Annotated in this window: 46 protein-coding genes, 1 tRNA gene and 1 pseudogene (2 of these 48 cut by a window edge); 28 read left to right on the top strand and 20 right to left on the bottom strand. The window is 54.9% G+C overall.

The genetic code is table 11. The annotated features are described in order from the left end of the window. Positions 1-612 carry the 3' portion of a transglycosylase SLT domain-containing protein gene (locus ACEPPP_RS03020; protein ID WP_374089580.1) on the top strand. Its footprint begins 1,176 nt before the window's first position, so only the last 612 of its 1,788 coding nucleotides appear in the window; the start codon falls outside the window, past its left edge; it ends in the stop codon at positions 610-612. 107 nt (positions 613-719) lie between these two features. Here the strand turns inward: ACEPPP_RS03020 and ACEPPP_RS03015 are convergent, their stop codons facing one another. Continuing rightward, positions 720-1,307 (bottom strand): bacteriohemerythrin, encoded by a 588-nt coding sequence (locus ACEPPP_RS03015; protein WP_374089579.1) that lies wholly within the window; start codon positions 1,305-1,307, stop codon positions 720-722. Positions 1,308-1,517: 210 nt separating this feature from the next. Further along, positions 1,518-1,937, bottom strand: a pseudogene (locus tag ACEPPP_RS03010) (IS1595 family transposase); the annotation flags it as partial. A 149-nt stretch (positions 1,938-2,086) separates the two neighbouring features. On the opposite strand from ACEPPP_RS03010, the gene ACEPPP_RS03005 reads away from it, so the two are divergent. After that, positions 2,087-2,299: a hypothetical protein gene (locus ACEPPP_RS03005; protein WP_374089578.1), complete on the top strand. Its 213-nt coding sequence runs from the start codon at positions 2,087-2,089 to the stop codon at positions 2,297-2,299. Between the two features lie 511 nt (positions 2,300-2,810). Here the strand turns inward: ACEPPP_RS03005 and ACEPPP_RS03000 are convergent. From ACEPPP_RS03000 to rep, 8 genes are all read right to left on the bottom strand, one after another. Further along, the gene (locus ACEPPP_RS03000; protein WP_374089577.1) at positions 2,811-2,981 is read right to left on the bottom strand and encodes an ArsR family transcriptional regulator; all 171 of its coding nucleotides are present in this window, start codon (positions 2,979-2,981) and stop codon (positions 2,811-2,813) included. A 254-nt stretch (positions 2,982-3,235) separates the two neighbouring features. Further along, positions 3,236-5,455, bottom strand: coding sequence for a Piwi domain-containing protein (locus ACEPPP_RS02995; protein WP_374089576.1), 2,220 nt, complete (start codon positions 5,453-5,455; stop codon positions 3,236-3,238). Positions 5,456-5,463: 8 nt separating this feature from the next. Next, positions 5,464-5,931, bottom strand: a complete 468-nt coding sequence (locus tag ACEPPP_RS02990) for a hypothetical protein (protein WP_374089575.1) — start codon at positions 5,929-5,931, stop codon at positions 5,464-5,466. Between the two features lie 488 nt (positions 5,932-6,419). Next, a complete protein-coding gene (locus ACEPPP_RS02985) occupies positions 6,420-6,551 on the bottom strand; it encodes a hypothetical protein (protein ID WP_374089574.1) in 132 nt (43 codons plus the stop codon). 12 nt (positions 6,552-6,563) lie between these two features. Further along, positions 6,564-9,950, bottom strand: a complete 3,387-nt coding sequence (locus tag ACEPPP_RS02980; protein ID WP_374089573.1) for a DEAD/DEAH box helicase family protein — start codon at positions 9,948-9,950, stop codon at positions 6,564-6,566. Between the two features lie 30 nt (positions 9,951-9,980). Then, complete coding sequence (locus ACEPPP_RS02975; RefSeq protein ID WP_374090873.1) at positions 9,981-11,495, bottom strand: sigma-54 interaction domain-containing protein; 1,515 nt, start codon at positions 11,493-11,495, stop codon at positions 9,981-9,983. A gap of 217 nt (positions 11,496-11,712) precedes the next feature. After that, positions 11,713-11,789: transfer RNA gene (locus ACEPPP_RS02970), tRNA-Arg, on the bottom strand. Positions 11,790-11,856: 67 nt separating this feature from the next. Further along, positions 11,857-13,860, bottom strand: a complete 2,004-nt coding sequence (gene rep, locus ACEPPP_RS02965) for a DNA helicase Rep (RefSeq protein WP_374089572.1) — start codon at positions 13,858-13,860, stop codon at positions 11,857-11,859. A gap of 311 nt (positions 13,861-14,171) precedes the next feature. Between rep and ACEPPP_RS02960 the strand changes: the two genes are divergently transcribed. From ACEPPP_RS02960 to ACEPPP_RS02925, 8 genes are all read left to right on the top strand, one after another. Beyond that, a complete protein-coding gene (locus tag ACEPPP_RS02960) occupies positions 14,172-14,741 on the top strand; it encodes an ANTAR domain-containing response regulator (RefSeq protein ID WP_374089571.1) in 570 nt (189 codons plus the stop codon). Positions 14,742-14,769: 28 nt separating this feature from the next. After that, positions 14,770-15,693, top strand: coding sequence for a GAF domain-containing protein (locus tag ACEPPP_RS02955; protein ID WP_374089570.1), 924 nt, complete (start codon positions 14,770-14,772; stop codon positions 15,691-15,693). 472 nt (positions 15,694-16,165) lie between these two features. Continuing rightward, positions 16,166-17,569, top strand: a complete 1,404-nt coding sequence (locus ACEPPP_RS02950) for a CmpA/NrtA family ABC transporter substrate-binding protein (RefSeq protein ID WP_374089569.1) — start codon at positions 16,166-16,168, stop codon at positions 17,567-17,569. A 162-nt stretch (positions 17,570-17,731) separates the two neighbouring features. Further along, entirely contained in the window at positions 17,732-18,745 is a 1,014-nt protein-coding gene (locus tag ACEPPP_RS02945) for an ABC transporter permease (protein ID WP_374089568.1), read from the top strand. 117 nt (positions 18,746-18,862) lie between these two features. Beyond that, complete coding sequence (locus tag ACEPPP_RS02940; protein WP_374090871.1) at positions 18,863-20,557, top strand: ABC transporter ATP-binding protein; 1,695 nt, start codon at positions 18,863-18,865, stop codon at positions 20,555-20,557. Positions 20,558-20,589: 32 nt separating this feature from the next. Then, positions 20,590-21,873, top strand: a complete 1,284-nt coding sequence (locus tag ACEPPP_RS02935; RefSeq protein WP_374089567.1) for an alginate export family protein — start codon at positions 20,590-20,592, stop codon at positions 21,871-21,873. A gap of 129 nt (positions 21,874-22,002) precedes the next feature. Then, a complete protein-coding gene (gene mutM, locus ACEPPP_RS02930; RefSeq protein WP_374089566.1) occupies positions 22,003-22,818 on the top strand; it encodes a bifunctional DNA-formamidopyrimidine glycosylase/DNA-(apurinic or apyrimidinic site) lyase in 816 nt (271 codons plus the stop codon). 196 nt (positions 22,819-23,014) lie between these two features. After that, the gene (locus ACEPPP_RS02925; RefSeq protein ID WP_374089565.1) at positions 23,015-24,049 is read left to right on the top strand and encodes a L,D-transpeptidase family protein; all 1,035 of its coding nucleotides are present in this window, start codon (positions 23,015-23,017) and stop codon (positions 24,047-24,049) included. 52 nt (positions 24,050-24,101) lie between these two features. On the opposite strand, the gene ACEPPP_RS02920 is transcribed toward ACEPPP_RS02925, so the two are convergent. From ACEPPP_RS02920 to ACEPPP_RS02905, 4 genes are all read right to left on the bottom strand, one after another. Further along, entirely contained in the window at positions 24,102-25,112 is a 1,011-nt protein-coding gene (locus ACEPPP_RS02920) for an NAD(P)H-dependent glycerol-3-phosphate dehydrogenase (RefSeq protein ID WP_374089564.1), read from the bottom strand. Between the two features lie 3 nt (positions 25,113-25,115). Beyond that, positions 25,116-25,586, bottom strand: a complete 471-nt coding sequence (secB, locus tag ACEPPP_RS02915) for a protein-export chaperone SecB (RefSeq protein ID WP_374089563.1) — start codon at positions 25,584-25,586, stop codon at positions 25,116-25,118. A 160-nt stretch (positions 25,587-25,746) separates the two neighbouring features. Beyond that, on the bottom strand, positions 25,747-26,196 hold the full coding sequence (locus tag ACEPPP_RS02910) for a rhodanese-like domain-containing protein (protein ID WP_374089562.1): 450 nt from the start codon (positions 26,194-26,196) through the stop codon (positions 25,747-25,749). Between the two features lie 43 nt (positions 26,197-26,239). Beyond that, a complete protein-coding gene (locus ACEPPP_RS02905; RefSeq protein ID WP_374089561.1) occupies positions 26,240-26,554 on the bottom strand; it encodes an ArsR/SmtB family transcription factor in 315 nt (104 codons plus the stop codon). A 424-nt stretch (positions 26,555-26,978) separates the two neighbouring features. Here ACEPPP_RS02905 and ACEPPP_RS02900 point away from each other — a divergent pair, with 424 nt between their 5' ends. Both ACEPPP_RS02900 and ACEPPP_RS02895 read left to right on the top strand, forming a co-directional pair. Further along, positions 26,979-28,148 (top strand): murein hydrolase activator EnvC, encoded by a 1,170-nt coding sequence (locus ACEPPP_RS02900; RefSeq protein WP_374089560.1) that lies wholly within the window; start codon positions 26,979-26,981, stop codon positions 28,146-28,148. A gap of 68 nt (positions 28,149-28,216) precedes the next feature. After that, positions 28,217-29,548 (top strand): S41 family peptidase, encoded by a 1,332-nt coding sequence (locus ACEPPP_RS02895; protein WP_374089559.1) that lies wholly within the window; start codon positions 28,217-28,219, stop codon positions 29,546-29,548. Positions 29,549-29,710: 162 nt separating this feature from the next. Here the strand turns inward: ACEPPP_RS02895 and ACEPPP_RS02890 are convergent, their stop codons facing one another. Further along, positions 29,711-30,163, bottom strand: coding sequence for a DUF934 domain-containing protein (locus tag ACEPPP_RS02890; RefSeq protein ID WP_374089558.1), 453 nt, complete (start codon positions 30,161-30,163; stop codon positions 29,711-29,713). After that, on the bottom strand, positions 30,150-31,802 hold the full coding sequence (locus ACEPPP_RS02885) for a nitrite/sulfite reductase (protein WP_374089557.1): 1,653 nt from the start codon (positions 31,800-31,802) through the stop codon (positions 30,150-30,152). The genes ACEPPP_RS02890 and ACEPPP_RS02885 overlap by 14 nt, the downstream gene beginning before the upstream one ends. Before the next feature lie 215 nt (positions 31,803-32,017). On the opposite strand from ACEPPP_RS02885, the gene nhaD reads away from it, so the two are divergent. From nhaD to ACEPPP_RS02810, 15 genes are all read left to right on the top strand, one after another. Next, positions 32,018-33,325: a sodium:proton antiporter NhaD gene (nhaD, locus tag ACEPPP_RS02880; RefSeq protein ID WP_374090870.1), complete on the top strand. Its 1,308-nt coding sequence runs from the start codon at positions 32,018-32,020 to the stop codon at positions 33,323-33,325. A 52-nt stretch (positions 33,326-33,377) separates the two neighbouring features. Continuing rightward, positions 33,378-34,730, top strand: a complete 1,353-nt coding sequence (locus tag ACEPPP_RS02875; RefSeq protein WP_374089556.1) for an MFS transporter — start codon at positions 33,378-33,380, stop codon at positions 34,728-34,730. A gap of 93 nt (positions 34,731-34,823) precedes the next feature. Further along, positions 34,824-35,024 (top strand): 50S ribosomal protein L31, encoded by a 201-nt coding sequence (rpmE, locus tag ACEPPP_RS02870; RefSeq protein ID WP_374089555.1) that lies wholly within the window; start codon positions 34,824-34,826, stop codon positions 35,022-35,024. An 880-nt stretch (positions 35,025-35,904) separates the two neighbouring features. Further along, on the top strand, positions 35,905-36,966 hold the full coding sequence (locus tag ACEPPP_RS02865; RefSeq protein WP_374089554.1) for a pilus assembly protein PilM: 1,062 nt from the start codon (positions 35,905-35,907) through the stop codon (positions 36,964-36,966). Further along, entirely contained in the window at positions 36,966-37,529 is a 564-nt protein-coding gene (locus tag ACEPPP_RS02860; RefSeq protein ID WP_374089553.1) for a PilN domain-containing protein, read from the top strand. The genes ACEPPP_RS02865 and ACEPPP_RS02860 overlap by 1 nt, the downstream gene beginning before the upstream one ends. Continuing rightward, entirely contained in the window at positions 37,526-38,155 is a 630-nt protein-coding gene (locus tag ACEPPP_RS02855) for a type 4a pilus biogenesis protein PilO (RefSeq protein WP_374089552.1), read from the top strand. The genes ACEPPP_RS02860 and ACEPPP_RS02855 overlap by 4 nt, the downstream gene beginning before the upstream one ends. Positions 38,156-38,199: 44 nt before the next feature. After that, positions 38,200-38,715 carry a pilus assembly protein PilP gene (locus ACEPPP_RS02850; RefSeq protein ID WP_374090869.1) on the top strand — a complete coding sequence of 172 codons (516 nt, stop codon included), beginning with the start codon at positions 38,200-38,202 and terminating at the stop codon, positions 38,713-38,715. A 16-nt stretch (positions 38,716-38,731) separates the two neighbouring features. Beyond that, positions 38,732-41,014, top strand: coding sequence for a type IV pilus secretin PilQ (gene pilQ, locus ACEPPP_RS02845; RefSeq protein WP_374089551.1), 2,283 nt, complete (start codon positions 38,732-38,734; stop codon positions 41,012-41,014). Positions 41,015-41,228: 214 nt separating this feature from the next. Then, positions 41,229-41,759 (top strand): shikimate kinase AroK, encoded by a 531-nt coding sequence (gene aroK, locus ACEPPP_RS02840; RefSeq protein WP_374089550.1) that lies wholly within the window; start codon positions 41,229-41,231, stop codon positions 41,757-41,759. After that, complete coding sequence (gene aroB, locus ACEPPP_RS02835) at positions 41,756-42,838, top strand: 3-dehydroquinate synthase (protein ID WP_374089549.1); 1,083 nt, start codon at positions 41,756-41,758, stop codon at positions 42,836-42,838. The genes aroK and aroB overlap by 4 nt, the downstream gene beginning before the upstream one ends. Next, positions 42,825-43,913 carry an AAA family ATPase gene (locus ACEPPP_RS02830; protein ID WP_374089548.1) on the top strand — a complete coding sequence of 363 codons (1,089 nt, stop codon included), beginning with the start codon at positions 42,825-42,827 and terminating at the stop codon, positions 43,911-43,913. The genes aroB and ACEPPP_RS02830 overlap by 14 nt, the downstream gene beginning before the upstream one ends. A gap of 45 nt (positions 43,914-43,958) precedes the next feature. Next, the gene (hemE, locus tag ACEPPP_RS02825; protein WP_374089547.1) at positions 43,959-45,026 is read left to right on the top strand and encodes a uroporphyrinogen decarboxylase; all 1,068 of its coding nucleotides are present in this window, start codon (positions 43,959-43,961) and stop codon (positions 45,024-45,026) included. A gap of 33 nt (positions 45,027-45,059) precedes the next feature. Then, complete coding sequence (locus ACEPPP_RS02820; RefSeq protein ID WP_374089546.1) at positions 45,060-45,509, top strand: DUF411 domain-containing protein; 450 nt, start codon at positions 45,060-45,062, stop codon at positions 45,507-45,509. Between the two features lie 2 nt (positions 45,510-45,511). Continuing rightward, positions 45,512-46,495 (top strand): glucokinase, encoded by a 984-nt coding sequence (glk, locus tag ACEPPP_RS02815; protein WP_374089545.1) that lies wholly within the window; start codon positions 45,512-45,514, stop codon positions 46,493-46,495. A gap of 434 nt (positions 46,496-46,929) precedes the next feature. Beyond that, entirely contained in the window at positions 46,930-48,756 is a 1,827-nt protein-coding gene (locus ACEPPP_RS02810) for an LTA synthase family protein (protein WP_374089544.1), read from the top strand. 7 nt (positions 48,757-48,763) lie between these two features. Here ACEPPP_RS02810 and ACEPPP_RS02805 read toward each other — a convergent pair whose 3' ends face one another. From ACEPPP_RS02805 to ACEPPP_RS02790, 4 genes are read right to left on the bottom strand one after another with little or no spacing between them, the layout of a single operon-like run. After that, a complete protein-coding gene (locus ACEPPP_RS02805) occupies positions 48,764-50,890 on the bottom strand; it encodes an ATP-binding cassette domain-containing protein (RefSeq protein ID WP_374089543.1) in 2,127 nt (708 codons plus the stop codon). Then, on the bottom strand, positions 50,887-53,553 hold the full coding sequence (locus ACEPPP_RS02800) for an ATP-binding cassette domain-containing protein (RefSeq protein WP_374089542.1): 2,667 nt from the start codon (positions 53,551-53,553) through the stop codon (positions 50,887-50,889). Before ACEPPP_RS02800 ends, ACEPPP_RS02805 begins: the two co-directional genes overlap by 4 nt. Beyond that, positions 53,550-54,740 carry an HlyD family secretion protein gene (locus ACEPPP_RS02795; RefSeq protein WP_374089541.1) on the bottom strand — a complete coding sequence of 397 codons (1,191 nt, stop codon included), beginning with the start codon at positions 54,738-54,740 and terminating at the stop codon, positions 53,550-53,552. The genes ACEPPP_RS02800 and ACEPPP_RS02795 overlap by 4 nt, the downstream gene beginning before the upstream one ends. A gap of 60 nt (positions 54,741-54,800) precedes the next feature. Further along, complete coding sequence (locus ACEPPP_RS02790; protein WP_374089540.1) at positions 54,801-55,997, bottom strand: tetratricopeptide repeat protein; 1,197 nt, start codon at positions 55,995-55,997, stop codon at positions 54,801-54,803. Positions 55,998-57,206: 1,209 nt separating this feature from the next. Between ACEPPP_RS02790 and aceE the strand changes: the two genes are divergently transcribed. Continuing rightward, a protein-coding gene (aceE, locus tag ACEPPP_RS02785; RefSeq protein ID WP_374089539.1) for a pyruvate dehydrogenase (acetyl-transferring), homodimeric type crosses the window boundary here: on the top strand, positions 57,207-57,671 show its beginning. 2,214 nt of this gene lie beyond the right edge of the window; the window shows 465 of its 2,679 coding nt (coding positions 1-465); the start codon lies at positions 57,207-57,209; the stop codon falls past the right edge of the window.

Raw genomic sequence — 57,671 nt, 5'->3', positions numbered from 1 at the left:
GCCACGGTAGATGATGCGATCAGCCGTAATCGGGCCGAAGGTCTATCGGCCGATTTCTGGTCGTTAAATTTACCCGCAGAAACGCAGGATTATGTTCCGCGCTTGCTGGCGCTGTCCAAAATCTTCGCCCGTCCCGCCGGCTATGGAATCAAATTGCCCGCCATTAAAAACGAGCCATATTTCGTCAAAGTTAAAATTGACCATGAATTCGACGTGAACTATCTGGCAGAAAAAGAAATCGCCACGATCGCCAAGCTGGCCGATTTACGGCATGATCAATTCGCGAGGCTTAATCCCAGTTATCTAGGCTCTACCTTATCGCGTAAGCGTTCCTACGATTTTCTGATGCCGCTGGGTAATGCGAATCAACTTCGCCAGCGTTTGGCGAGCATCGCCCGATTCATGTCGGAACCCGCTTCACCTTTGCAAAGCGTTGTCCTGAAAGAAAAACCGGAAGCCTATATCGATTTATACGATCCTGCACTGTCTTGGGTCAGCGAATGGGTGATCAGACAACCTTCTGAGACGCCGAAATTTGCAACGCCCTTTTTATCTCTGAGCGTGGACGGCGAGCAAAGTCCATTGGCGCCTATGGGGCAGCCTTTGGCCTAACCTTTAGACTGAAACTAGCCTCAATTCTTTGGAGGTTCCGTCAGGTAAACCGGCCTATAGCAAATTTGTGTTCCGGTGTTTTGAAAACGTCAACCCAATGATGTCATTTAGGCTTGACGGGCGGTATCCGTGTGGTTTTTTGTCTTTTCCAATTGCCCTTCCAGGGCATGCACCCGTTCCATGGCCTCGTCCCATAAATGCAGTACCGCATCAAGGACCAGTTTCGATACGTCCGGGGAGCATCCGCCCTGTTTGACCATTGCAAACGCTTCGGCGGGCGTTTTGCCGCGCCTTATCAATGCAATTTGCTTGGGAATCATCAAATCGACCCGAAGCGTGTGGTAAACCAGCCAGGACGCGGCAAAACGCGCCAATTTGTCAAACTGTACCGACAGGCCTTCGGCGTCGGTAACACGATTGCGCATTTGCGTAATGTCATAAATGAACGATTTGTGCTCCATGTGTTGCAGCCTCATATATTGCTCGTCCAATTTGTAATGCGTCATGAGAACTTCTTCGTCGACGAAATGCTCTTGCGCATAATCGAACAAGGCATCAAGGATTTGATCGAGGCGTTGTTCGGTGCGTTCGGCGGGCGCGACATCGGTCAACGCGCTGACCATTTCGAATAAGGTTTTGTGCTGGTTATCAATGAGTTCGAGTTTGGTTTCGAAAACGGTGGACCATGTCAACATCTCGGCTCCTAGGTGATTTTAGCTTTATTGATGGATTCCGCCGGGGGATTGGCCTAAATCCTTGTTCGCTCTGCAAATTGATAATTGTAACCTCCTTCACCTGTCAGAAGCGAGAAAGCGCAATTGACCTGAGAAGAATATGCTCTGTACACGAAAAAAATTCTAAGTCATTCATTTATATGAATATAAAATAAGGAGCTTGAAAGTCCATCAAAAGCTCAAATAGAGCGGCAATTTGGTTTGAGAAATACCGCGATGCGGACGCAGCCACGAGCGCAGTAGCGACCAGAAGCCCTCGATGGTGTTCGAATGGACCTCGCAAAAGCCGTCGCCATCCTCGTCGCGGGCGTATTCCCCGGCCGAATGATTGACCGTCTTGTGTCGGTAGCCCCAGGTTTCTAGGCGATCATAAATGCTGTATTTATCGGTGTATATCAACGTCCCCGGTGCCACGATATGTAAGATCAAGGGTTTGATCGTGGCCTGCCGGACATTGTCGAGCAACCGGATAGCGACCTCGCCGCTGCGTTGGAGGATGCCTAATACGGGCGGCTTCTCCGTGGCGAGCGTGCCGCGCCCACGGGCGCCTTTCAGCCGGCGACGGCGCGGTTTGCGCCTCGCTTCGGCAACCTTGTCGGGTTGGCCTTTATGCCCGGCGACGAGGTAGACTTCGTCGCATTCGACCTTACCCTACAGGGTTATCGGGGCTTTTTTTTATCGATCCCCGTGCGCAGATGTTCGGTCGTGAACTGTAAATCATCCTTGTTCAGATCCAATTCTTGGGCAATCTGGGCGTTGGACAGGTTCAAACCCATGAAGTACAGACACAACACCCAAACGGACAACGGCTGGTGATGACCTGCCAGCACGGTGCCGGTCAGGTCGTCAAAGCGCTTGTTGCGCGCCTTGCACTGATAGCGTTGGCCGAAGCGTTGCGGCCCAGCAAAGCCGCGTCGGATCGTTTGATCGTCGCCGCAATGGGGGGCAAGTGACGCCTTCTTGCCAGCGTAGTTGGCGGATAGCCGCGTAGCATTGGGCTTCGCTGACCAAGTGTTTGATTGTTATGATTGCAGTTTCCATCGGGGCATCTTATCAAAAGACCCGGAAATCCATAAAGAGCCTTCCTTACTATGGGAGTCCAGCAATCTCCTGCGTTTCACGGGGATAGGCCACTATGAACATCTGGCGGCTATAGGTGAGGCGAAATTGAGCCACTTTCACAACCTGTTCAACACAGCCCATCATGACCGTTTCATGACTCCAGTCGAACTGGCAGGTTTCTCCCGGCGGAAAATACAACGGAACAAAAACCTGAGTTACCGCCGGCACCGAAGTCTTGCCTCGCTTTCAGGCTTTTACGTAAGGCCGCACCGCACAATAACCACTCACATAGCCTTCGACTTGCAGGCACTCGAATAATCGTTTCGCCGTGCGGCGGCGTTTGGCTGGTAATGTAGCATCGACTTCCAACCAATCATTGAGCCGATCCAGATAATTACCCAGCTACGGATAGGGTTGATAGTTGCGCACCGGATAAACGGGCTCTTCGACCGTTTTGAGATGCTTACGGATGGTGGGGCGGGATAACTTGAACCGTTTGGCCAACTCACTGACGGTGGCATTCTCGACAAAATGCAACCGTCGAATTTCGGTGAAGTCTTCCACTTTTATCACTCCAGGATTCTCCGACTAAAAGCCGGTCATTGAACAACCTGGGGTGGAAACTTTTCAACGCCCTTTTCCCCAGAACCCTGGAAAGTTTTGCACGCCGTTTTGCGTAGAAGTGTCTGCTTTTTATCACACCGAAAGAATCCATGCCTCCTATGGTTTTCGATATGCGCTCTATATGATGGCCATTTTCATGTTAGTAGCCGGGGAGATTGCGATTTGAATGAGTGGACTTCCTTGTCATAAAATTGAAGAGGGACCTAAAGATAAACTGGACACAGCCTGTCCATTTTAGAAAGCGCGTCGATACAGGTTTCCTGTCTCAGTGTCGCAAACCGATCTGCATGATGCGTCGTAACTGGGAGGCGCGGATGGCGATATAACGAGGCGCCATGAATTCGACTCAATATCAACACCTGTTGGGCAAGAACTTCTAAGGATGTCTCTCCGTAGCGCTTTCGTAAACGCAACGGCCTGACGCTGACTTTATCACCCCAGGATTGGCCTAATTCAGCACCACTATAAGTAGATAGAATCAGTTCCCGGTCCGTTAAAAATAAGGCATCCCCAACATTGGGGTTGCTGAATTTTTTTGTGCAATCGGCTAACTGTTCCCGACGATAAAGTACCGGAGCGCCCGATTTCAAAACTTCGAGCACATCAAGTTTTACATTATTCTTGCGTTCAAACTGTTCAATCACATCGATTGATTCGTAAAACTTGCCGTCCCTATGCAATGTGATTCGTCTGGGCAATACACCATCGGATGAACGTAAATAGGTTTTCAAACTTTTCTCAAGCAGGTTCGTTAGAGCGTCATCCTGCATACGCTCGCCCTGCTGTTTATCGGCCAATTGCCAGCCCAACTGAGCGCCGGAACTTAGAAACAGAAATGCAAAACCAGGAGCGCGAACATTAATGCCCCCCATATCCAGCCCGATAAATAAATCGGTTTCTCCCTGCATGTCATCGATTGCGCACAACTGTCCACCGCCTTTGCTGAATACCCCGGCAGCGACATTATTGAAATAGGAAGGACTATAAACATTGCTCCTGTGATCGAGCCGCATAAACTGGGTCGCCAAGCCATAACTGAACGCGGTATCGCGTATTGCCACCTTGTCGGACTTGTCGGTTAAACCGATCAACAAAATAGCGTTCTTGGGATTTTTTTTATTCAGTCTGGCATCTAATTCATTGGCGTTTTCAACGGGGTCAGGAAATTTTGTAAGGGGTGGCAATTCCGTTTTAGTCAGCTGCCCCAAGGCCTTATAAGCATTGCATAGCAATCGCTGATTCCGTTCAGTATTGTTCTGTTTGCCGATAATGAGCGGAATAACTTGGGTTCGGGTCATGTCGCCAAAGGCCTTATATCTTAAAACATCTTGTTCCCGGCTGGATTTGGCACCATTGGCAAATCTGATCATTTGTTCATACCGTAAACAGGATTTTTTCAGATTTTGATAATCCACCGGTATTAATCGGCAGTTGAAATTCGGCAGATAAAGCCCCTTTACCATTTTAGCGCTGACCTTGATTCTGTCGTCTAATGACCATTTCAAATCTTTGGCCAGATTATTCAAAAAGACTGAATCGATTTTGCTCAACGTGTCAAAATCAAACATCGGCTCAACTAAACTGGCGACGTGGTCTGCTTCGTTTTGCCCGTATTTGACTTTTATCAGAGAAGACGATGCCGCTTCTGTCAGCTGTTCATCGGACAGCAACCCTTTCTCACGATGATACTCGACCAGCGACTTACCCAAGTGAGGTAATGGGCTATCGCCCTTGAGGGACTCTTCAACTCTCAGGAATTCAGCGACTAAAGGCGCTTTGCCGGACTCAAAGTAACGGTGGCGCACCTTGTTAATGGATGAAATCCAGTCAGGTCTTTTGTCGATGACCCATTGCAGCGAAATATCCGGCTTGGCCAACAAACTGTGCTTGAGATGCAAACCAATCAAAACTGTGCCATCCGCTAAAACTTCTGGACTAAGTTGTACCGAACAAAAAGCTTCCAGATAGGTGCTGCGTGCTTTAATACGGGCAGAGTGTGAGGGTTCGAAAATTTCCGTATTGCCACTCGCTGCTTTTTTAAAAGCTAACTTGCCTTGACTATCTTGTGCCAGCTTCCAGGCGGCTTTGTTGATATCCTGGTTGACCAGTCTTTGCAAAGCCTGTTGTTGCTGTTCTTCACCACAATCAAGTTCCAGCTTACCGTCATCTTCTAGGCTAGCTTGCATCTGAGGCAAATCGATGACGAGTTGTGAAATCGGTTTTAAGGAAATAATGCTGCGATTACCCAGGTTGGTAAGCACCGCAAAACCATTGACTCTTTGTAATTCATAAGCCACCTTTCGGGCCAACTGCTCACCAGATGCGGTTTCATCAAACTTTTGATAAACGATCTGATATCGGTAAACCGAATAGTGAACGAGATTGACATCCAATTGCAGGGCGCTCAACGCTAAATTTTCCATAAATACTCTTACCTACCCGATACCATCGGAACCAGAATGCCGTCGTCATATTCCATAACCACGGTGGTGACACATAACGGGGCTTGGGGTAAATTTAAACGGAACTGCTCATAGCCACCGTCATGGCTGCGTAGCTGATCGGGCAATGAATTGGCCAGCTCTTCCAATAAAGTGCTGAAAAGATGGCTATGAGAAATGGGGTCTGATAGCATCGAAGCCGTTGCAACACCAGTCATCCTTTGGCCATTGGGTTCTAAAATCTTGAAGTTGGCCGGCACTTTGCACCATGCCGCCGACAAGAAATCAGTTCTTGATAATGCGTGCAATAAAGCCAACTTTTCATCGTCATCTCCCTCCATAACGTAGGATTTTCCAGCTAAACGGAGAATGTAGCCGGCTTCATCGACATATGCCCATAAATTCAGGACTACCTCGGGGGCTTCGACGGCACTGGCCTTGGCGGTAGCGTATTTCATTTTTATTCTCCAAATTTGTCTAGGAAAAATGGGGGAAGACGATATTTTTTAAATAATCGTGTCCGTCACCGTTTTTGATTTTAATTAGCGGTTTGCATAACCTATGGATTGCTCATGGTTAAAAGTATCTCCCAATCAATAACTTTGATGCGCTGGGTAGCGACTTTGAGTAAGGATTTGGCAAAAAATAACGTCCCTTTATGGTTCCCACGCTCTGCGCATGCCCTTATACACAAATGCCGTCATACCCGCCGGGAAACGGGCATCCAGGGCCAGGGATGGCAAGCCCGATACGTCCCTGTAGCCTGGATTCCGGCAATCCCTGCCGGAACGACGTGTTTTTCTTAACTTAATGGCAGCGAGTGAACAGGGAGGTACTTTGTGTTCCATGTAATCTAATTGTACAAAATTTCATCGGGGCTGCGTTCATCTAAGGTGGGTAGCGCGGCGCAGTCATGGGCAATTTTGAGCAAGGCGGCTTGTCGGTCTTACCTGGATTTTTTTGCCAATACGCTGGATAAAAAACCGGCTTCGTCACGCAAACTTTGTTCCAATTCTTTGATGCGCTGGGTGGCTATGATCATCGGTAAATTGTCGGGTACATTAACCATGATTTGCACGGCTGTTTCCTCTTAATTCGGTGGTGTCGGTTGTTTACCAAAGCTTCGTACAATTGACAGCAATTCGTCGATTTGGGTTTCGTTATTGAATAGGCTGTCCAGTTCACCGATGGCGGCAAACGGCATTTGGTAAAGATGGTCGATTTCAATCGCACCGCTTTGGGCGATTTGGCGTTTGAGCAAACCTAAAAATTGCACCTGCCGGGCGTTGAGGCTGGGGTATTGTTGAATGAAGGCGGCAAAGCGCTCGTTGACCTTGTCCGCGTCCATGCCCACGATAGAGCGCAGGATTTGCTCCAGCGGGGCGGCGGTGTCGTAAAAGCTTTTTAACACTTGTAAATCGACATCCGGATGATGAGTGTGAATCAGGGCATTGAGATTAGCCAGTTCGGCTTCGGTCACGGCTTCGCCGGCACGGATTTTCTTGAGTACGGCGTCCTGTTCGAACAGTTCTTTTAAAGCTTGCTCGACCTTGAGGCGATAGCTAGCCATATCCACCGCATTGAGGTAAGTGCTTTGTTTTTCGCGGATTTCGTCGCCGTCCGGAATGTCGACGATGGGTTTATCGACGCTGGGCCCGGTCGGTTTATCACGGTGCTGCATGATGCTACGCAGTTCGACTCTCGCTTGTTCCAGTTCATCGAGTGACGCGCTTTGCCACCAATTCAGTTCGCGGCATTGTTTGATGATTGCGGCTTTGGCTTTGACCTGGTTCAAGTTCATTTGCAATTGCCAGAGCTGGGTGATCGCTTCGCCGGCCAGATCGTCGAAGGCTTTGGTGTTTTGCAATTTGTGCTGCTGGATTTGGCAGAGCAGCAAATCCCATTGGTAGGCATCGCTGTGGCCGCGCACATCCAGCCATTGCATCAGCGGAGCGATGTCGGTTTCCAACCGCGTGACGGTGTTGGGGCTGAACTGGCGCAACACGTCCAGTTGGCTCATCTGCTGTTTGAGCTTCCATTTGTCGCGCACGGCGATGGTTTTGTCGTCCAGACTGTTGATGGCTTTGTGCAGGGATTGCATCACCACATCGAAAAAGTCCGGTTCGGCGTAGTGCAGGGCGGTTTTAGCCAGGCTCAGTTGTGCTTCGAACAGGCGCTGCATCAGCGATTTGCTTTGGCTGATTTCGACCTCGCGTGGTTTCAAGCCATGATATTCGACAACGCCCCAATGATCGAAAATCTGAAAGTGGGTTTTATGTTGGCCGGGACCGAACAGATTAAGGCACAACCGGGTGCCCCGTCCGACCATTTGCCAGAATTTGACCGGCGATTTGACGGGGCGGGCAAACACCAGGTTGACGATCTCCGGCACATCGATGCCGGTATCGAGCATATCGACCGAGATGGCGATAGTCAGCTGATCGTTGCTGCCTTCGCCCTTGAAGTCGTCGATCAGTTCTTCGGCGCGGGGATCGTAGTTGTCGATGACCTGGCAGAACTTACCTGCGTATTGGGGATACAACTCGTCGAACAGCTTTTCCAGCAGTTTGGCGTGCTGGTGGTTGCGGGCGAAGACGATGGTTTTACCCAGCGTTTGCTGATCGGCATGACGGATGCCGTGTTCCATCAGGTTTTGCAGGATCTTGCGGTTGGTGTCCTTATTGAAAATTGCACTGTCTATTTCCTGGGCATCGAACTCCAGGCTATTGGGGTCTATGCCCTGGTCTTCCAAGGCGGCAATGGCTTCGGCGGACAAGGCACGGCCTTTGATGCCGTCGCGCAAAAATTGTGTAGTGTGTTTGACAACCTGATACGGCACCAGATAACCCTCTTCGACGGCCGTTTCCAGCGCGTAATTGCTGGTGGGTTGTTTGAAGTCGCAACCGAACAATTGGCAAGTCGAGCGACTGACCATTTCCACCGGTGTGGCGGTCAGGCCGACCTGCAAGGCATCGAAATAACGGAACACGTCGCCGTAGATGTTGTAGATGCTGCGGTGCGATTCGTCGGCGATGATCAGATCGAAAAAGCCGGGATCAAACGCATCGAACACCTTCATCATCGCCGGATAGGTGGCGACGAAGATGCGATTGTGGGTATCCTGTACACTTTTGCTGGTCAGGATGGTAATCGGGGCGGGCAGAAAGGAGCTAAAGGCATTCTTGGCCTGTTTGCGCAATTCGCGCCGGTCGCAGACGAATAGCACACGCTTCACCCAGCCGGCTTTCATGCAGACATCGGCCAGGGCAATCGACAGTCTAGTCTTGCCTGTGCCGGTGGCTTGCACCGCCAAGGCTTTGCGCTGTTTGGTCTCGAAGCGTTCGGTGATGCGTTTCAGGGCTTCATGTTGATATAAGCGGTCGGTCAGAATATCCGGCTTGGGCGAGACGGTATTGAATGGTTTGCGCTCGGTGCGCTGGCGTATCTGATACTGCAAGCTGGACTTGGAATAAAAGCCGTACAAACGACGTGGCGGGTAATTCTGCGCCTGATGGTCGTCCCATAGCCAGATGTCGTGACCGTTGGTGTAAAAGATGATCGGACGCTGGCCGTGCATTTTTTCCAGACCATCGGCGTAGTGTTTGGCTTGATGGCGACCGGTTTCGGCATCGACGGCGGTTTTTTTGGCTTCGATCACCGCCAACGGTTTGCCGTTGTCGTCCCATAACACATAGTCGGCATAGCCTTCGCCGCTGGTGGTGGGTTGATGCAGAACTTTTTCTTCCAGAGAAACTTCGTCGCTGTGTTCGAGTGACCAACCGACTTGGGTTAGTTGCAGATCAATCAGGTATTTGCGGGTGCTTGCTTCGTTGAAATGTAAATCCAGCGCCGCTTTTTGTCCTTTGCTGGTGGCTTGTTGTGTAAGCTGCTCCAATTCCTGGGCGGTTCGCTGGAGTTGCGCGGCCTTTTCGCGTTCCGCTTCCAATTCCGCCAGCATGGCCTGCATGCGGGCTTCCTGCTTGGCGTATTGCTCCAGCAAGGCTTTGCGTTCTTTTTTATAGTCGGCTTTTTCCGATTGCGCCGGTTTAGGCGCTTGGTAATCCGCTATGCTGTTTTGATCGCCACTGGCGTAGGTAATGAATAACCAACGCGCGATGTCGAAGGTTTCTTTCAATAACAACTGGGCGCTTTGTTCGCTGACCTTATCGCCGTGAGCGGCTTTATTGCCGTGAATGCGCAATGCATGCAGTTTGTCGATGACGACTTTGGGCGTCACCGCTTCGAAGGCCGCATTGGTCAACTGCTCCATGAAGTTGGCTTGCGGCGGTCTGGGTAAACCCAGCTGGGAATAGACAATCGCAACCGAACGCTCGGCAAAGTTGCGCAATTTGGTCTGCGCACTTTGCGGGTCGAGAGACGCATAGTGCTCGGCAAATCCCGCCAAGCTGGCCAATTCCGGCCAGACGCTTCTCAGGAACTCAAAATTCTGTGATTGCATGATGTCGATTCTATCCATGCCCCTTCTGTAGCGAAGAGTGTGCCAATTTTATTGGATGCCTAATTTGTCCATCCAATTGGTTAGGGTTTGGTAGTTGGGCAGGCCCAATAACTCCGTGGCTTTTTTCTTATTGCCGGCTGCTTGAGTCAGCGCCTGAGCAATGTATTTACGTTTTATATCATCCAGAAGGCCTTGAATATCAAGGCCTGCGCCAATGTCTGGCAGCTCGCTTGAGTTACTATTGGTTGGCCGGGTAAGCATGGCTTCCTGAATATCAAGATCGGTAATGGTATCCGAATCAGCCCAGATCGAAGCGCGCAATAACGTGCCGTGTAATTCCCGTATATTACCCGGCCAAGTATGGTTCAGGATAATATTTTTTGCTTTTACAGAAAGTTTTTTATCAACAAAGGCTGGCTGATTGGACGCTTCGCGGTTGATCGCAGTCATCAAATGATCGACGAGCAAGGCGATGTCCCCAGTTCTCTCGCGCAAGGGTGGTAAAATCAAAATGCCGATAGCCACACGATAAAACAAGTCTTCTCGAAAGCGGCCGGCGACGATGTCTTGCGCGAGGTTTCGGTTGGTCGCAGCGATAATCCGCACATCGACGGTTTTTATAGCGCTATCTCCGACTTTGCTGATTTCGCCGGACTGGAGTACACGCAACAAGCGGACTTGCGCATCTTCCGGCAATTCGCCAAATTCATCCAAAAACAGTGTGCCACCATCTGCCGCTTCAAAATATCCCGCCTTATTGCTCACAGCCCCCGTGAAAGCCCCTTTGATATGGCCGAACAGTTCTGAATCGATCAAATCTTTGGGAATGGCGCCACAATTGACGGTGATAAACGGTTTTCCCTGGCGTTGACTGGCATTATGAATGGCCTTGGCAAACAACTCCTTACCAGTACCCGACTCTCCCATGATTAGAACCGGCACATCTCGCACTGCAATTTTTTCGGCTTTTTGGATGACGCGTAAGAAATCTTGATTTTGCGTCACGATATCCGAAAAAGCTGCAGACGGCGGCGCTGGGGCTGACGACAGTTCGGAGAGTTTTTTATCGGCATGTTTAGCGATCTGCGGCACAAACTCGGCCGAGATGTCGAAAGGGATGCTGACAAACTCACCGCCTTTGTCTTTGGTCGATTGCACGAAACGCGTGTTGTACTTGGTTTTACCCAGCAATATCGATACAGCCGTCATCGACGGTGTGCCGGGTGAGAGATGGATGCTGATATCCAGGTTAGGGTTACTGGCAGTGAGCTTCTGCAAATAACCATCTACCGCATGGTGTATGTCGCCGAAATCGATAGGGGAACGTAACGAGCAAGGAATGGAGGCAACTTTTATGCTGTTAAACTGAGCCAACCAGTTGATATACGCGGTCGCTTTTTGCTGGCTGTGGTCATGTAATAAATGGAGCTCATCAAAGCTGAGATTTTTGAGAGCGCCTAATATCGGACCGTCGCCAATAGGCTCGCTGGTATTACCGGAAATCAGGCCTGCTGCTTTCAGGTCAGCGATTCCTAGCCATGACAATAGGATTTTTAGGTGCATCTTATCCAAAGTTTCTCTAATGACCACCAGAATAATCCTAAGCTTGGGACTTTTGGAATTATGCCTATGCCGCTAAAAAAAGCGGCGGACACCACCCATATGGGCACCGAACGAAAATTCTGTTCTATGCGCATAAGGCGCTGAAAAAAAGGAAACGGGACTTTTTGATCGAAGCATCATTATGCTTCATGGGGAGGCCTGATTGACCTTTGCCGACTGGCGCGCCCGAGAGGATTCGAACCTCTGACCTCAGCCTCCGGAGGGCTGCGCTCTATCCAGCTGAGCTACGGGCGCTTTGAGCCGATTATTATAACCAAATCCTGAAATGATTGCGACAACAATGTTTCAGGGAGCGAAATGATTATGATGTAATTGCCCTTGCTGCAGCAAAAAATGACTTAGCGTTTTCTTTTTTGACTTCAGGATCCAATTGCTTTTTGCTTGCCCATTCGAGATCGTCCTCGGGCAACTCGCCCAGAAAACGGCTCGGTTCGCATTCCTCGACTTCGCCGTAGCGCTTCCGATGCGTGCAGTAGCTGAAGGTCAAGGTGCGCTGGGCGCGGGTGATGCCGACGTAGGCGAGGCGGCGTTCTTCTTCGAGATTGCCGGTTTCGAGGCTGTTTTGGTGCGGCAGGATGTTTTCTTCCATGCCGATCAGGAACACGTGCGGAAATTCGAGGCCTTTCGCCGCGTGCAGGGTCATCAGACTGACCTGGTCGCCGGCCTGTTCCTCGCGGTTGCGCTCCAGCATGTCCATCAGCAGGATCTTCGAGACGATTTCCGACAGCTTGGCGTTGCCGCTTTCCTCTTTCTCGGCCATGCGCTTGAGCCAGTCGAGCAGTTCATACACGTTTTTCAGCTTGCGTTCGGCGGCGTCGCGGCTGTTGTTGTTTTCCTGTAGCCATTGCCGGTAGCCGATCTGGTCGATCATTTGTTCGAGCACCGCGAAGGGGTCGCCGCGTTCGACCCGGTCGGCGGTGTCGACGATCCAGTCGCGGAATTTTTCGAGGCGGTGAACGGCGTTGTCCTGCAGCTTTTGTTTCAGGCCGAATTCGCCGCTGGCCGCGAACAGGCTGATGTGACGTTCGTTCGCATAGGCGCCGAGTTTTTCGAGCGTGGCTGGGCCGATTTCGCGGCGCGGGGTGTTGATGATGCGCAGGTACGCGGCGTCGTCGTCCGGGTTCACCAACAGGCGCAGATAGGCCAGGATGTCTTTGATTTCGGTATAAGCGAAGAACGAGGTACTGCCGCTGATGAAATAGGGCACATTATTTTCGCGAAGGCAGCGTTCGAACAGGCGGGACTGATGGTTGCCGCGGTACAGAATCGCATAATCGCCGTAGGAGGCGCCGGTCTTGAACTTGTGGTGCACGATTTCGGAGACGACCTGCTGCGCTTCGGTCAGCTCGTCTTTGTGGCTGAGCACGCGCAACGGGTCGCCGTAGCCGAGCTGGCTCCAGAGCCGTTTTTCGAAAACGTGCGGATTGTTCGCGATCAACTGGTTCGCGACTTTCAAGATTCGGCCGGTCGAACGGTAGTTCTGTTCGAGCTTGATCACTTGCAGGCGTGGGTAGTCCTTTTGCAGTTGCGCGAGATTCTCCGGCTGCGCGCCGCGCCAGGCATAAATCGACTGGTCGTCGTCGCCGACCACGGTAAAGCGGCCGAGGTTACCGGCGAGCAGGCGCACCAATTCGTATTGGGTGGAATTGGTATCCTGGTATTCGTCGACCAAGAGGTAACGGATCTTGTTTTGCCATTTTTCCCGGATCGCCTGATGTTGCTGGAACAGCAAGACCGGAATCAGGATCAGGTCGTCGAAATCGGCCGCGTTGTAGGCTTTCAGGCTTTGGACATAGTCCGCGTAGAGCAGGGCGGCGTGATGTTGCTCCTGGGTGGCGCGCGAGAGCGCCTGGTCGGGCGTCACGAAGGCGTTTTTCCACTGGCCGATCTGCCAGGAATAACGGTCGCACTGGTCGATTTGAAAATTTTGCGAGCTGTGCGTGATCAGGTTGCGCAGCAGGGTCAGCTTGTCCTGTTCGTCGAACAGGGTCAGGCCGGATTTATAGCCGAGCGTCTTCGACTCGGCGCGCAGGATGTCGAGTCCCAAGGAATGAAAGGTCGAGACGCGCAGCCCGCGCAATTGCGTATCGTCGAGCAATTTGGACACGCGCGTCTTCATTTCGCGCGCGGCCTTGTTCGTGAAGGTCACCGCGGCGATATGGCGCGCGGGCGTGCCCTGTTTGATCAGGTAGGCGATCTTCTCGGTAATCACGCGGGTCTTGCCGCTGCCGGCGCCGGCCAGCACCAGTAACGGGTGGTCGATGGCCTTGACGGCGGCTTGTTGTTGCGGGTTCAGTTTGGTCATGAATCAGTGGGTTTGTGACTTTTCCGGCAGCTCGCCAACGCCTGGAGCGTCTGGGCGGGTCGGGCCGACATTGTAGTGCTTCGGGCGGAGGGAAAAAAGCCCGTGGCCTAAAAAATCCGAAATTGCCTTCGAATCAATCGGATGCCCGGACGATTCGACGGGCCGGAGTTTGAAACACGCTCCGTGGTTCTTCCTATTCTACGCCGATTTCTTTATTATCTGCCTAATGCGATGAAGCGCTTTCAGCGCGCCGAAACATTTCAACAAGTTCTCCCTTTATAGAGTATTGCCAGTTGCAAGCCATCAGAGCCATGCTGAATCTATTGATAGTCGAAAGCGGAATCGATAATACCACGCTGGAAAATGCACTGGCTGACGATAACGTCGAAACGGTCAAAATTCAATACGGTCCGTCATTCATCGCGCAGGTGAAGGATATGCGGCCTGATGCGATTATTTTCAATCTCGAGACGCCTTCTGACGAGCTCTTGGCGGACCTCTGCATGCTAAACCGGCAATGTCCGTTACCGGTGATCATGTTTGCTACCGACGGCAGCAGTGCAACGATTCATAAGGCGATGCAAGCCGAGGTCAGCGCGTTCGAGGTGAATGGTCTGGATGCCGATCGCCTCCACGGCATCATTCACGTAGCCCTGGCCCGCTTCAAGCATCAACAGGCGCTCAAAAATGCGCTGCAGGAAGCCAGAACCCAGCTCGAAGACAGAAAACAGATAGACCGCGCGAAAGCCATTTTGATCAATACGCAAAACTTTACCGAAAACGACGCCTACCATACCCTGAGAAAACTGGCGATGGACCGGAATATTACGCTGGGTCAGATGGCCAGAAACGTCATTGCGATGGCGGAATTGCTGAAATAGAACGCCGACCCCAAGGAAACGAGCCGCGATGAAAACGTTTATCAAAGTGATTGAAATCTGGATTCCCGATAAAGAACGCACCCAACTGGAATTCGGTTCGGGCCTGTATGGCGGCTTGACCGATTTTAAGCACGCCAGCGAAAAGCAGCATTTTGCCTATGATGAAGGTCTGCCGGGAAAAGCCTGGGCGGCGCGGCACCCTATCGTGCTGAACCGATTCGAAAAGTCCTACTTTAAACGCACTGCCGCGGCGCAAAAGGCGGGGCTGACCTGCGGCATTGCGATACCGATCTTTTCGGGCGATTTTTTAATGGCGGTCGTGGTGTTTCTCTGCGGGGACGACCGGGAGCAGGCCGGAGCGATCGAGGTCTGGAGCAATGAAGGGGCCGCCGATCATGCGCTGCATTTGTTGGACGGTTATTACGGCTCTCTGACGCAATTTGAAACACACTCCAGACAGATCGGTCTGCCGAAAGGGCAGGGCATCCCCGGAAGGTCTTGGGAGACGGCGATGCCGGTCCTGGTCGAGGACCTGGGTAAGGCTGACGAGTATGTTCGCTCCGGCGACGCGCTGAAAGCAGGGATTTCGACGGTTCTCGGGATTCCGTTTGTGAATGGTGACGAGCAGGCTTACGTGATCACTTTTCTTTCCGCGAAAGCGACGCCGATCGCGAAGCGTATTCAGATCTGGATGCCCGACACTGACGGTAGGCAACTGCTCTGCCGGCAAAGCCATAGCAAAAACAGCAATAACCTCGCGGAAATCTTCGAAACCTTGACGGTCAACAAGGGCGACGGCGCTTTGGGCCGGGTCTGGCTGACCGGCATGCCCTTGATTACCGGAAATCAGGACGAGTCATATAATGAGGAATTGGATGATCTGAGCCGCATGCTGGCGATTCCGGTGATCGAACAAGGGCGATTGAAGGCGATCGTCACGTTTTTGTTTTAGGCGCTTCTTAGAGAAGCTGCCTCAAGCCTCGCAATATCCCTCTCAGCGCCAGTCATCGCGTCTAGAGTCGAGACCCAGGTGCTAAATTCTGCTGATAATCTCCCCGCAAAGCCGGTTTCTTGTGGCTTGAAAACAACCCTGTATTAGTTTGGTGCAAAATCGCATCATTAGCGCACGCTGATAGGGCGGTGAATTTGTTCCTGTTTGCCCGATTTCTCCGGTAAGTCAGGAAAACTAGGCGGCTAATTTATCAAATATATGATTTTCAAGTGAAAATATCATAGATAAGTCTTCAATCGGTGTTGGCATAAATTATGCTGAAACTAAAATGAAGACTCTAACGGTGGGGTCAAAATTTTTTGCTCAAAGGTGAGCGATCTGACAAAGGCGTCAGTTACAGCGGATGCGGCAATACCGGCGTCCAGCGGGAAAGACGTTTTTTGGCCTTAAAATTTACCCCAAGACGAATTTTATGAAACACGGAAAATTTACCTTAACAAAATTAGCCGCCACTTTATCCAAGGCTGCGGCTGCTACGACAATCATTTTCAGTGCCTCGGCCTTCGCGGTGACCGAGAATTTGGAAACCGAAACCGTCAAGCTCGGCTTCATCAAACTGACCGATATGGCGCCGCTCGCGGTCGCGTTCGAAAAAGGCTTTTTCGAGGACGAAGGCTTGTCCGTGCAAGTGGAAGCGCAAGCGAACTGGAAAGTCGTGCTGGATCGCGTACTGAGCGGCGAACTCGACGGTGCGCATATGCTGGTGTCGCTGCCTTTCGGCGCGGCGATCGGCTACGGCACCAAGGGCGACATTATTAGCGCCTTGACGCTGTCTTCGAACGGCGTTGCGATCTCCGTATCGAACGACGTCTGGAAAGAAATGAAGCCGCAGGTGCCGGTCAAGGACGGCAAACCGGTGCATCCGATCAAGGCGGACACGCTGAAGCCCGTACTGGAAAAATATAAAGCAGCCGGCAAACCCTTTAACATGGCTATGACCTTTCCGGTTGGCCCTCACAACTTTAAACTGCGTTACTGGCTGGCGGCCGGCGGCATCAATCCCGGCTACTATTCACCCCCTCAGGATACGTCCGGGCAGATCAATGCCGAAGCGCTGCTGTCAGTAACGCCGCCGCCGCAAATGCCGGCCACTCTGGATGCCGGTACGATCGTCGGCTTCTGTGTCGGCGAGCCCTGGAACCAACAAGTCGTATTCAAGGGTATCGGGGTGCCGGTAATCGGTGATGTTGAATTAATGAAGAACAGCACCGATAAAATTTTCGGCGTGAATAAAGCCTGGGCCGAGAAACACCCGAATACACACAAGGCGCTGATCAAGGCCTTGATTCGCGCAACGATGTGGCTGGATGCGGAAAACAACAAAAACCGCAACGAGGCTGTCGAGATGTTGTCGCAAAGCCAATATGTCGGGGCCGATTACAACGTGATCGCAAACAGCATGAACGGCACTTTCGAATATGAAAAGGGCGACAAGCGTTCACTGCCCGACTTCAACGTGTTCTTCCGTTATAACAGCACCTACCCTTATTACAGCGATGCGGTCTGGAACCTGACCCAGATGCGCCGTTGGGGCCAAATCAACGAAGAAAAGCCGGATTCCTGGTACTTGGAAACCGCGAAAAAAGTTTACCGTCCCGACATCTACATGGCGGCGGCGAAAGAGTTGATCGCCGAAGGCAAGGCCAAGGCCAGCGACTTTCCGAGTGACAGCGAGACCGGCATCAAGCCGCCGAGCGCTGACTTTATCGACGGCATCACCTTCGATGCGACCAAGCCGAATGATTATCTGACCAAATTCCCGATTGGTCTGAAAGGCAAGCAAAAGGTGGCCGGCGGCAAAGTCGTCGAGAAATGATCTGACTGCTTGATTTGAAAGATTTACCCATGTTGTTCTAGATGTGCCTCTGATGTGTACAACGGATGTCGACTGCGTGCAAGGACGCACATTTTTTTCGGCACGACTCCCTCAAGACTCCTTTTTAAGGCACCCCGGTACCCGGGCGTGATGCAGCGGATTATGAATAATAAACTGATCAAATTTTTGAATATCACCGGATTGACCTGGTTTATCCCGATCGTCAAAATCGCGGCCGGCGAGAATCCGGTACAGCAGTTACGGCAGTTATGGTTGATGATAGGCGTGCCGTTCATCGCTTTTCTGTTCTTCCTCGGGTTGTGGAGTTTTTCGGCGGCCCGCGTGAATACCAGTCTCGGCGCGATTCCGGGGCCGGTCTCGGTCTGGCATGAGGCCGGCGGGTTGGTGGACGAGCATTATGCGCAGCGCGAAAAAGAGCGCCAATATTACGCACGTCAGCAGGAGCGGATCCAACAGGCCAAGGCGGAGCATCCCGACCAGCTGCCGCCGAAGGTGCGCCCGTTCAACGGCAAGGGCACCTACCTGGATCAGATCGGCACCAGTCTTATGACCGTGTTCACCGGCTTCTTCCTGGCGACCCTGGTCGCGGTGCCGCTCGGCCTCTTATGCGGGATGAGCCCTACGATCAATACCGCGATCAATCCGTTGATCCAGATCTTCAAGCCGGTCTCACCCCTGGCCTGGCTACCTATCGTGACTTTGGTCGTTAGTGCTTTGTATGTGACCGATAACGATTCCTGGTTCGAAAAATCGTTCCTGACCTCCGCGATCACGGTCACCCTGTGCTCGCTCTGGCCGACGCTGATCAATACCGCGGTCGGCGTGTCGTCGATCGACAAGGATCTGGTCAATGTCGGCAAGGTGCTGCGCTTGAACTGGAGCACGCAGATCAACAAGATCATCCTGCCGTCCGCGATTCCGTTCATCTTTACCGGCATGCGGCTGTCGCTCGGGGTCGGCTGGATGGTGCTGATTGCGGCCGAGATGCTCGCGCAGAATCCGGGCCTAGGCAAATTCGTCTGGGACGAGTTTCAAAACGGCAGTTCGAACTCGCTGGGCCGGATCATGGTCGCGGTGTTCACGATCGGGATTATCGGCTTCATCCTCGATAGGGTCATGCAGTCGCTGCAAAATGTCTTCTCGTTCGGACGCTAAGGGGAGGGCGGCATGAATTCAGCAAACGCAAAACCGAGCCCTAGCGGTATCGCCTCTTACCCGAAGGATAACGTGGTGGAACTTCCGATGAAAACCCAGGCGTCGTCACCCAAAGACATGAAAGAACCGGCGGCCAAGACGCTGCTCGCGTTGAAAGACGTCTGCAAATCCTACGGCGAGGGCGTGCAGAAGACTACCATATTGAAGGACATCAATCTTTCGATCCGGGAAGGCGAGTTTATCGCAATCGTCGGCTTTTCGGGCAGCGGCAAAACCACGTTGGTGTCGATCATCGCCGGATTGTGCGGAATCGACAGCGGCGAGGTGTTGAAGCAGGGCCGGCCCATCGCGGCGCCGGGCCCTGACCGGGGCGTGGTGTTTCAGAATTATTCGTTGATGCCGTGGCTGACGGTCTATCAGAACGTCGCGTTGGCGGTCGATCAGATCTTCAAGGACTGGACGCCCGCACAGCGCAAGGCGCACACCGAGAAATATGTGCGCATGGTAAACCTCGGCGCCGCGATGGACAAGAAACCGGCCGAGCTGTCGGGCGGCATGCGGCAAAGGGTCAATGTCGCGCGGGCCCTGGCCGCGAATCCTGACATCTTGTTGCTCGACGAGCCGCTCAGCGCGCTCGATGCGCTGACGCGCGGCAATCTTCAGGACGAAATCCTGCAAATCTGGGATCAGGACAAGAAAACGATGATCCTGATCACGAACGATGTCGATGAGGCGATCTACATGGCCGACCGGGTCATTCCGCTGAATCCGGGGCCGGAGGCGACCTTCGGGCCGGGTTTCAAGGTCGACCTCGAACGTCCTAGAGATCGGACCGCGTTGAACCATAACGAGGAATTCAAGCGTCTGCGCGCGGACATCACCCACTATCTGATGCAGGTCGGCATCGAAAAGAACCAGCAGGGCGGTCAAGACCGCCTGGTGCTGCCGAACGTCAGGCCGAACACCAGCAACGATTGGCAATCGGATACGTCCGCGCTGAAACCGGCGCAGGAGGATCTCGGGCGGCCGCGTTATCTGGAATTCTCGCAGGTGTCGAAAATCTACCCGACCCCGGATGGCAACGGCACGGTCAAGGTGGTCGACGGCTTCGACATGAAGCTGAAAAAGGGCGAGTTCATCTCGATCATCGGGCACTCCGGTTGCGGCAAATCGACCGTGTTGTCGATGACCGCCGGCCTGAACGAGATTTCGGACGGCGGCATCATCCTGGACAACCGGGAGATTTATGCCGCGGGTCCCGACCGCGGGGTCGTGTTTCAGGCGCCGAGCCTGTTTCCCTGGCTGACCGCGTTCGAAAACGTGACCCTCGGCGTCGACAAGGTGTATCCGCATGCGACGCAAGCGGAGCGCGACGACATCGTCGAATACTATCTGACCCGAGTCGGACTCGGCGATGCGCTGCATAAAAAGGCCGCCGACATGTCGAACGGCATGCGCCAGCGGGTCGGCATCGCCAGGGCGTTTGCGTTGTCGCCCAAACTGCTGCTGCTCGACGAGCCTTTCGGCATGCTGGATTCCTTGACGCGCTGGGAACTGCAAGAAGTGCTGATGGAAGTTTGGGAACGGACGCACGTGACCGCGATCGTCGTGACCCACGATGTCGACGAGGCGATTTTATTGGCCGACCGGGTGGTCATGATGACCAACGGCCCGCACGCCAAAATCGGCAAGATTCAGGACATCGATCTGCCGAGGCCGCGCAGCCGCAAGGCCTTGCTGGCCCATCCGGATTATTACCGCTACCGGGAAAGCCTGCTGACCTTCCTTTCAGAATGCGATCACACGCATTAATGCACGCCAATTACAGAAAATCAGGGGGAATCATGTCACATCCAACAGGAAAAATTACCTTTTTGTCGCTGTCGTTACTGAGCGGATCTGCTGGCGCGGACGTGACTCAGGAAATCGAGGATGCGCTGAATTTTTATCATTACGGCAATAGGGGAGCGATCAAGGCGGATATCAATTACCGCTGGGAAAACGTCGATCAGGACAAGGGCGGCACGCCGAATCCGAAAACGGCCAACGCGAATACGGCGAGATTTCGCTTGGGGGCTCTGTCGCCGAAGCTTTATGACATCCAGGGATATGCCGAGTTCGAAGGGCTTTGGGCGATGCAGGAGGACTACAACAGCACCCGGAACAAAAATACGCCCTATTCAATCATCGCCGACCCCGAGAAAACCGAGCTGAACCAGTTATGGATCGCTTACACCGGCATTCCCGATACGATTGTGAAGGGCGGCCGGCAGCGGATCAAGTTCGACGACGACCGCTATATCGGCAACGTCGGCTGGCGGCAACTGGAAACAACCTACGATTCGATTCTGGTGACGCATAACAACCAGCAGCTTTTCGGGCTCACGATCAATGCCGGTTATATTGGCAATGTACAAACCTTTACCTCGACGACCGAGAATATCGAGGCGCCGATCCTGAATATCAATTACAAGGTCGGCGATTACGGCAATCTGGTTGCCTACGGCTATTGGCTGGACTACCAGGATGTGAACCCGGGGCCTGCGGCGGGGCGAAATTTATTCCTGGAAAAATCCAATCAGACCTATGGCATTCGCTTCAACGGCGCGTCGCCGAAGATCATGGACACGTTCAATCTGCTGTATACCGCCGAATGGGCCGACCAGAAGGATTACGGGCACGGACCGACCAAGTATGAAGCCGACCGCTTCAACTTCATGGGCGGCGTCAAGGCCTTCAATGTCAGCGTGATGGGGGCCTGGGAGCAGTTGAACGGCTATGGCGCGAACAAAACCTTCGATACGCCGCTTGGCACGAACCATGCTTTCCAGGGCTGGGCGGATATCTTTCTGGTCACGCCGAACAACGGGATTCGCGATCTTTTCGGCACCATCATGGTCGAGTTTCCGCGCTATCAAACCACGGTGACCGGCGTTTATCATGACTTCAGCGACGATACCGGAAAAATGGCCTACGGCAAGGAGTGGGATTTCATGGTAGTGAAGAAATTTGGCAAGCATTATTCGTTGTTGGCGAAATACGCCAATTACAACGCCGATAGCGGACTTTCTACTCCGATCAATACCGATACACAGAAAATCTGGTTTCAAGCGAACGTCAGTTTTTAAGGGCAACGCATCGGCATTCGGTCATTTCACTGTTGAGATGGCCGGATCGCCGCTGCGGCCGGGCTCGACTTCTGTGTTACACTGTGCGGGACCTGATACGATCAAACCCCGAGATTTTCCCCTCGCCCGATGCCCGAATTACCCGAAGTCGAAACCACCCGCCGCGGCATCGCGCCCGCAATCCAGGGCCGCCCTATCCAGCAAGTCATCGTGCGTCAGCCGCGCCTGCGCTGGCCGGTGCCCGAATCCCTCTCCGAACTGCTCAAAGGGCAAAGCATCCGGTCGGTCGACCGGCGCGCCAAATATCTGTTGCTGAACACGGAGCAGGGCACTTTAATCGTGCATCTGGGCATGTCGGGCAGTCTGAGAATCCTGCCGGCAGGCCAGGCGCATGGCAAGCATGACCATGTCGATCTGATTTTTACCGATCGGACGCTGCTGCGCTTCAACGATCCTCGCCGTTTCGGCGCGGTCTTGTGGACCGCCGAACCGGTTTTCGGACATCCTTTGCTGAAAGATTTGGGGCCGGAGCCCTTGAGCCCCGATTTTGACGGAGCACTGCTGCATGCGCGGGCGCAAAACCGCAAGACGCCGATCAAATCCTTCATCATGGACAGCCATGTCGTGGTCGGCGTCGGCAACATCTATGCGAACGAAGCCCTGTTCAGGGCCGGCATCCTGCCGACCCGGCACGCCGGTCAAATTTCGCGGGCACGCTATCAACGGCTGGCCGAGTGTATACGCCTCGTGCTAGAGGAGGCGATCCGACAGGGCGGCACGACCCTGCGCGACTTTGTGAACGAGGCCGGAAGGCCCGGTTATTTCCAGCAGCAGCTGAAGGTTTATGGCCGCGGAGGGCTGCCATGTCCTGTGTGCGGCGAGACTTTGACCGAAGTCCGCTTGTCCGGACGTTCGACCGTATTCTGTAAACAGTGTCAACGGTAGATGCAACTGACCGGAGCGAATGGCCCGACAGTTCGAATCGGTGTGATACAATACCACGGATTTATGATCGGTTTCACAGGTTTTGCCCGCTAAAACCCGCTATTCTGGGTTATTCTGACTGAACTATCTGTTTTGACTAAAATCTCATTTGTAGTCATAAAATCGATAAATTTTTTATTTTTCGCGAATTAATGTAATGAGAATTCGAGCTCTTAATGCTTTATTGACTTGGGGTTTGCTGACGTCTGCTTCGGCGTTTGCAACAACGTACGATCTGTCGGCTAATGGCGATACGGTCGTGCAAGAATACGTTCAGCCTGAAGCGGCTGTCCATGCGGAACAGGATGAGACCTTGCTGGACGTCGCATTGCGTTACCGCATGGGGCAGATGGAAATCGTCCGCCTGAATCAAAAAGTCGATCGCTGGCATGTCAAAAAAGGGGAACTCGTTCGCCTGGCCAACCGGCGCATTCTGCCGGATACGCCGCACGAAGGCATCACGCTGAATCTGTCGGAATACCGGATGTATTATTATCCGCCAGGAGGACGGCAGGTGATGTCGTTTGCGCACGGCATCGGCCGGCAGGACTGGAAGACGCCGCTCGGTAAAACCAAGATCATCAAAAAGGTGAAGGACCCGAGCTGGCATCCGCCCGAGTCGATCCGCCGTGAACACGCCGCGATGGGCGATCCGCTGCCCGAAGTCGTGCCGCCCGGTCCGCACAATCCGCTCGGCGCCTATGCGTTGTATCTGAATTTGCCGGGCGACTACCGGATTCACGGCACCGACATCGACAAGATTTATGGCATCGGCATGCAGATTACGCACGGTTGTGTGCGGATGTATCCTGAAGATATTGAGGCCTTATACAGGCATGCCGAGGTCGGCACGCCGGTCTATATCGTCAAACAGCCGATCAAGGTCGGTTGGCTCGATAATACCTTGTACATCGAGGCGCATCCGGATCTCGAAGGCGAGGAAATGAGTCAGGATCAGCGCTATGCGTTCGCGCTCGATTTGATCAGGAAGGCCACGCAGGAGGAGATGCCCGACTTCGACCAAAAAGCCCTGAATCAGGCCTTGCATGTGCTGGACGGCGAACCGACGCCGATTTATGAAAGGTTGCCGTCGTTGGAGCAGGAACAGCCGGCAGCGATGCCGAGAGAAGCCGGTGGCGCTGGCTCTGGCTCTGGCTCTGGCTCTCCGGGCGGCTATTATCACGGCTCCTGAATACGGTAGAAAAAACGCCGGCTTTTGGGAGCCGGCGTGATGCGTGGTCTCTCTATTGCCCAGTCGATTCGCTTTTCAATTCGCGCGATAACAGGTTCTGCACCGCGGCGATCGGGGATAAGTCTTCATATAACACCTTAAAAGCCTGCTCGGTAATCGGCATGTCGATGCCGTGCTTTTGGGCGAGCAGGTAAGTCTCCTTGGCGGCAAGCACGCCTTCGACTTCCTGGCCTATCTCGCGCATCGCGGGTTCCAAAGCTTGCCCGCGTCCGAGCGCGATTCCGAGACGCCGGTTTCTGGACTGGTTGTCGGTGCAGGTCAGGATCAGATCGCCGAGGCCTGCCAGGCCCATGAAGGTTTCCTGATGACCGCCGAGACGCAATCCAAGCCGGATGATCTCGGTCAGTCCGCGCGTAATCAGTGCCGCCCGGGTGTTGGCGCCGAAGCCGAGCCCGTCAGCGATGCCCGCCGCGATCGCCATCACGTTTTTGACCGCGCCGCCGACTTCCACGCCGATGATGTCGGTACTGGTATAAGTCCGGAAGCGGTTGCTGTGAAAGAGATGAGTCAACTCATTTGAGAAATTATCCTGGGGGGAGGCGATCGTAATCGCGGTCGGCAATTCGGCCGCGACTTCATGCGCGAAAGTCGGACCCGACAACACGGCGACAGGAGTTTCTGCCGAGAACAGCGATGTCACCAGTTCGTGCAGCAAAGAACCGTTATCCGGGTTGAAGCCCTTGGTTGCCCAGGCGATCTTGATGTTGTCCGCCGCAAACGGCTTTAATTGCTCCAGCGTCGCCTTAAACGCGTGGCTCGGCACCGCGATCAATAACAGATCGGAGAAGCGACTGGCTTCCCGTAGGTCGGCCGTGACCGACAAATTGGCCGGAAACGCGGCGCCGGGCAGGTAGCGTTTGTTTTCCCGATCGCCGGCGAGCACATCCATGTGCTGTGGATGATGTCCCCAGAGCAGAACGTCGCAGCCGGTTCTTGCCGCCTGGATCGCCAGCGCGGTTCCCCAGGAGCCGGCGCCCAGAATGCCGATTTTTCTTGCCGTCATCGCTTAGTTCAGGCTTTCCTTGGCGGGAGCCGGGTTTTGCACCTGTTGTAAGTGTTGTGCGTACAAGGCGTCAAAATTGACCGGGGCCAATAAGAGCTGTGGAAAGCCGCCTTTGGCGACCAGGTCGGACACCACTTCGCGGGCATAAGGAAACAGCACGTTCGGGCAGAAGCTGCCGACCATCGGCCCCAATTCCTGCTCGGTAAAACCGGCGATCGTAAAGATGCCGGCCTGGTTCACTTCGACCAGATAGGCGGTGGCGCTTGCGATTTTGACCGTGATCGTCGTGGTCAGCACGATCTCGTACAGGTTGGCATCGATCGTCTCGACGCGAGTGCTCAGGTTGAAATCGACAACCGGTTCCCACTTCTCCATGAAGATTTTCGGCGAGTTCGGGGTCTCAAAAGACAGGTCTTTGGTGTAAATTTTTTGAATTGCGAATTGTTTTTCGACGTTTTGTTGTTCTTCTGCCATGATAGCTTTTAATGAATGGTGGATGGGTATTGATGATTATGCGCCGCCTAGATGGCGGCAGCGTTAAAAGATCCCGTTCAAAAATGCGGCTGACGGCTTGCCCGTAACTCGCATTTTTGTCGGGAGTCGGAGCGGCGCTTTTAAGGCCGGAGCAATTTGCCTAGGCTTGCGCTTTTTGCTTGCGGCGGGTGGCTATCGGCAGCTTGTAGTCTTCGGTCCAGGCGTCCATACCGCCGGTGATCACGAAAATTTGCTCGTAGCCTGCCTTGGCCAGGGTTTTGGCGGCGCTCAGGGAGCGGGCGCCGTTTTGGCAGACGACCAGAATCGGCGCTTTTTTGTCGCGGGTGAGTTTGGGCAATTGCTCGCTCAGTTTGCCGAGTGGCGCACTGATTGCGTTTTCAATGTGGCCTTCCACGTATTCCGTCGGTTCGCGTACATCGATAATGTCGATGTCGCTTTCGTTCATCTTCGCGACCGCGAGCATCGGCGTGATCGGTTTGAATTTTTTGAAAGCGGTATCGAAAAATTCCTGAATCAACAGATAGGTGACGACCGCCAGGGCGAGCGAATAAACGTAGTGATTAAAGATAAATTCAAAAAGACGTTGCATGGATGGGTGATGAGTTGAAACAAATGAAAGGTAAACGGGTGAATCAGTGTCGCGTGCAGAAGACTTCACGCATCATGTTGATCAGTTGCAGCGTCCGGTTGTCGTCGATGTAGTAGTAGACCCGGTTGGCTTCTTTTTTGGAGCCCAGAATGTTTTTTTCACGTAGGATTGCCAGATGCTGCGAGATGTTGCTTTGCGAGGTGCCGACCTGGTCGACGATGTCCTGCACGCTGACCGAATTGGTGCCCAAGACGCACAATATCTTTAGCCGCAAAGGATGCGACATTGCCTTGATACATCGTGCGGCCCGATTGATATCGTTGTCGTCGTATGCCGTGTGTTTGTTATGCGTATCCATAAATCCGACCTTCAGAAGGTTCTTGTTGCTATTAGAAAAAAAGGCGGCTGCAATGAATTATTTTTACACAAGAATTGCCAACGTGTATTAATATAATGGACACTTTGTAGCCTTTGTTTTGCGTAAACCTTACGCATGAAAGCCTAGTAAGCGGCACTATGATACATTAGTTTCACCTTTAGAGGGTAATGGATTTGAAACAATCCTGCCTCTGTGCAGCCTACCGGGTCGATAGCGGCGCGAATCTCGATTTTTGTGTTTGTGACTGGAGAAATTTTAAAGATGTTGACTCGGCCAAAGCCCTTAGTTTTGTTAATTCTTGACGGCTTCGGGGACTCGCTCGAAAAGGAATACCGCGCCATGGACATTCCGCCGCCAGTGGAAATGACGGGTAGATCCTTGCTGGCCGCCCACTAAACGAGAGATGCGGGCAAGGATTGTAACCTGCATCGTTTTGGGGGTGCTGGCGAAGGAATGCGCTGCCGAAGAGGTCACGCTCAAGGGCGACTTGGGCGTGGTTCAATCCGGCATCGCCGTGGTCAAGAAAAAAATTCAGGCGATGCTGCTGCAAAAGGAAGCGGTGGCGGATCAGCTCGCCGATATCGAGAACCGCTATGGAGAAAGCGCGGCGGCATTGAAAAGGTTGCAGGATGACATCGCGCAAAATCGCCGCCAGATGAAGCTGATCCACCAGGACATTATGTTGCAAAAGGATGAGATCGCCTTGCATCACAAGGCGCTGGCGGCGCAGCTGCGCGCCGATTTCGTGATGGGCCGGAGCGGAAAATTGAAGCTGATTCTGAATCATCAGGATCTGGCGAAGGCGGGCCGGATGGTGGTCTATCATGATTATTTGCGCAGGCAGCGGCTGAAGAAGCTGGCGGTCATGCAAAAGTCGGTCGCCGGGCTCGCCGAACTGGAAAGCCGGCAGCGGGAAGAGGCGATGCTGATGCAGCGCGATGTCGATAAGAACCGCCTCGAGCAAAGCGCGCTCGAACTGCTGCGTGATGAAAGAAACAAACTGCTCGCCGAAATCGAGCAGGACTATTCGTCCGGCGAGCAGCAACTCAATCGACTGAAAGAAAGCGAGAATGAACTGAAGTCCCTGATTGACGCGCAGGCGAAATGGGAGAATCAACCGGTTGATGATCAGGAGGCGGAAACTCTGGGGGCGGATGAGCGGTCTCAACCGCAGACGCAGGCCGCGGTCAAGGTCGATTTTGAGCGCCTCAAGGGACAATTGCCCTGGCCGGTTTCTGGAAAGTCGGCTTCCCAAGGGAGGCAGAGCCTATGGGACGGCATCCTGATCGAGGCGCCGGAAGGTGCGGACGTGCGCGCGGTGACCCGCGGCAGGGTCGTTTATTCGCAATGGCTGTCCGGTTACGGGTTATTGATGATCCTCGATCACGGAAACGGCTTCATGACCCTTTACGGATTCAATCAGAGCCTCTATAAGAAGGTCGATGACTGGGTCGAGGCGGGCGACGTGATCGCCGGCGCGGGGCAAAGCGGCGGGCGGTCGCAGTCGGGTTTATATTTTGGCATTCGCAAGAATGGAAAACCGGTTGACCCTTTGGCATGGTATCCGGGATAAGCCATGAAAAAAGTTAGCCAGACAATGGAAACATATTTAGGAATCGAGCATTTGGGGTAGCAATGCGCATGCAGAAAAAAAAGACATTTTTTATCTTGTCCTTAGGGATCATGTTGGGGATATTCATCAGCATCGGTGGCAGTGTGCTGGCCGAACTGAACAAGCCCAACACCGAGAATGAAACGGAGGCTTTGCCTTTTGAAGAGCTTCGGACATTCACCGAAATTTTCGGGCGGATCAAACGCGATTATGTGGAGCCGGTGTCGGACAAAAAGCTGTTGGAGGACGCGGTGCGCGGCATGCTGAGCGGACTCGATCCGCATTCGGCCTATCTGGTGCCCGAGGAATACCAGGAATTGAAAGAAGGCACGACCGGCCAGTTTGGCGGTCTCGGCATCGAAGTCACGATGGAAAACGGCTTCATCAAGGTCGTATCGCCGATCGACGATACGCCGGCGCAACGGGCCGGGCTGAAAACCGGCGACCTGATCATCCGGCTCGACGACAAGCCGGTCAAGGGCATGAGTCTGGTCGAGGCGGTCAAGACGATGCGCGGCGAACCGGGCAGCAAGATCGAACTGACCGTGGTTAGGGAAGGCGAGGAAGCGCCGCTCAAATTCACCCTGACCCGCGACATCATCAAGGTCAAGAGCGTGAAAAACAAGCTGCTGGAAAAAGGCTACGGTTATGTCCGGATCAGCAGTTTCCAATCCGGCACCGGCGAAAGTCTGCTCGAAAGTCTGGCGCAATTGAAAAAAGACAATGCGGGCGCTCTGAAAGGCCTGGTGCTCGATCTTCGGAACAACCCCGGCGGTGTCTTGAATGCGGCGGTCGAAGTCAGCGACGCCTTCCTGAAAAGCGGCCTGATCGTTTATACGAAAGGACGGATCGAAAACTCCGAAATGCGTTTCACGGCGGCGGGCGATGACTTATTGAATGGCGCGCCGATGGTCGTGCTGATCAATGCGGGTTCTGCATCCGCCTCCGAGATTGTCGCCGGCGCGCTGCAGGATCAAAAACGCGCGGTGATCATGGGCGAGAAATCCTTCGGCAAGGGCTCGGTGCAGACGATATTGCCGACCAGTAACGGTGCGGCGGTCAAGCTGACGACCGCGCGTTACTATACGCCTTCCGGCAGATCGATCCAGGCGGAGGGCATCGAGCCCGACATTGCGCTGGCTCCGGTCAAGCTCGAATCGGTCGAAAAGTCGGACTTTACGCCGGTCAAGGAAGCCGACTTGTCGCACCATCTGGAAAACGGCAAGAAGAAGGTGGAACCGCTGAAAACCGGCGAGGAAAAGCAGACCGACAAGGAGAAGGAGCAAAAACTGGAAGTCAGCGATTATCCGGTATTTGAAGCGTTGTCCCTGTTGAAAGGCCTGGCGATCATGAAACACTGATCGGATTGCATGTCTCGCGGCAAAGCCGAGGTTTTGCCGCGAGCTTTCAGCAGGGCGGCGGTGTCTGTCCTGGTGGATGATCAGATTTTTTTCGTTAGACATAAAAAAGCCTTGCCCGGTAGTCATGCCGGGCAAGGCTTTTTTGTTGCAGAGGATGCGGATTTAAACGATCGAGGGTTGATATTTGACCGAAAAATCGTCCAAATTCGCGAGGATCGTCGCCAGTTGCTCGGCTTTGGCGGGCTTAAACGCATTGACGCCGACCCTCGACAGATAAAAAATCTGATCCATCAGATAATGGCCGGTCGCCCGAATCTCGCCTTGATAATGATAGCGGCCACGAAGCAGCCAGGCGTGCGAAAACAGGCGTCCATCCGCGAATTCGGCGAAGTCGAGTTCGATCAGGTCGATGTGCTTCAGGTCTTCGGCAAGATCGGCCGCCGCATCGCTCGCCTGGAGGCGCACACCGACTTTGCCGGGGTGCGCAAGCAACGATTCGCGGTCGCGCTTCCAGCGCGCGAGCGAGACGCTGATGTCGCCGCCAGTCAATTCGGCGTCATCGGCCAGCGTTGTAAAGGTGTCCTCGGTAATGGCTTTGTCTTTAATGATCTGCATAGACTCGTTCTTTGAAAGGGGTAATGCCAACACGTTTTACCATGTCCAAAAATGATTCTTCTTCCTGCCGTTGTTTGACATAAACATCCAGAATCGTCGTGATCGCCTGCGTGACTTCGTCGCGGGCTACCGCAGGGCCCAGGCGTTCGCCGATCGCCGCTTCGTTCTCGGAAGAGCCGCCCAGGGTGATCTGATACCATTCGGCGCCTTTCTTGTCGACACCGAGGATGCCGATATGGCCGACGCTTTGGTGCGCGCAGCCGTTCATGCAGCCGGACATATTGATCTTCACGTCGCCGATGTCGTGCACATAGTCGAGATCGTCGAGTGCCTCGTTGATTTCTTTCGCGACGCCGATCGATCCGGCATTCGCCAGCGAGCAGAAATCCAGGCCGGGGCAGCAGATGATGTCGGTGACCGTGCCGATGTTCGGCGTCGCCAGCTTTAAGTCCGTCAGCGCCTGCCACAGGCTAAACAGGTCGGCCTGCTTGGCGTCGGCCAAGATCAGGTTTTGCCGGTGCGTGCTGCGAATCTCGCCGAAACTGTAGCGATCGGCCAGGTCGGCGACCGCATCCAATTGCGTATCGGTCATGTCGCCGGGCGGCGAATCGGGCGCTTTCAGGGAAATGAACGCGGCGCGGTAGCCCGGCACGCGGTGCGCGGCGGTATTGTATTTGTACCAGGTGGCGAATGCGGGATTGGCCGATAACTGCGCGGTTAGGCTTTGGTCCTGGGCAGCATCGGTATCGTAAGCCGGCGGCGTGAAATGCGACTTAATCTCGGCGATTCGTTCATCGCTGAGCTCCCTGCCGTCCTTGATCTGCCGCCATTCCGCCTCGACCATTTCGCTAAACTTTTCGAGACCGGTTTCCTTGACCAGGATCTTGATGCGCGCCTTGTATTTGTTGTCGCGGCGCCCGAACAGATTGTAAATCCGCAGTATCGCTTCGAGATAGGATAAGAGGTGCTGTCTTTCCAGGAACGGACGAATCACCTGGCCGATGACCGGGGTGCGGCCGAGGCCGCCGCCGACCAGGATTCTAAAGCCGGTTTCACCCTGGTCATTCTTGACCAAGTGCACACCGATGTCGTGCAATTGCGTCGCCGCGCGGTCCTGCTTTGCGCCGCTGACCGCGATCTTGAACTTGCGCGGCAGATAGTCGAATTCGGGATGCAGGGTCGTCCATTGGCGGATGATTTCGCAGTACGGGCGCGGGTCTTCGAGTTCGTCGACCGCGACGCCGGCCAGATGGTCCGATGTGGTATTGCGCATGCAGTTGCCGCTGGTCTGGATCGAATGCATTTGCACGCTGGCCAGTTCGTCCAGGATGTCCGGCACGCGTTCGAGTTCCGGCCAGTTGAACTGGACGTTTTGCCGGGTCGTGAAATGGCAGTAGCCTTTGTCGTATTCGCGGGCGATGTGCGCCAGTTTGCGCAGTTGTTTCGAGTTTAAGAGGCCGTAGGGCACCGCAATCCGGAGCATCGGCGCATGGGTCTGGATATAGAGTCCGTTGCGCAGGCGCAAGGCGCGGAATTGGTCCTCGGTCAGCTCGCCTTTCAGAAAATCTTCGGTTTGCCGCCGGTATTGCGCGGCCCTTTCTTCGACAAGGGTCTGATCTTGTTCGTTGTACTGGTACATAAGGTGATTAGTGGTTGCTGGTTTAGCGCAGAATTTTGACCACTAATCATATACGTTGCGTCATAAAATGACAAAGGTTATTCCGAAGTGATAGTATATCGGGTTGAAGACGGCTTTAATCATTTAATTTTTCGATAATAAAAATCATCAATGGGAGGGGTTTTGTGAGGTTTCTTTTTGTTTTGTTGATGACGCTGCTGGTGCCAGAGTTCGCGATGGCCGGCGGTATTGAAAGCCTTGGGCTGACCGGGACCGAGCGCGGCATTTATTGCGTGCTGATCTTTTTGATTGCCTATGGCTTTGTGATGGCCGAAGAGTTTACGCATTTGCGTAAATCCAAGCCGGTCATTTTGGCGGCCGCGATCATCTGGTCGCATGCGGCCATCTTGGCGTCGCAAGCCGGTGTGTCGGTCGATGCGATGCACGAAGCGTTTGAATACAACTTGAAAGAATATGCCGAGTTGATGCTGTTCCTCTTGGTCGCGATGACCTACATCAATTCGATGGCCGAGCGTAACGTGTTCGAGGCGCTGCGTTCCTGGCTGGTCAGACGGCAGTTCGGTTACCGTAAACTGTTTTTGATCACCGGTGTCATTACGTTCTTCCTGTCCGCGGTTGCCGATAACCTGACCGCCGCCTTGTTGGTCGGCGCTGTGGTGATGGCGGTCGGCGCGGATAACCCGAAATTCGTCAGCATCGGTTTCGTGAACCTGGTGGTCGCCGCGAATGCGGGCGGTGCATTCTGTCCGTTCGGCGATATTACCACCTTGATGGTTTGGCAGGCGGGCTATGCGGAGTTTTTCGACTTCTTCAAGCTGTTCATTCCTTCGGCGATCAACTACGGCGTTCCAGCCGCGGTGATGTATTTTGCGGTGCCGGACGAGCAGCCGCAAGCATCCGAAGAAGAGGCCGTGCAATTGAAGCCGGGTGCAATCCAGATTTGCGTAATGTTCCTGTTGACCATTGCGACCGCAGTCAGCTTCAAGCAGGTTCTGCATTTGCCGCCGTTCATGGGCATGATGGCCGGTTTGTCGGTACTGATGCTGTATGGCTACCGGATCAAAAAGAAATTTACCGTCGAAGGCGAAGAAAGTTTCGACATTTTCAACAAGGTGCGTCATGCCGAATGGGATACGCTGCTGTTCTTCTTCGGTGTCGTGTTTGCGGTCGGCGGTTTGGGTTACATTGGTTATCTGGAACTCTTGTCAGGGGCGATGTATGACGGTCTGGGTCAAACGACCGCGAACATCCTGGTCGGTTTGATTTCGGCCATCGTCGACAACATTCCGGTGATGTTCGCGGTATTGAACATGAACCTGGACATGAGTCTGTATCAATGGCTGCTGGTCACCTTGACGGCCGGCGTCGGCGGTTCATTGCTGTCGGTAGGCTCTGCGGCAGGTGTCGCGTTGATGGGGCAGTCGAACCATAAATACACCTTCTTCAGTCATTTGAAATGGACGCCCGCGATTGCGGCCGGTTATGTCGGCAGTATCGTCGTACATTATCTGATCAATGGCTAACATCTCCTTGCGCCGCACCTCGAGTGCGGCGCGTCTTTCCTGGTAAAGTCTCGTGACGACCGAAAAAAGTTGGCGCACCGCTTTTGCAATCTATCTGCAGCCGCGTGTAGTCAGCATGATTTTTCTCGGTTTCTCCGCTGGCTTGCCTTTTCTTTTGGTATTTTCGACCCTGTCGGCCTGGCTCCGGGATGAGGGAGTCGAACTCACCGTGATCGGCTTCTTCAGCTGGGTCGGCGTGATCTATTCGATCAAGGTCTTTTGGGCGCCGGTGATCGACCGGCTGCCAATACCGATTTTGACTCGGCTTCTGGGCAAGCGGCGGAGCTGGATGCTGCTTGCTCAGCTCGGGATTGCGCTGGGGCTGTCCGCCATGGCCGGTCTGGATTCGCACTCGCAATTGCAGCTCTGCGCCGTTTTGGCGGTTGGCGTTGCGTTTTGTTCGGCCACCCAGGATGTCGTGATCGATGCGTTTCGTATCGAAACGGCCGATGCGCGTTATCAGGGCGCGATGGCGGCGGCGTATGTGCTGGGTTACCGGATCGCCTTGCTGGTGGCCGGCGCGGGCGCGTTTTATATCGCCGAATATTCAAGCTGGAAAACGGCCTATTCGGTGATGGCGGCGGCCATGTCGGTCGGCATGTTGACGACGTTGTGTTTGCGTGAGCCCGAACATCGGCCGGCCGAAACGGCGCGCCATGTCGAAAGCCGGCTGCAATCCGCCCTGGGTGTGTCCGGGCGGGATTCGCTTTGGCAACGAATGTTGGCCGGCTTCACCGATGCGGTATTGAGTCCTTTCGTCGAGTTTTTTAGCCGCAACGGCAGAACCGGCCTGATTATTCTGTTGTTGATCGCGCTCTACAAGATGAGCGACATCACGATGGGGGTGATGGCCAATCCGTTCTATCTCGATCTGGGGTTCAGCAAGAAAGACATTGCCGAAATCAGCAAGATTTTCGGTTTTTTCATGACGATTGCCGGCGCGGCCTTGGGGGGTGCCTTGGTGGTCAGGTATGGCCTGATGCGGCCGTTATTGTTGGGTTCGGTGATGGTCGTTGCGACCAATTTGCTGTTCGCGGTGCTGGCATTGAGCGCGCCCAGCAAGATTTTGCTGGCGGGGGTGATCAGCGCGGACAACTTGAGCGGCGGGCTCGCCACCTCGGTTTTCATCGCCTATCTTTCCAGTTTGACCAGCAAGGCTTATACCGCTACCCAATATGCCTTGTTCAGTTCCCTGATGACCTTGCCGGCGCAGTTTTTGGGCGGTTTTGCGGGGCTCGTCGTCGATCATTACGGTTATTATGTGTTTTTTATCTACGCTTCCGTGGTCGGACTGCCGGCGATTTCGCTGGTCCTGTTGCTGATCAGCCGCGAGCGGCGCATGGTAGCGGCTACGCAGAGCCCATAAAGCATTAAAATCAGGTTGATAAATGGCTATAGAAGCCTTATCATAGTCTGCTTTTTAACCGGTATATGGCCCTCGCGGGTAATGTGAAGCGTTATGAAACCAGAAACTCATCCAAATTATAAACAAATTACAGTGACTTGCGGCTGCGGCAACACGTTCGTTACGGGTTCCGTTCTTTCCAAAGACCTGTTGATCGAAGTGTGCTCTTCATGCCATCCTTTTTACACCGGCAAGCAACGCGTCGTTGACACCGCAGGCCGTGTAGATAAGTTCCGTAAAAAGTACGGCAAATAAGCAGGGTGGCGGCTTTGGCAATTTTTGCAATAAAAATTGCACCGCGGGTTTTTGACTTTTAAACCCTTGCTTTTAGGCGTATCGTTGATTTTGACGTCACTACGCCGCCTCAGCATAGATTTTCTCGTACGGTTTTTAGCCGTTCAAATCTGACAGGGAGAGACCGCCGTGCTCATTGCGGGTAAGGTTTCTTCCTCGATCATTTTTTCTACTTCCACGCTTTTCATCCGACATTAGGCTCCCCGTTCGGGGCGAGCTTCTCCCTGCTTTGTCTCCCATTAGCGCCGTTCTTTCGGTGTGTCCGAAGTCATGGGGATGCATCATCACGATCATTTTTCCGGGCTGAAGAGCCTGTGGAAATCCCTTTCTTCATCAGGTAGCCAACGGGCTATTGACGCCTCCTTATCGCCTGATTTCAACGTTCGAATCCCGTTTGCGGCATCGCCCTACGAAATCTCGGGTCGACAAGACGAAAAAGACTCACCGGAAATGAATTCGAACGCTAGGCATTGTATTTAAGTTCAAATCAAACCTGAACGCATACAATGAGCCCGTGAATCCATGATCGCCATTTTCCTTATCTTCGTTTCGATTAGGCGTGAATACGGCGGTTAGCGTTATCGACAGTGTGATACATCCCCCAGAAAATACAGTCGATCTCCACAACAATAGCGTGTCTTGCGGCAGGATAAGACACGTAGTTGCCCTCAACCCAGAAAATCAGGCGTTTTCCCGGTCAATTTAAAAATCGCAACTATACTTTCCCAGGAAATAGGGCCATGAGGGATCCCCAAAAGTTCCCTTAGGGTTGTTGAATTCAATGTATACGGGCATTTCGCTATATGAGTGAAGTTAATGATCTAATTTTTAAGGACATGTCATGAACTGGTTTAATCAGAAACAGAGTGCGGTTCTTGGCATCGATATCAGTACGGCGGCGATAAAGTTGCTGGAACTGAGCAAATCGGGCTCGCGTTACCGGGTTGAGAGCTATGCGGTGACCCCTTTGCCGAAAGACGCGATCGTCGATAAAAATATCGCCAATGCGGATGTTATCTCCGCTGCGATTAAGGCGGCGATCAAACAGTCCGGAACCAAGCTGAAACAAGCGGCGGTGGCGGTTTCCGGTGCCTCTGTGATGACTAAAATCATCACGATGCCGGCTTCATTGTCCGATGCGGAAATGGAGGAGCAGATCATGATGGAAGCCGATCAGTATGTGCCGTATTCGCTGGATGACGTTAATTTCGATTTCGAAGTGCAAAGAGTCAATGAAAGCAATCCCGAATTGGTCGACGTGCTGCTGGCGGCATCGAGAAAAGAAAATGTCGATGATCGCGTCGGCGCCTTAAATCAGGCTGGCCTGAAGGCAAAGATTGTCGATGTGGAAGCTTTCGCAATTGAAAATGCGTTTGCCTTGCTTGCCGATCAGTTTGAGGAGTCGGTGAAAGGGAAAACGGTCGCGATCGCGGACATCGGGGCTTCGGTCGTGGCGCTCAATGTCTTGCAGGATGGACGCACGGTATATACCCGTGAACAGGCTTTCGGCGGCAAGCAACTCACCGAGGAAATTCAACGCCGCTACGGCCTTTCCTATGAAGAAGCGGGATTGGCGAAAAAACAGGGGGGATTGCCGGACAGCTATGCGGTTGACGTGCTGGAGCCCTTTAAAAAGGCGATGGTGCAGCAAATTGCCCGGTCGTTGCAGTTTTTCGTATCGTCCAGCGCCAACCGCGGCATAGACAGCATCATTCTTGCGGGGGGATGTGCCTCGATTACCGGCGTGGACAAATTGGTTGAACAAAGTCTCGGTGTGCCGGCTTATATCGCCAATCCGTTCGTGAACATGTCGCTGTCGAACCGGGTAAGGCCCCAGGGATTGAGTAACGACGCGCCTGCGATGATGATCGCATGCGGCCTGGCTTTGAGGAGTTTCGACTAATGGCAAGAATTAATTTACTCCCCTGGCGCGAAGAACTGCGCAAACAAAAACAACAAGAATTCGTTATTGCGATAGGGGCATCGGTGTTAGCCACCATCGGCGCCTTGGTCGCTGTGCATCTCTATATCGACGGACTGAAAGATTATCAAACCCAGCGTAATCAGCTTTTGGAAGCAGAGATCCGGCAATTGGACGTGCAAATCGCTAAAATTCGCGACATCGAGGACACCAAGACGAAGCTGCTGGCCAAGATCGATGTGATTCAAAAACTGCAGGAAAGCCGGCCCGAAATTGTGCACCTTTTCGATGAAGTTCCCAAAACCACGCCGGATGGCGTCTATCTGACCCAATTGACGCAAACGGGCGCCGCCTTAACGTTTATCGGCAAAACCGAATCCAATGCGCGCGTGTCGGCGTTCATGCGCTCCATTGATGCCTCGAATTGGCTAAAGTCTCCCAAGGTGGTCGTGATCCAGTCTCAGGAGAAAAAGGGTGTGGATAAGCTCAGTGATTTTACTCTCAATGCCAGTCAGGGTAGCAAGAATGCGGAGAAACCATTATGAATCTTTCCGAAATTAACTGGGAATTCGAAGCATCGGGAACCTGGCCGCAGCCCATAAAAGTTGCCGTGATTCTGGTCTTGTGTGTGTTGGTGGCGGGGGGCGGTTATTATTACGATACGATGGACCAGTTGGACGAGCTTCAGCGCTTGGAAAATAAGGAAGCCGAATTGAAAACCTCCTTTGCAAACAAGCAACGGAAAGCGGTCAATCTTCCGGAATATGTGAAGCAGCTGGAGCAGATTCAGGGATCGCTGGGCGAAATGCTCAAGCAGATGCCTACCGAGGAAGAAGTCGCCAGTCTCCTGGTCGATATTTCACAAACGGGGTTGGCGAGCGGTCTGGAGTTCCGTTTATTCAAGCCGGCGTCCCCAGTTGCGAAAGATTTTTATTCGGAATTGCCGATCGACATTCAAGTGATTGGCCGCTACGAGGAGCTAGGCTTATTTGTGAGCGGTTTGGCCTCGCTGCCCAGAATCGTGACGGTACACAATGTGGCGATTTCGCCTCTGGATAATACCAAGGGGGGGGTGATGCTGATGAATGCGGTCGTTAAAACCTACAAGGAAGAAGCGGGCAAGCCCGCATCGGGCGCCGCTGACAAGAAGAAAAGAAAAGAGGCCAAGTGATGAAATCTTCAAGACGATCATTGTTGCTGAGTAAAACCTTATGGATGCCGATATGTTGTGCAGGCAGTATCGCTTTACTGAGCGGCTGCGCAAATGACGATTTATCCGATTTAAATGCCTTTATCGCGGCCGAAAAAGCCAAACCCAAAGGCACGATCGAGCCCCTGCCGGAAATCAAGGTCGTGGAGCCTTTTATCTTTAACCCGGATGGACTCAGAGATCCGTTTGTTCCTCTGGAGCAAACCGCCGAGGCTTCAGACTCGGCAGCGGAAGCCGGCACCGGCATCAAACCGGACTTGACGCGCCCTAAGGAAGAGCTGGAAGCCTTTTCATTGGATAGTTTGAGAATGGTAGGGACGGTCAATGCGAAGACCGGTCTATGGGGATTGGTCAAGGCGGGCGACAGTACGGTTTATCGTGTGAAAGTCGGAAATTATTTGGGCAAGAATTATGGGAAAGTGATTCGGATTCTCAGCGACAAAATAGAATTGATGGAATTGATTTCCGATAAACCGGGATCATGGCGCGAACAACAAGCATCATTGGCTTTGGCCGAATGATTTTGAGGGGATAAAGATGATTAATAAACAAAGCGGCTTATTGATGAAGACGGTCAGAATTTTCAGTGCGTGCCTGATTTTTTTCATAGCGCAGATTTTGTCCGTCAAAGCCGACGAACTGGCCATTACTCAAATGGATGTCGCGACGCAGGCGGGAGACAAATTACAGATCCAGTTGGAAATGAGCGGCCCCGCCATTGCGCCGAAGGTGTTTAAAACCGACAACCCCGCACGGATTGCGCTGGACTTTTCGGGCGTAAAAAACGGTCTGCCGCAAAAAACTTATCCGATCAATCAAGGCGTGGTTAACAGTCTTTATGTGGCGGAAGCGGCCGATAGAGTGCGCGTGGTGCTCAATTTGACCGAATCGGTAGCGTTTGATACGAAAACGGAGGGCAGGAAAGTCTTATTGACGCTGACCAATGCGAGACATGCCAATGCGGCTCCTTCCGCCGTTGCCGAGCCTGTGGCAACAAGGCCTTCTGTCGCCGGTCAATTGATTCCGCAGCAAGCCATCACCGGCTTTGATTTTAAACGCGGCGACAAGGGCGAAGGGCGGATCCTGGTTTCTCTGGCGAATCCGAATACGGTGGTGAATACACGCGAGGAAGGGGGCAATGTCATCATCAGTTTCATGAATACTCAATTGCCGAGCCATTTGACCAAGCGCATGGATGTATCCGAATTCGCGACTCCGGTCAAATATATCGACGCAGCTTCCACGACCAAGGAAACCACGGTCAGCGTGGCGCTGCAAAATACCCTGTACGATTATTCATTGTTTCAGTCGGAAGGCTTGTTGACCGTCGAGTTTCGGCCGCTGACCAGTGCAGAGAAAGAGGCGATTGATAATCAACGTAACAAATACACCGGTGATAGACTGTCGCTGAATTTTCAGGATATCGATATCCGCAGCGTGATCGCGGTGCTTGCCGAATTTACCGGACAGAATGTGGTGGCTGGCGATGATGTGACCGGGACCGTCACCGTCAAACTGGACGATGTGCCGTGGGACGAAGCATTGGACTTCATCATGATGACCAAAGGCTTGGAAAAATACGAAACCGGCAACGTCACCCTGGTTGCGCCGGTCGGCAAGATCAAGGACTACAAAGAGAAGCAAAAAGAAAAAGAAGTCGTTATCGAACAGCTCGATCCCCTGGCGACCGAGTATTTGAAGATCAACTATGCGAGGGCTGAAAATTTCAGAAATCTGCTGTATGGCTTTGATAGCGGCGTTATGAATGGGTGTGGATCGTCAAAAAGTGCGCAATCTTCGGTTTCGAGTCAGGCAAACAATCAAAAGTCGCAGCAGCAATTCAGTAACATGGGATTGGGCGCTATGGGTCCTGGCGGGGCTTTAAGCGGTCCAGCATCGCAGCAGAATCAAGGCGCAAAATTAAATATGCTCACCCCGCGCGGTACGGTCGTTGTCGATTCGCGAACCAATACCTTGATCGTAAGGGAAACCACTAAGCGGCTTGAAGACATAAAAAAGCTGATACGCCGATTGGATGTACCTGTTAAACAAGTCATGATTGAATCTCGAATCGTCATTGCCTCCGATACTTTCGCCAGGGAATTGGGCGTCAGATTTGGCGTGGCCAAGATAGCGGACGTCGGACACGGCAAAACTTTTGGCTTAGGAGGCGAGGGTACTCGTTCGGAACTCTCTGCCGATGGCAGTACCACTGATATCACGTCGACTTTGGTCGATCTTGCCGCGAGTAATCCTTATGGGACTTTGGGCATGACCTTGGCTAGAGCCGCAGATTATGTACTCAATCTGGAACTGTCGGCGTTGCAAGATCAGGGCCGCGGCCAACTTCTTTCCAATCCGCGCGTGATGACGACCGATCGTTGCCAGGCGACGATTACGCAGGGTACGTCGATTCCTTTTGCAACGCAAAGCGGCAATGGCGGCACCAATATTCAATTCATCGATGCCTTGCTGTCGCTCGACGTGACGCCGCAAATTACCCCGAGCGGAAGCATCGTCATGGATTTGGAAATAAAGCGGGATGATCCAGGTCCGGAGCTCACCAAAGGCGCAGGTCCAACCGTTGAAACCAATAGCGTTAAAACCAATGTTTTGGTAAACGATGGCGAGACCGTGGTGCTGGGTGGAATCTATAAGGATACAACCGGAAACACGGTGAATAAGGTGCCTTTCTTTGCCGATCTGCCGGCTATCGGTTTCTTATTCAAGAAGACGAACAAGTCCGAGGACAAGCGCGAGCTGTTGGTCTTTGTGACGCCGAAAATCGTCAAGGAACTGCTCTCCGTCAATGATCATTAGCCTTTGCGCAAAATAAAGAAATGAGGGGGGCGTTAAGCCCCCTTTTTTATGCGATCGGCAAAGGGTATTTTTCAGAGGAGCTCCTCTATGGAGTTTCTCACCTGAACCGGCCGTTTTTGCACAAATTTGAATTCGGCAATTGATCTTGCCAAAAAAAAGCAGGCATAATGGCATGTTTTTTTAACAGGCAAAATGAATACCGCGGCGACATGTCATGCGATCTGAAAACATCTATTTAATCGGCCTGATGGGTGCGGGCAAAACCACGATCGGACGGCAGTTGGCAAAAGCGCTGAAGTTGCCATTCTACGATAGCGACAAGGCGATCGAGGAGGCGACCGGGGTCAATATTCCGACCATTTTCGAGTTCGAAGGCGAGGAAGGCTTTCGGGACCGCGAGCAGAAGATGATCAAGCAGCTGACCCAGATGCAGGGCATCGTGCTGGCGACTGGCGGCGGCGCGATCCTGCGCGAAGAAAACCGCCGCTTATTGAAAGAAAACGGTTTCGTCGTGTATCTGAAGTGTTCGGTCGGACGGATTTTGGAAAGGACGCGCAAAGACACTTCCCGCCCGTTGCTCAGAACCGACAATCCCCGCGCGCGTCTGGAAAGTCTCTATGCCGAGCGCGAACCGCTCTACCTGGCTTGCGCGGACTTTAAAGTCGATACCGGCGTGATGCAGAGCAAGGCGGTGGTCAATCGCATTTTGGAACACTACAGAACCCTAAATTCCGAGAAAGAATGAAACAATTACACGTCGAGTTGGGAGACCGCGGCTATCCGATTTATATCGGCTCACAGCTTTTGAAGCGGGCGGATTTATACGCCGGCCATATCAAATCCAAGCAAGTTTTGATCGTAACCAATGAAACGGTTGCGCCGCTGTATCTGGATCAGGTGTTGCAAAATTTGCAGCCTTATCAAGTCGAAACGGTGATTTTGCCGGACGGCGAGCAGTTCAAGACATTGGAGCATCTCAGCCGGATTTTCGACAAACTGCTGGCCGCCAAATTTAGCCGCAACGCCACCTTGATCGCACTCGGCGGCGGTGTGATCGGCGATATGGGCGGCTTCGCGGCGGCCTGCTATCAGCGCGGCATCGCATTTCTGCAAATCCCGACCACCTTGCTGGCACAGGTCGATTCCTCGGTCGGCGGCAAAACCGGCGTCAATCATCCGCTCGGCAAAAACATGATCGGCGCTTTTTATCAGCCGCAATGCGTGCTGGCCGATACCGATGTGCTGGATACCCTCGATGACCGGCAATTGGCCGCGGGTCTTGCGGAGGTGATAAAATACGGCCTGATTCGGGATGCCGGTTTTTTTGTCTGGCTGGAGAGTCATATCGATGCGTTGCGCGCCCGCGATAAACAGGCGCTGGCTTATGCGATCGAACAGTCGTGCCGGAACAAGGCCGAAATTGTGGCCGAAGACGAAACCGAGAGCGGCGTCAGGGCGACTTTGAATCTCGGTCATACCTTTGGTCATGCGATAGAAACCGGCGCCGGCTACGGTGTCTACCTGCATGGCGAGGCGGTGGCGATCGGCATGTGTCAGGCGGCCGATCTGTCGCTGCGTAAAGGCTGGCTGAGTCGGCAGGATGTGGAGAGAATTATCGCGTTGCTCCGGCGCGCCGGTTTGCCGGTAAATCCTCCCGCGGCTTTGGATGCCGAGCGCTTTCTTGAACTGATGGCCGTCGATAAAAAGAATTTGGACGGGAAAATTCGCTTGATTTTGCTGGAAAAGATCGGCAAGGCGACATTGCCGATTTATGTGGACCGCTCCCTTCTGGAATTGACGCTGAATACTTATGGTCGAGATTGATAGTGACACCTATCAAGTCAAAACGGTGCGGGTCGAGAACAAGGCGGTTGCGTCCCGCTTTCTGATCACCCCGGAGAGAAGCCAGAGCCTCGATCTATTGCAGCATTTGCTTGCCAATACGCATCAGGCCATCGTGCTGTGCGGGCCGGAAGGTGTCGGCAAAACCGCCTTGCTGGAGGTTTTACAGCAGCGCCTAAAGGATCGGTGGCGCTGGTGCATGGTGAATGGTCAGAGCGAGATCACCTTTGAGGCGGTCCAGGACAGCCTGGGCTCCCTATTAAGGCAGCACAGGCCTGAAGCGTCGGTTAAACATACCCGGCAGGGTCATGCGCAGGATGCTCACAAGGAGGTCGTTCTGGTCATCGATGATGCGGGCGAAGTGGCTCCGGGTCTTTTGACGCGGTTTATTCAGTTCGTCGAAGATCATCCGGAATTGCACCTGCTTCTGGTCTTGACACACGATCAATGGCATATCAAAAACGCCTCGGATCCGGCCATCGAAAATTGCTACGTCGTCGAAGCCAGGCCGCTAGGCCCCAAGGAATGCCGCGAATTTGTCCAGTACATCGCCTCGCTGACGACCTCGCAAAGGCACGGCAAAGCACTGACGGACGACAGGATCGATGCGGTCTACCGGGAGTCGCACGGTATTCCGTCCAGAATCATGGCGCACTTTCCGGAATTGAATAAACCCAGGGAAAGTACCGACCCCTTGACGATTTTGATCATTGCCGTGGTCGCGCTGGTGTCGCTGGCGCTTTATATGCAGTGGCATACCGCTGCGAGGCCGGCGGAGGAGATCACCGCCGCCGCGGTTCAGCCAAATGCTGGACACTCGGTGCATTTTGATTTTCGGCAGCCGGTTTTAAGTCTTCCGCTTGACGATTTATTGAAATACGCGCAAGACTCCGCTTTACCCGGCGTTCAGGATCAAATGCCGGTGGCGCGTGATCCAAGCGGCCAAGCCGTGGCTAACCCGCAAGGGGCTCCGTCTCCCGTCCTTGCGCCGGCGGATAAGCCGTTGGAGGAAGCCGGCAGAAAGGCATTGCCTCCGGCGCCGAAGCCCCAACCATAATTATCAGAGCTGACCTGCAGCTTACCAACCGACAATTCATTACGAATGACAGCATTAAAAAACGACACGTTTCTCAGAGCCCTGCTAAAACAGCCCGTCGAGCGCACTCCGGTATGGATGATGCGTCAGGCAGGACGGTATTTGCCAGAATACCGGAAAGTCAGGGAAGAGGCCGGCAGTTTCATCAATTTATGCACCCATCCCGAACTGGCCTGCGAAGTGACGTTGCAGCCACTGAGGCGCTTTGCCTTCGACGCGGCGATTCTGTTCTCGGATATCCTGACCATTCCCGATGCGATGGGCCTGGGCCTCAGCTTTAGCGAAGGCGAGGGGCCGCAGTTTGCAAGACCCATCACTTCGGCGGCCGATATCCACAATCTCGGCATTCCCGATCCCGAAACCGATCTGCGCTATGTGATCGACGCGGTGCGTCTGATCCGGCGCGAACTGAACGGCAGCGTACCGTTGATCGGTTTTTCCGGCAGCCCCTGGACTTTGGCGACCTACATGGTCGAAGGCGGCGGCAGTAAAAGTTTCCGGAAGGTCAAGGCCTTGATGTACGAACAGCCGGCCTTGATGCATGTCTTGCTCGAAAAGCTCGCCGAGTCTGTCGCGGCCTATCTGAATGCGCAGATCGCGGCCGGCGCGCAGGCGGTGATGGTCTTCGACACCTGGGGCGGCATGCTGACCACCGAGGATTACCGGGAGTTTTCCTTGGCTTATGCGAGCCGGGTGGCGGCATTATTGCAAACCGAGGTGAACGGACAAAGGATTCCGACCATCTTATTTACCAAGGGCGGCGGGCTGTGGCTCGAAACGATGACCGAGGCCGGTTACGATGCGCTGGGACTGGACTGGCAAACCGATATTGGCCTGGCGCGCGCCAGGGTCGGCGATAAAGTGGCCTTGCAAGGCAATATGGATCCGGTCGCGCTCTATGCCAAGCCGGACATCATTGCCGAGAAAGTCAAAACCATTTTGGAAAAATACGGTGCGGGATCGGGCCACGTGTTCAACCTCGGGCACGGCATTCTGCCGGATATCAATCCGGAACATGTCGGCGCGATGGTAGAGGCGGTGCATCGTTTCAGTCCGGCCTATCATCGGCCCTAAAAACACCATTCAACACCATTCGAGGTGATCATTATGAAAGCAATGCAAATAGGGGCTCTAGTGACGGTGCTTTTCGCGTCCGCCGGCTACGCGGCGGACGCGCCGGTCGACATCACCGTTTACCGCAGCTCGACCTGCGGCTGTTGCGGCAAATGGATCGACCATTTGAAGCAGAATAACTTCAATGTGAAAGACAATGTCTCCGACGACATGGAGGCGATCAAATCCCAATACGGCGTGCCGAAAGAAATGGCCTCGTGCCATACCGCGGTCGTTAACGGCTATGTGGTCGAAGGGCATGTGCCGGCCGCGGACATCATCAAGTTGTTGAAGGACAAACCGAAAGTGACGGGGCTTGCGGTGCCGGGCATGGTCACCGGCAGCCCGGGCATGGAAATGGGCGGGCACGTCGATCCTTATGACGTGATGAGTTTCGACAAGGAAAAGCACTTTCAAATTTTCAACCATTACGAAGGCAAGTAAGCATGATCCTGGCGGGCGATGTTGGCGGCACCAAGACGATACTGGCGCTGTATGAGGCGGACGGCGACGGCTGGCGGTGTATCAAAAAAACGCGCTATTCGAGCCTCGACCGTCCAACGTTCACCGGTCTGCTGCAGGATTTTTTGGCGGAGTGTCAGGATCTGGCGATAACTTCGGCCTGTCTCGGCGTCGCAGGCCCGATCGTCGATGGCGACTGCGTCGCGACCAACCTGCCTTGGGTGCTGCATCGGAGCGACATCGGCGATTGCATCGGCACCCGGAATGTCCGGTTGTTGAACGATCTCGAGGCGACCGCCTGGGGCATCCTGAATTTGCCGGAGGCGGATTTTGTGGTGTTGAATTCCGGAGCACCCCGTCCGGGCAACAGCGCGGTGCTCGCGGCAGGCACAGGCCTAGGCGAGGCGATCATGGCTTGGGATGGAGAAAAGCATCAGGTGCTGGCCAGCGAGGGTGGGCATTGTGATTTTGCGCCCGGCAGTGTGCAGGAGATCGCTTTATTGCAGTACCTTTGGGAAAAATATCCGGACCATGTCAGTTATGAAAGGCTATTGTCAGGCGATGGACTGATCCAACTCTATCAGTTTTTGAAGACAACCGGCCATGCGCCGGCGCAGCCCGAGTTAGAGCGGCAGATGACCGAATACGATCCGGCGGCGGTGATCGGCGAAGCGGGCGTGGCCGGAACCGACGCGCTGAGCGTCGCGGCATTGTCGCTGTTTTGCCGTATTTACGGTGCGGAAGCGGGTAATATGGCACTAAAATGCCTGCCTTATGCGGGTGTCTATCTGGCCGGCGGCATCGCCGCGAAGATCTTGCCGTTCATGACGCGCGGCGACTTCATCGAAGGCTACCTGGCCAAAGGGCGCTACCGCGCGGCCTTGCAGCAAATTCCGGTCAAGGTCTGCGTCAATCAGGAAGTCGGATTATTGGGCGCGTTGGCTTTCGGCGCCCGCTTGGCCGCCTGATTCCGATCTCATCACCTGTCAATTTCGTGTAGACTGCCAGTCTAGATTAACTTGCTGGCGGGAGAACGACTGGGAACGGTAAAACTCATGGCAGAAGCCGTCTAGGAGGGTCTGAGCCAGGCATTGCCGAATCTGCGTGATTAGGGCGCGCGTTGAGGTATCGAGCCGATGTTTTCGGCTTTCAAGGAGCGAGGTTTCCAGTTGGAAGACTCGCCGCTTGAACATCCCGAGCGCTTGGATACGCCGTTTGATGCGCTGTTTACTGAATGAACTACCCTTACCGGCGTTTTATGGAGTTAGGCGAAATTGAGAGGTGGTGAGAACTTGGATGTGAGGTCGACAAGCTGATTGACATGATGTGATAAGATGGCGCGTTCATTTTTCATTCAGCCCGATGGGCCGATACTGTCGTATCAGCCATTTTTTGTCCGATCATGCCGTATAAATATTTAGCGCCGCTGTTTTCAACCACCTTGCTTTATCTGGTGTTTTACCTGATTAGCACGTTCAAGTTCGACGTGCAGTTGCAGGCGGTGGCGATTCCGTACGACTTTTTGTTGCAGTTGTTCGTGGCTTACATGCTGTTCGCCTGCTCGCGGCGGCTATGGATATTTTTGGTGCTGCAAACCTTGCTGGCCGGCGTTTTGTACATCGGCAACGCGGTCAAAATCTCGTTTTTCGGCGGTCCGATCATGCCGGACGATGTGTTTGCGTTGCGTTCTTTGCTGTTGATTCTGGAAGGCTGGCGCTTTTTCGCGGCGGCGGTCCCGTTGGCGGCGATTGCGAGCCTGTTCCTGTTCAATTTCACGATGCGGCACTGGAGCGCCTATCTGGCCAGCCTGGCCGCGATTCTGATCGGCATGACGGTCGTTTATCAGCCGGCGATGATCGTGGAGCCGCTCGATAAACATTTCGGCAATTCGGTTTGGGATCAGCGTTCGAATTATCTTTGGCACGGCGCGACGATGTACAGCCTGCAGGAAGGCTCGCGTTATTTTCTGATGGCCGATGTGCCGCCGGACATGGACGAGGCACAGGAAGCGGCGCAAAATTTGCTGTCTGTGCAAACGCCGTCGGATCATGCCGGCAAGCCGTTCACGCCGCGCAATGTGCATCTGGTGCTGCTCGAATCGTTTTGGGACCCGAACGGCCTGAAAAAAGCGCACTACAAACAGAATCCTTTGGCCCCGGATTTTCGCAAACTCTGGAAAAACGCCGATTACGCGCATGCGATGGCGCCGGTCTTCGGTGGTTATACCGCCAATTCGGAATTTGAAGTGCTGTGCGGCTTTCCGGTCGTGAAGGACAATGTCAAATTCGAGCGCCAGTTATTGAATCAGGCGCCCTGTCTGCCGCATATATTGGCCGATAAAGGCTATAAGACCACCGCTTCGCATCCGAACGTGCCGGTATTCTGGAACCGGGTCAATGCGTATGAACGGATGGGCTTCCAGACCTATTGGTCGCTCGCCGATTTTTTGCAGGACGACATGAACCGGGAGTTCCTGTCCGATGTTTCTCTATACCGTCAGGTGTTGGACAAAATCCAACCGACCCTGGACGCCAAACAGCCGATCCTCGATTACATCGTGACTTATTTCGGCCATTGGAATTATCCGCTCAGCGAAAGCCGTCCGTTCAAGGTCTCCTCGACGTCGCCGGTCGAGGAAGTCACCACCTATGCGAACACGGTGTATTACAAATCGCGGGAGTTGATGGGATTCATCGCCGAGATGCAGAAGCGCGACCCGGACGGCATCATCGTTCTGTTCGGCGATCATCTGCCGTTCTTGGGCGAGAATTTCGCGGGCTATGTCGATTCGGGCGTGCTGGCGACCAACCGCAGCGAATTTACGCCGGAGATGTTCAAGTTCTATGTCAGCACGCCGATGCTGATTTTGGATGGCCGCAAAGGTCCGGTCAAAGTCGGCAGCCTGCCGTTGTACCAGGTGCCGGCGTTGATCCTGAAACTGTTGAATTACGACGAGCCCGCGATCATGGATTACACGCAACCGCCATCGGGCATGCGCATCCGCCCTTTGCCGGGGCTGCATTTCGATCTGCTCGATGGCGGCAGTGTCGAAGTCTGTAAGGAACCGCCTTATAGCGAAACCTGCCAAAAATCGGCCGAATGGCTGCGCAATGTGAATACCGTCAGCAACGACCTGTTCATCGGCCGGCAGCAAACGCGGCCGCAGCATCCGTCGCAGCCGGATCAGGAGTTTGTCGGCCCGCCGGAGAAAACCAAGGCGCTGAACTAACGCCCTGTTACGGATGCGCGATCACCACCAACGCCGGCGCGCGCTGCATCACATAGGTCAGGCATTGACCCAGGGTTTCCGGATCGAGCGCCCCGAAGCTTTCGTCGAGTATAATCACGTGAGCTTCCTGCAGCAGCGTTCTGGCCAGAAAGACACGGCTGCGTTCGCCGTGCGACAGCCGCCAGCCCGTTTCTCCGACCATTTGCATCAATCCCGCCGGCATACGCTCCAATAAATCGCCCAGTCCCAAACCCAGGCAAACCTGTTCGGCTTCCTGGAGATCTTCCCAGGTTGGAGGCCAGCGTCTTCCCATCAGCAAATTGAAGGCAAAAGGCGCGGAGAAAATATAATTCTCATGGAATTGCGGCGCCGCCGCCACGGTCCTGCGCCATGCCTGGACGCCCCAGGCGGCTTTGTCCAAACCGTGCAGCAATAGCAGTCCGGAGTCGGGCTGGCGCAATCCGCACAGCAAGGCGGCCAGGGTGGATTTGCCGCTGCCTGAAGAGCCTTTCAGCAACACCCGGTCGCCGTGGGCCAGCTTGAGTCCGCAACCGTTCAACACTGCGGCGCCCTGCGGACGGTAGTGGAACATCAGTTCCCTGGCTTCCAGGATCACCGCAGAGGGCTTGGCGCTGTCTTGATGCCGAGCTGGCGTATGAAATGTCGAGGGGACCTCCGTCGGACCCGCCGCATTGAAAATCGGCGCGATTTGCCGCCACGCCACCACCGCTTGCGCGAAACCGGGCAAATTCGCTGAGATTTCGGCGATCGCCCGATAACCCAGCAAAACGCCGCCTAGACCGATCGCCAATTGCAAGGCATCGGCGCCGCCGCCGATGATCGCGGGCACAAAGCCGGCGATACCGAGCAGCAGCCATCCGCGCGGCAGCAAGCCGTTAATCGCGGCGACTGCCGCGTCGAACTCCCTGGACACCGGCAGATAGCGGGCCAACAGTTGATCTTCGCGGTCATGCCGGCTTTCCGGGGCATGCTGAGCCAAACGGGTACGGTGCCCGACCATTTGTTCGATCAGGTCATGCGCCAGTTCCAGGCGAGTCCCGGTCCAGTTTCGCAGGCAGCGCAACAAGCGCCGGCCGAGCCGGATAGCCACGACGCAGCAAACGGCCAGCAACGCGACATGCAGCCAGCCGCCCGCGCCGCTGTGTAGCACGACAGCGGCCAGCAACAATTCGAGGCAGGCAATCGGCACGGTGATTGCGCCGTTTACCGCCAAGAACTCCAATGCGGCTGATTCCATCATCCGCCCCAGCAATTGTCCGACGCCCTGACTGCGGATCGTTTCGGAAGGCATCTGCAGGGCGCCCGCCAATAATCGCCTTTTCAGCAACATGACACCGCGAATCGCCAAGGTTCCCCCGAGCCAGCCGCCGAGCAAGCGCAATACGATCAGCGCGGCCAACACCAGGCCCCAAGCCGACAGCCAGCCCGGATCGAGGCGGCCTTGCAGCGCGCCTCGGCCGATCAGCCACCAGCCGGCTATCTCCAACAGGTACAGCGCCGCAAACACGGCCAACGTCGCCAGCGTTCGGCGGAAGAGCCCATGATCGCGCATTTGGCGCATGAAATCGGTTTCCGGCGGCAGGCGAAACAGCCAAATACCCGCCACTGTCCGCGCCGCGAGGCGCTCGTTCAACAAGGCTTTGCGCGTGCGCGCGACACGCGCGGCGGCGATGCCGGCATGATGCAGCAACGCGTCCACTTCCGGCGTCAGGGCGCGTTCCTGTTCGGTGCACAACGCATCACGCAACTGCGACACATCGAGCCGGTGTTTGCGTAGGTCCGGCCCCAGCGCATTCAGCTTGCCTGGGCGTCCGCCGGCGAGCAGAACCACGAAACGCGATTCGCCGCCGTCGAGATAACGCACCAGCGCCGGTCCGGCCTGGCGCAGCACGGGTTCGAGTTCGGCGATGGCGGTTTCGGTTTCGTCGGCATCGATGCCCAAACGCCGCGCCGCCCAATCCAGCCAAGCGCCAAAATCCGCCGTTTGAGCATGATTCGCCGGCGGGGTCGTGATGCTCGATGACGCCGCTGGCCAGTCCATTCGGCTGGCCAGCGCGGTCAGCGCGCCGGGCAATTGCGGCAGCGACCAGCAAACCTGTGCCAAAGTGGTCATCCGGCCGGCTCCTGATCGGTGCGTAAACGGCCTCGGTCCAGCCAGAGGTTTTGCCAGGCCGAATCCGCCCAAAGCGATTCTAGCGCGGCATTTTCCGCATCCAACAAAGCCCGGAAACGGGAATCGGGAAGCGCCGCCAAGGCGGCGGGCGCCGCATCTTCGACGACCCGGCCGCCGTCCATCACCAGGACCCGCTCGAAATCCAGGGCGGAAACGATGTCATGGGTGATGCACAGCAGCGTCGCCTCCGGCCAGACCGCGCGCAGTGTCGCTAGATACGTCTCGCGTCGTTTCCGCTCCAGGCTTCTGAACGGCTCGTCGAGAATCACCAGGCGCGCATCGCGTTTCAGCAGCGCGCGGCCGAGCCTGACGCGCTGCCCCTGTCCGCCCGACAGCAAGGCGCCGCCTTCGCCGAGCGAGGTCTGCAGGCCGTCTGGCAAATCCTGCAAAATTTCGTGCAGGTCGGCCAGTTCCAAAACCTCGCCGACGCCGGCCAGCGCTTCCTGCGGCGAGCCGTAGAGCAGATTGTCCAGCAGCGGCCGGTTCCACAACTGGACCGCCGGCTCCAGCCAGGCCGTGTCGCGGCGTAATGCGTCCAGACGCGCGGCGTCGAGCGTTTCGCCGTCGACCCGTATTTCACCGAAGGCCGGCGTCATCCAGCCGAGCAGCATGCCGGCCAGACTCGACTTGCCGGCCCCGGACGCGCCGACGATCGCGACATGACTGCCGGCCGGCAGGGTCAGATCGAGGCCGTTTAAGATCGAGTGGCCTCCGGCATGCGCGCTGACACCGCGAAAATCGATCGTGACGCCCGGATGGACAGGGCTCTGCATGGCGGGAGTCTCCGCCAAATTGTCCGCCGGCGTGTTCGTTTCGTCACGCGCGCCCAAGGGCTCGATCACGCGCAAGGCAACGTTGCGCAGCGGGGAATATTGCCGGCATAGGATGGCCATTTGCTGTCCCAGCGCGGGCAGTTTCAACGTCCAGTAAACCAGCAGCAAAAAGCCGCCGCTGTCGCCGACGGTCTGGTAATGGCGCAGCAGCAGCCATACGGCCAGACCGGTGCTGATGAGGGCTTGCGCGCCTTCGGTCAGCAGCGCGACCCGCAACTCCTGCAAACGCGCGCGCGCGTATTCGCTCAGCAACGCTTCATGCTGCGCCCGCACCGTGCGTTCCGCGCCATGCACGCGCACCGCCGCCAGGCCGTGCAGGGCGTCGAGAAAAAAACGGCCCAACGCCGCGTTATGGACGCGGGCGCGCAAATCCCGCTCGCTCAACGCCGGTTGCGCGAGCAAGGGGATCGCAATCGCGGCCAACGCCGTCAATACTGCCCAGGGGGCCAGGCCGGGGAACAGCCAGGCAATGCCCGCGGTCGTCATCGCCAACTCCACGCCGCAGCGCAACACCTGCCCGCCCCATTGCGGCAGGGCGCGCAACTGCTGCACGACATGCGCACGTTCGGCCATGTCGGAGATCGGCCGGCTGTTGAAAAAGCGGTCGTTCAGCAGCGGGACCTTGCGCAGAAAAGCCAGACGCATGCGGATTTCCAATTGCCGCCCCAGGCGGAGCAGTTCCCTGGCGTTCGCATACTCGGCCAGCAGCAGCGCAAACGCGAGCAAGGCCACGCACAGGATGCCAGCCAGGCGTTGGCCGCTGCTGTCGAAATCATGGACCAAATCGACCAGGCCGCGAAACAGCAGCGCTTCGATCATCAGCACCGCGCCGCCCACGAGCAGGGCGGCGGTCAGGATCAATGGGGTGTGCAGGCCGATGTCGCGCATGAAGCGGGCAAAAATACGCCAGGCGTTATCCGGCTCGGCCGCCAGCGCCGCCGCCAAATCCGGCGACAATTCGGCTTCCGGCGGGGATGCCGACACGCCGTTGATGCGTATCAACACCGCGCCTTTCAACAGCAATTGCTCGCCGTCTTCGCTGTCGGCCAACACCGAAACCTGCCAGAACGCCGGCGGAATGACGCCGCCGGAAGGGGCTTCGGCTGCCGCCCGATACAGCGCGCGCAGCATCGCCCGGCCTTCGCGTCCGCGTTTGACGCCGCCGTTTCGCGCCAGCGCTTCCACCATGCGCGTGGCGGCATCCAGCGCGGCCAACGAAAACCAGGAGGCGTCCGTCAGCGCGGACTCGATCAACTGCGTTTCTTCCGTTCCGGTGACCGCGGCAAGACGGGAGCGCAGGCCGGGTAAAAAATCGTCGGACCCGGCCCAGTCGCGCCAATCTTCCGCGGGCACGGCCTGGCTGTGCCGGTAAATTTCGGCGAGAAATCGCTCCGCGCGCAGCCAGCGCCGGCCGATGGCCGGGTCCATCACTTGCACGAACGGCCCGCAGCGGCGCCAGAACACGGCGAAATGCGTATCGCCGCCGTTCGGCTGCGTCACCACGATCGCCGGCAACGAGTCGGGTACGGTCAGCAACAGATGGTCCAGCGGCAACATCACCTGTTCCGCCTCCAGGCCCAGCAGCGTCGCGGTTTCTTCGAGCACATCGATCGAGGTGCCGTCCACGTCGGTTTGACAGGCTTCGCGCAAACGTCCGTAGCTGACCGGTATGCGGTAACCTTCCAGCAACGCTTTCAATGACGCCGGTCCGCAGTCCATCGCGGAGGTTTGCACGAGTTCGGGGACAAGCCAGCGGCGTTTCGGTTTCATCGGCGCGCCAGTTCCTCGGCCCGCGCCGCCGCGAGAGCAGGGCGGGTGAGCAACTGGCCGGCGGCGCGCAAGACCAGATAAGCGGGACTTGCGGTCTCGACGGCCACTTCGACCGTTCCGGTCAGGCCGTGCTGCAAGGGCAGGGGCGAGGAGGCGGGGATCGTCAGCTCGACCTGTTGGTAATCCTGATGAATTTCATCGCCGGTGCGGGCGACGGCAACCTCGACACTGCCGTATTGCGCCCACGGAAACGCATCCAGGCGCAGGCGTCCATGCTGGCCGGGACGCAGCCGCCCCAGGGCGTCTTTCGGTAAAAACTGCGCGACGACTTTCAAACCGTCCAAAGGCACGATTTTGGCGACCGCCTGGCCTTCGGCCAGGAAGGCGCCGCTCTGCGCTTCCGGGACGATTTCGCCGATGCGTCCGCCGGTCGGCGCGATGATCCGGTGTTTTTCGATTTCTGCCGCAAGCCTTAGGGCGGCGGCTTCGGAGTGATGCAGCTGGCCCTGCAAATCGGCCAGGTCTTTTTGCATTTCTTCCAAATCGGCGTGCGCTTGATTCGCTCGCCCCAGCGTGTCCGCTTCCAGCCGGCGTATCTCGGCCGCCTGGCTTTCCGCCGCCAGTTGCGCCTGCTGTTCCTCGCCGTGGATTTTGAGCCATTCGTATTCGCTGATCATGCCCTTGTCGTGCAGAATGCCGCTGCGCTGGGCATGCTGTTTCGCGATTTCGGCGGAGTTCTGCATCTTATGCCAATCCGCCAGCGCCGCCGCCACGCCGGATGTCAGCGTCCGCCCGCTCTGCATCAGTACCGCCCTTTGCGCCTCGATTTGCCGTTCCAGGGCCTGAATCTGTTTCGGCAGGGCCTGCTTGCGGGCATCCTCCTCGGCCAGCCGGAGCCGTTCGACGCGGTCGTCCAGTTGTATCAGCACGTCTCCCGCCTTGACCGTCTGGCCGAGGGCAAAATGCACCGATGCGATGCTGCCGGAGGTGCGCGCGGCGACCGGATTGGCCGCATGCATGACTTCCAGACGCGCCTTCGCGCTGGTTTCGTAGACCGTTATCCGGGCGAAAAAAAACCAGGCCAGCCACGCCGCAGCCAACAGGCCGGACACGAGCCAGCACAGCCCGCTGGGCAAGGCGGTGTCGGAGGTCAAAGCGCGGGTCGTGGAGGAAAAAGGGGAGGGCATTGAGGCAACCAATCAAAACCGGCAATAGGTGCCGGCGATCATAATAAAAAGCGAAAATTTTTAGGCAGGATTTTTGCCGCTCGCCCTTTCCCAATGCGCGCGGCAAATCTGCGTGTGCGGATGATCGGCGCCGGCGCTGCGTTCCAGGATGTCCAGCGCTCGCCGGAACAGCCCCTCGGCTTCCGCGCCCTTGCCGATCAAGGGTGCCAGCATGCCCAAATTATTCAGGCAGGTGGCGACCTGCGGATGCACCGGGCCGAGGCAGCGCTCGCGGATGCGCAAGGCGTGCAGGTACAAGGCTTCGGCTTCGGCCAGACAGCCGCGGGCTTCGGCAATCGCCGCGAGATTGCTTAGATTCAGTGCCACTTCCGGGTGTTCGGTGCCGTGGCGGGCGACATGGCTCGCCAGGGCGCGCCGGTACAGGTCTTCGGCTTCTTCGTAACGGCCCAGGCCGTCAAGGATCGCGGCCAAGGTGCCATGGATGACTGCCAGTTGCGGATGGCCCTCGGTATGGATGCGCTCCTGCAGCGCCAGCGACCGTCGGCACCAGGTTTCCGCTGTCGCGTAGTCGCCCAGGGCGTGCTGAAGCCCCCCCAGATTATAAAAAATACCGGCCAGTTCCGGGGCGTTTTCGCCGTAGAGCGCGGCCAAAATCGCCTGCGCCCGGCGGTAGAGCGGTTCCGCGTCGGCAAAGCGCCCCCAGTATTTATAAAGCATGCCCAAATCATTCAGGCTGCGCGCCATGTCCTCGCTGTCCTCGCCGAAGTGCTCCTCGACCACGGCCAGGGCGCGCAGCAGCGGCGCTTCCGCCGCCGCATAATCGCCTTGCGCGCGCCGGGCGCCCGCATAGAGGGACAGTGCGCCGCGCTGGATACGCCTACAGGCATCGAGGCTGTCCGGGTTGGCTTCCGCGGCCAAATCATCCTGCGCGAACAAAGCGTCCATGATCGCCAGCGCCTCCGCGCTCAACTGTTCGGCGTCGCGGTATTCGCCGCGGTCGTAATGTACCCAGGCCAGATTGTTCAGCACATTGGCGGTATCCGGTTGGTCCTCGCCGCCGGCGGCTATAAAAAGTTGCAGCGCGCGCCGATACAATGCCAGCACTTCCTCATCGCAGCGGCCCTGGGCGGCAAGCACATCGCCCAGATCGTTCAGCGCGGACGCCAAATCCTCCGCGGCATCCGGCAGATTTTCGAGTTCGGCGATCAGTCTCCGCAACACGCTTTGCTCGGCATCGGTCCGAGAAACGGAGGTCAAATTCTCTGCTGGCGCAGCGGTCGATTCAAGAGACATCGGTTACCTTAATGAGTGGCGGGGTATTCTTGACGTGATACCGGTAAAATAAAGACGCCGTTACCTTGGTCGATTGGATCAAGGTAACGGCGGCGCTACGGAAGGTTTAGCGACGGAAGGTTTCGCAGCGGTTAACAGAGATGCCGCCGGCTTTGACTTTGCTTTTGACTTTCATGGCTGTTCTCCAGAATAATAAGAAAATTTAAGCCGCCGTTTCCTTGGCCGATTCGACCCAAAAAACGGCGGCGCTACAGAAGGCTTTGCTTAGCCGCGGAAGGTTTCGCAGCGATTCGAAGTTAGAGCTCCGGCTTTGACTTTGCTTTTGACTTTCATGGCTGTTCTCCAGAACAATAAGAAAATTTAAGCCGCCGTTTCCTTGGCTGACTCGATCCAAAAAACGGCGGCGCTACGGAAGGTTTAGCGGCGAAAGGTTTCGCAGCGGTTCTGAGTTAAAGCGCCCGCTTTGACTTTGGTTTTGACTTTCATGGTTGTTCTCCAAAATGGTGAAATATTTTCTGTATTCGCCGGGCTAGAGGGTGGTAGAGTCGATAACGGAACGCCCCAAGAGCTCTGGCGCGGGAATTACAATGATTGATGATGTGTCCTTATCGACAGGTTCGGAAATAGCTGGCGTTTCAGTCACTTTATCAATGAGTTGCATCATCAATGTTGCCCTGAAACATCCGCCTCTCAAAATCAGGCTCTGTTACAGGGTGATCAGACGATACACCCGCTAACGGATGTAAAAAAGTGAATTTTTCACAGGCGTGGATTCAGGAGTCCGGCAACCATTGCCGGAAGATGCGGTCTTCATTCAAACGTTTATATAGGCCATTCTGATCCCGCCCGTTGATTTAGCGAAAACAACATATCCTAATGGGAAGGACGTGAATGCAGTCAGTGGATGTTTCGCTTAGGCAACGTTCGATCGATGCATGATGGACCGTTCTCGTTCGTCCTTAAACCGCCCGGAATTGCTAAAACAGGTTCTGTGAGCGTTCCCATTTGTTATATACTATGCGCCTTTTTAAGACGAGGTCTGATGGCTCCGCTGTCTGTTAAAGCGATTTTGCAATTGCAAATAGGGACGGAACCTTGGGGGGGATGCCCCGGAAATGAATCAATTTCACTCGCAACGAATTCAAACACCACTCGCAAGAACAGGAACATAGAATGGCCAACAATTTAATTTCAGAAATTACCGGACAGAACGACATCGATCCGGCTGAAACGAGGGAATGGGTTGAGGCCTTGCAGGCCGTTCTGGAAAAAGACGGCAACGAACGTGCGCATTTTCTGATCGAGCAGTTGGTTGCGGTCGCGCGCCATTGCGGTTTCGACGTGCCGTTCAGCGCGAATACCGCCTATCTGAATACGATTCCGGTCGCGAGACAGGCCAAATACCCCGGCGATCATGACATCGAACAAAAAATCCGTGCCTATGTGCGCTGGAATGCGATGATGATGGTACTCAGGGCGAACAAGCACACCAATGTCGGTGGTCATATCGCGAGTTTCGCGTCCGCGGCTACCTTATATGAAGTCGGATATAATCATTTCTGGCGCGCGCCCTCCGATCAGCATGACGGCGATCTGATCTTTACCCAGGGCCATTTGACGCCCGGCGATTATGCGCGC

It is taken from the genome of Methylomicrobium lacus, from assembly GCF_041897535.1.
GTDB lineage: Bacteria > Pseudomonadota > Gammaproteobacteria > Methylococcales > Methylomonadaceae > Methylomicrobium > Methylomicrobium lacus_A.
The sequence above is the reverse complement of the archived record's forward strand: the minus strand, read 5'-3'. Positions and strand labels throughout refer to the sequence as shown.

What these genes read in the sequence shown, in the direction of transcription:
- ACEPPP_RS02885 (WP_374089557.1), bottom strand. Translation starts at nt 31,802, where the DNA reads ATGTACCAGTACAACGAACAAGATCAGACCCTTGTCGAAGAAAGGGCC.
- nhaD (WP_374090870.1), top strand. Translation starts at nt 32,018, where the DNA reads ATGGCCGGCGGTATTGAAAGCCTTGGGCTGACCGGGACCGAGCGCGGC.
- ACEPPP_RS02820 (WP_374089546.1), top strand. Translation starts at nt 45,060, where the DNA reads ATGAAAGCAATGCAAATAGGGGCTCTAGTGACGGTGCTTTTCGCGTCC.
- ACEPPP_RS02945 (WP_374089568.1), top strand. Translation starts at nt 17,732, where the DNA reads ATGAATAATAAACTGATCAAATTTTTGAATATCACCGGATTGACCTGG.
- ACEPPP_RS02920 (WP_374089564.1), bottom strand. Translation starts at nt 25,112, where the DNA reads ATGACGGCAAGAAAAATCGGCATTCTGGGCGCCGGCTCCTGGGGAACC.
- ACEPPP_RS02975 (WP_374090873.1), bottom strand. Translation starts at nt 11,495, where the DNA reads ATGCACCTAAAAATCCTATTGTCATGGCTAGGAATCGCTGACCTGAAA.
- ACEPPP_RS02895 (WP_374089559.1), top strand. Translation starts at nt 28,217, where the DNA reads ATGCAGAAAAAAAAGACATTTTTTATCTTGTCCTTAGGGATCATGTTG.
- rep (WP_374089572.1), bottom strand. Translation starts at nt 13,860, where the DNA reads ATGACCAAACTGAACCCGCAACAACAAGCCGCCGTCAAGGCCATCGAC.
- secB (WP_374089563.1), bottom strand. Translation starts at nt 25,586, where the DNA reads ATGGCAGAAGAACAACAAAACGTCGAAAAACAATTCGCAATTCAAAAA.
- ACEPPP_RS02800 (WP_374089542.1), bottom strand. Translation starts at nt 53,553, where the DNA reads ATGAAACCGAAACGCCGCTGGCTTGTCCCCGAACTCGTGCAAACCTCC.
- ACEPPP_RS02990 (WP_374089575.1), bottom strand. Translation starts at nt 5,931, where the DNA reads ATGAAATACGCTACCGCCAAGGCCAGTGCCGTCGAAGCCCCCGAGGTA.
- aroB (WP_374089549.1), top strand. Translation starts at nt 41,756, where the DNA reads ATGAAACAATTACACGTCGAGTTGGGAGACCGCGGCTATCCGATTTAT.
- ACEPPP_RS03015 (WP_374089579.1), bottom strand. Translation starts at nt 1,307, where the DNA reads ATGTTGACATGGTCCACCGTTTTCGAAACCAAACTCGAACTCATTGAT.
- ACEPPP_RS02935 (WP_374089567.1), top strand. Translation starts at nt 20,590, where the DNA reads ATGTCACATCCAACAGGAAAAATTACCTTTTTGTCGCTGTCGTTACTG.
- ACEPPP_RS02900 (WP_374089560.1), top strand. Translation starts at nt 26,979, where the DNA reads ATGCGGGCAAGGATTGTAACCTGCATCGTTTTGGGGGTGCTGGCGAAG.
- rpmE (WP_374089555.1), top strand. Translation starts at nt 34,824, where the DNA reads ATGAAACCAGAAACTCATCCAAATTATAAACAAATTACAGTGACTTGC.
- ACEPPP_RS02860 (WP_374089553.1), top strand. Translation starts at nt 36,966, where the DNA reads ATGGCAAGAATTAATTTACTCCCCTGGCGCGAAGAACTGCGCAAACAA.
- ACEPPP_RS02905 (WP_374089561.1), bottom strand. Translation starts at nt 26,554, where the DNA reads ATGGATACGCATAACAAACACACGGCATACGACGACAACGATATCAAT.
- ACEPPP_RS02865 (WP_374089554.1), top strand. Translation starts at nt 35,905, where the DNA reads ATGAACTGGTTTAATCAGAAACAGAGTGCGGTTCTTGGCATCGATATC.
- glk (WP_374089545.1), top strand. Translation starts at nt 45,512, where the DNA reads ATGATCCTGGCGGGCGATGTTGGCGGCACCAAGACGATACTGGCGCTG.
- ACEPPP_RS02980 (WP_374089573.1), bottom strand. Translation starts at nt 9,950, where the DNA reads ATGGATAGAATCGACATCATGCAATCACAGAATTTTGAGTTCCTGAGA.
- pilQ (WP_374089551.1), top strand. Translation starts at nt 38,732, where the DNA reads ATGATTAATAAACAAAGCGGCTTATTGATGAAGACGGTCAGAATTTTC.
- ACEPPP_RS02925 (WP_374089565.1), top strand. Translation starts at nt 23,015, where the DNA reads ATGAGAATTCGAGCTCTTAATGCTTTATTGACTTGGGGTTTGCTGACG.
- ACEPPP_RS02910 (WP_374089562.1), bottom strand. Translation starts at nt 26,196, where the DNA reads ATGCAACGTCTTTTTGAATTTATCTTTAATCACTACGTTTATTCGCTC.
- ACEPPP_RS02950 (WP_374089569.1), top strand. Translation starts at nt 16,166, where the DNA reads ATGAAACACGGAAAATTTACCTTAACAAAATTAGCCGCCACTTTATCC.
- hemE (WP_374089547.1), top strand. Translation starts at nt 43,959, where the DNA reads ATGACAGCATTAAAAAACGACACGTTTCTCAGAGCCCTGCTAAAACAG.
- ACEPPP_RS02890 (WP_374089558.1), bottom strand. Translation starts at nt 30,163, where the DNA reads ATGCAGATCATTAAAGACAAAGCCATTACCGAGGACACCTTTACAACG.
- ACEPPP_RS02850 (WP_374090869.1), top strand. Translation starts at nt 38,200, where the DNA reads ATGCCGATATGTTGTGCAGGCAGTATCGCTTTACTGAGCGGCTGCGCA.
- ACEPPP_RS02995 (WP_374089576.1), bottom strand. Translation starts at nt 5,455, where the DNA reads ATGGAAAATTTAGCGTTGAGCGCCCTGCAATTGGATGTCAATCTCGTT.
- ACEPPP_RS02960 (WP_374089571.1), top strand. Translation starts at nt 14,172, where the DNA reads ATGCTGAATCTATTGATAGTCGAAAGCGGAATCGATAATACCACGCTG.
- ACEPPP_RS02805 (WP_374089543.1), bottom strand. Translation starts at nt 50,890, where the DNA reads ATGACCACTTTGGCACAGGTTTGCTGGTCGCTGCCGCAATTGCCCGGC.
- ACEPPP_RS02795 (WP_374089541.1), bottom strand. Translation starts at nt 54,740, where the DNA reads ATGCCCTCCCCTTTTTCCTCCACGACCCGCGCTTTGACCTCCGACACC.
- ACEPPP_RS02830 (WP_374089548.1), top strand. Translation starts at nt 42,825, where the DNA reads ATGGTCGAGATTGATAGTGACACCTATCAAGTCAAAACGGTGCGGGTC.
- aroK (WP_374089550.1), top strand. Translation starts at nt 41,229, where the DNA reads ATGCGATCTGAAAACATCTATTTAATCGGCCTGATGGGTGCGGGCAAA.
- ACEPPP_RS02955 (WP_374089570.1), top strand. Translation starts at nt 14,770, where the DNA reads ATGAAAACGTTTATCAAAGTGATTGAAATCTGGATTCCCGATAAAGAA.
- ACEPPP_RS02940 (WP_374090871.1), top strand. Translation starts at nt 18,863, where the DNA reads ATGAAAGAACCGGCGGCCAAGACGCTGCTCGCGTTGAAAGACGTCTGC.
- mutM (WP_374089566.1), top strand. Translation starts at nt 22,003, where the DNA reads ATGCCCGAATTACCCGAAGTCGAAACCACCCGCCGCGGCATCGCGCCC.
- ACEPPP_RS02855 (WP_374089552.1), top strand. Translation starts at nt 37,526, where the DNA reads ATGAATCTTTCCGAAATTAACTGGGAATTCGAAGCATCGGGAACCTGG.
- ACEPPP_RS02810 (WP_374089544.1), top strand. Translation starts at nt 46,930, where the DNA reads ATGCCGTATAAATATTTAGCGCCGCTGTTTTCAACCACCTTGCTTTAT.